This is a genomic window from Tepidimonas sediminis (assembly GCF_007556605.1).
Classification (GTDB): Bacteria; Pseudomonadota; Gammaproteobacteria; order Burkholderiales; family Burkholderiaceae_C; genus Tepidimonas; species Tepidimonas sediminis.
This window is the reverse complement of sequence record NZ_VJND01000013.1, coordinates 1-55,186: the sequence shown is the minus strand read 5'-3', so window position 1 is coordinate 55,186 and position 55,186 is coordinate 1. Positions and strand designations below refer to the sequence as shown.

At 73.3% G+C, this 55,186-nt stretch carries 51 protein-coding genes and 1 tRNA gene (1 of these 52 cut by a window edge); 28 read left to right on the top strand and 24 right to left on the bottom strand.

All coding sequences use genetic code 11. The features are described 5' to 3' along the window. On the top strand, positions 1-1,024 hold the 3' portion of the coding sequence (locus Tsedi_RS10100) for a D-amino acid dehydrogenase (RefSeq protein ID WP_143896216.1). 317 nt of this gene lie to the left of the window's left edge; the window shows 1,024 of its 1,341 coding nt (coding positions 318-1,341); its start codon lies off the left edge, out of view; the stop codon is at positions 1,022-1,024. A 101-nt stretch (positions 1,025-1,125) separates the two neighbouring features. After that, the gene (locus Tsedi_RS10095; RefSeq protein WP_143896214.1) at positions 1,126-1,656 is read left to right on the top strand and encodes a flavin reductase family protein; all 531 of its coding nucleotides are present in this window, start codon (positions 1,126-1,128) and stop codon (positions 1,654-1,656) included. On the opposite strand, the gene Tsedi_RS10090 is transcribed toward Tsedi_RS10095, so the two are convergent. Further along, complete coding sequence (locus Tsedi_RS10090; protein ID WP_143896212.1) at positions 1,605-2,474, bottom strand: HDOD domain-containing protein; 870 nt, start codon at positions 2,472-2,474, stop codon at positions 1,605-1,607. The genes Tsedi_RS10095 and Tsedi_RS10090 overlap by 52 nt on opposite strands. Before the next feature lie 7 nt (positions 2,475-2,481). Beyond that, positions 2,482-4,593 (bottom strand): acetoacetate--CoA ligase, encoded by a 2,112-nt coding sequence (locus Tsedi_RS10085; RefSeq protein WP_143896210.1) that lies wholly within the window; start codon positions 4,591-4,593, stop codon positions 2,482-2,484. Positions 4,594-4,774: 181 nt separating this feature from the next. On the opposite strand from Tsedi_RS10085, the gene Tsedi_RS10080 reads away from it, so the two are divergent. Then, a complete protein-coding gene (locus Tsedi_RS10080) occupies positions 4,775-6,061 on the top strand; it encodes a solute carrier family 23 protein (RefSeq protein WP_143896208.1) in 1,287 nt (428 codons plus the stop codon). 62 nt (positions 6,062-6,123) lie between these two features. Next, positions 6,124-6,426, top strand: coding sequence for a flagellar basal body protein (locus Tsedi_RS10075; RefSeq protein WP_342781106.1), 303 nt, complete (start codon positions 6,124-6,126; stop codon positions 6,424-6,426). A 207-nt stretch (positions 6,427-6,633) separates the two neighbouring features. On the opposite strand, the gene Tsedi_RS10070 is transcribed toward Tsedi_RS10075, so the two are convergent. From Tsedi_RS10070 to alr, 8 genes are all read right to left on the bottom strand, one after another. Continuing rightward, on the bottom strand, positions 6,634-8,307 hold the full coding sequence (locus Tsedi_RS10070) for a GMC family oxidoreductase (RefSeq protein WP_143896207.1): 1,674 nt from the start codon (positions 8,305-8,307) through the stop codon (positions 6,634-6,636). A gap of 16 nt (positions 8,308-8,323) precedes the next feature. Beyond that, a complete protein-coding gene (locus tag Tsedi_RS10065; protein WP_143896205.1) occupies positions 8,324-8,650 on the bottom strand; it encodes a hypothetical protein in 327 nt (108 codons plus the stop codon). 112 nt (positions 8,651-8,762) lie between these two features. Next, a complete protein-coding gene (locus tag Tsedi_RS10060; RefSeq protein ID WP_185970643.1) occupies positions 8,763-9,515 on the bottom strand; it encodes a sulfite exporter TauE/SafE family protein in 753 nt (250 codons plus the stop codon). Between the two features lie 73 nt (positions 9,516-9,588). Further along, positions 9,589-10,605 (bottom strand): SLAC1 anion channel family protein, encoded by a 1,017-nt coding sequence (locus Tsedi_RS10055; protein ID WP_143896203.1) that lies wholly within the window; start codon positions 10,603-10,605, stop codon positions 9,589-9,591. Between the two features lie 20 nt (positions 10,606-10,625). Beyond that, complete coding sequence (locus Tsedi_RS10050; protein WP_068607687.1) at positions 10,626-10,853, bottom strand: YgaP family membrane protein; 228 nt, start codon at positions 10,851-10,853, stop codon at positions 10,626-10,628. A 51-nt stretch (positions 10,854-10,904) separates the two neighbouring features. Next, positions 10,905-14,201, bottom strand: a complete 3,297-nt coding sequence (locus Tsedi_RS10045; RefSeq protein ID WP_143896201.1) for an efflux RND transporter permease subunit — start codon at positions 14,199-14,201, stop codon at positions 10,905-10,907. Between the two features lie 40 nt (positions 14,202-14,241). After that, positions 14,242-15,345 carry an efflux RND transporter periplasmic adaptor subunit gene (locus Tsedi_RS10040; protein ID WP_143896199.1) on the bottom strand — a complete coding sequence of 368 codons (1,104 nt, stop codon included), beginning with the start codon at positions 15,343-15,345 and terminating at the stop codon, positions 14,242-14,244. Between the two features lie 55 nt (positions 15,346-15,400). Then, entirely contained in the window at positions 15,401-16,567 is a 1,167-nt protein-coding gene (gene alr, locus Tsedi_RS10035) for an alanine racemase (RefSeq protein WP_143896197.1), read from the bottom strand. A 139-nt stretch (positions 16,568-16,706) separates the two neighbouring features. Between alr and lplT the strand changes: the two genes are divergently transcribed. Further along, positions 16,707-17,990: a lysophospholipid transporter LplT gene (gene lplT, locus Tsedi_RS10030; protein WP_143896195.1), complete on the top strand. Its 1,284-nt coding sequence runs from the start codon at positions 16,707-16,709 to the stop codon at positions 17,988-17,990. Between the two features lie 16 nt (positions 17,991-18,006). On the opposite strand, the gene Tsedi_RS10025 is transcribed toward lplT, so the two are convergent. After that, complete coding sequence (locus tag Tsedi_RS10025; RefSeq protein WP_143896193.1) at positions 18,007-19,947, bottom strand: EAL domain-containing protein; 1,941 nt, start codon at positions 19,945-19,947, stop codon at positions 18,007-18,009. A 36-nt stretch (positions 19,948-19,983) separates the two neighbouring features. Continuing rightward, a complete protein-coding gene (locus tag Tsedi_RS10020) occupies positions 19,984-20,658 on the bottom strand; it encodes a transglutaminase-like cysteine peptidase (protein ID WP_143896191.1) in 675 nt (224 codons plus the stop codon). A 210-nt stretch (positions 20,659-20,868) separates the two neighbouring features. Between Tsedi_RS10020 and Tsedi_RS10015 the strand changes: the two genes are divergently transcribed. Next, positions 20,869-22,782 (top strand): TolC family outer membrane protein, encoded by a 1,914-nt coding sequence (locus Tsedi_RS10015; RefSeq protein ID WP_185970642.1) that lies wholly within the window; start codon positions 20,869-20,871, stop codon positions 22,780-22,782. Positions 22,783-22,821: 39 nt separating this feature from the next. Here the strand turns inward: Tsedi_RS10015 and lipA are convergent, their stop codons facing one another. From lipA to Tsedi_RS10000, 3 genes are read right to left on the bottom strand one after another with little or no spacing between them, the layout of a single operon-like run. After that, positions 22,822-23,796 carry a lipoyl synthase gene (lipA, locus tag Tsedi_RS10010; protein ID WP_143896189.1) on the bottom strand — a complete coding sequence of 325 codons (975 nt, stop codon included), beginning with the start codon at positions 23,794-23,796 and terminating at the stop codon, positions 22,822-22,824. 35 nt (positions 23,797-23,831) lie between these two features. Then, positions 23,832-24,506, bottom strand: a complete 675-nt coding sequence (gene lipB / locus Tsedi_RS10005; RefSeq protein WP_143896187.1) for a lipoyl(octanoyl) transferase LipB — start codon at positions 24,504-24,506, stop codon at positions 23,832-23,834. Next, positions 24,506-24,778: a YbeD family protein gene (locus Tsedi_RS10000; protein ID WP_143896185.1), complete on the bottom strand. Its 273-nt coding sequence runs from the start codon at positions 24,776-24,778 to the stop codon at positions 24,506-24,508. The genes lipB and Tsedi_RS10000 overlap by 1 nt, the downstream gene beginning before the upstream one ends. A 284-nt stretch (positions 24,779-25,062) precedes the next feature. On the opposite strand from Tsedi_RS10000, the gene Tsedi_RS09995 reads away from it, so the two are divergent. From Tsedi_RS09995 to Tsedi_RS09945, 11 genes are all read left to right on the top strand, one after another. Further along, a complete protein-coding gene (locus tag Tsedi_RS09995; RefSeq protein ID WP_185970641.1) occupies positions 25,063-25,455 on the top strand; it encodes an ATP synthase subunit I in 393 nt (130 codons plus the stop codon). 39 nt (positions 25,456-25,494) lie between these two features. Then, positions 25,495-26,364: a F0F1 ATP synthase subunit A gene (atpB, locus tag Tsedi_RS09990; RefSeq protein WP_143889699.1), complete on the top strand. Its 870-nt coding sequence runs from the start codon at positions 25,495-25,497 to the stop codon at positions 26,362-26,364. Positions 26,365-26,425: 61 nt separating this feature from the next. Beyond that, entirely contained in the window at positions 26,426-26,671 is a 246-nt protein-coding gene (atpE, locus tag Tsedi_RS09985) for a F0F1 ATP synthase subunit C (protein ID WP_132962276.1), read from the top strand. A gap of 114 nt (positions 26,672-26,785) precedes the next feature. After that, complete coding sequence (locus tag Tsedi_RS09980; protein ID WP_143896181.1) at positions 26,786-27,256, top strand: F0F1 ATP synthase subunit B; 471 nt, start codon at positions 26,786-26,788, stop codon at positions 27,254-27,256. 41 nt (positions 27,257-27,297) lie between these two features. Further along, positions 27,298-27,828 carry a F0F1 ATP synthase subunit delta gene (locus tag Tsedi_RS09975; RefSeq protein WP_143896179.1) on the top strand — a complete coding sequence of 177 codons (531 nt, stop codon included), beginning with the start codon at positions 27,298-27,300 and terminating at the stop codon, positions 27,826-27,828. Positions 27,829-27,880: 52 nt separating this feature from the next. Then, complete coding sequence (atpA, locus tag Tsedi_RS09970) at positions 27,881-29,437, top strand: F0F1 ATP synthase subunit alpha (RefSeq protein WP_143896177.1); 1,557 nt, start codon at positions 27,881-27,883, stop codon at positions 29,435-29,437. A 41-nt stretch (positions 29,438-29,478) separates the two neighbouring features. Then, the gene (gene atpG / locus Tsedi_RS09965; protein WP_143896175.1) at positions 29,479-30,348 is read left to right on the top strand and encodes a F0F1 ATP synthase subunit gamma; all 870 of its coding nucleotides are present in this window, start codon (positions 29,479-29,481) and stop codon (positions 30,346-30,348) included. Positions 30,349-30,395: 47 nt separating this feature from the next. Further along, complete coding sequence (gene atpD / locus Tsedi_RS09960) at positions 30,396-31,805, top strand: F0F1 ATP synthase subunit beta (protein WP_143896173.1); 1,410 nt, start codon at positions 30,396-30,398, stop codon at positions 31,803-31,805. A gap of 70 nt (positions 31,806-31,875) precedes the next feature. Then, the gene (locus tag Tsedi_RS09955; RefSeq protein ID WP_143896171.1) at positions 31,876-32,292 is read left to right on the top strand and encodes a F0F1 ATP synthase subunit epsilon; all 417 of its coding nucleotides are present in this window, start codon (positions 31,876-31,878) and stop codon (positions 32,290-32,292) included. A 95-nt stretch (positions 32,293-32,387) separates the two neighbouring features. Further along, positions 32,388-33,332: a YheT family hydrolase gene (locus Tsedi_RS09950; protein WP_246099253.1), complete on the top strand. Its 945-nt coding sequence runs from the start codon at positions 32,388-32,390 to the stop codon at positions 33,330-33,332. 36 nt (positions 33,333-33,368) lie between these two features. Further along, positions 33,369-33,941 (top strand): DUF2946 family protein, encoded by a 573-nt coding sequence (locus Tsedi_RS09945; RefSeq protein ID WP_143896166.1) that lies wholly within the window; start codon positions 33,369-33,371, stop codon positions 33,939-33,941. Here the strand turns inward: Tsedi_RS09945 and aroQ are convergent. Continuing rightward, positions 33,884-34,402: a type II 3-dehydroquinate dehydratase gene (gene aroQ / locus Tsedi_RS09940; RefSeq protein ID WP_185970640.1), complete on the bottom strand. Its 519-nt coding sequence runs from the start codon at positions 34,400-34,402 to the stop codon at positions 33,884-33,886. The two genes, Tsedi_RS09945 and aroQ, sit on opposite strands and share 58 nt — an antisense overlap. Further along, on the bottom strand, positions 34,399-34,905 hold the full coding sequence (locus tag Tsedi_RS09935; protein ID WP_143896164.1) for a c-type cytochrome: 507 nt from the start codon (positions 34,903-34,905) through the stop codon (positions 34,399-34,401). The genes aroQ and Tsedi_RS09935 overlap by 4 nt, the downstream gene beginning before the upstream one ends. Before the next feature lie 131 nt (positions 34,906-35,036). Between Tsedi_RS09935 and Tsedi_RS09930 the strand changes: the two genes are divergently transcribed. Continuing rightward, positions 35,037-35,112 (top strand) — tRNA-Arg (locus tag Tsedi_RS09930). A gap of 77 nt (positions 35,113-35,189) precedes the next feature. Here the strand turns inward: Tsedi_RS09930 and Tsedi_RS09925 are convergent. Beyond that, positions 35,190-35,414, bottom strand: coding sequence for a putative motility protein (locus Tsedi_RS09925; protein ID WP_143896162.1), 225 nt, complete (start codon positions 35,412-35,414; stop codon positions 35,190-35,192). A gap of 225 nt (positions 35,415-35,639) precedes the next feature. On the opposite strand from Tsedi_RS09925, the gene Tsedi_RS09920 reads away from it, so the two are divergent. Together Tsedi_RS09920 and Tsedi_RS09915 are read left to right on the top strand one after the other, a co-directional pair. Continuing rightward, positions 35,640-36,551, top strand: coding sequence for a GGDEF domain-containing protein (locus Tsedi_RS09920; RefSeq protein ID WP_246099252.1), 912 nt, complete (start codon positions 35,640-35,642; stop codon positions 36,549-36,551). 122 nt (positions 36,552-36,673) lie between these two features. Further along, complete coding sequence (locus Tsedi_RS09915; protein ID WP_143896158.1) at positions 36,674-37,123, top strand: hypothetical protein; 450 nt, start codon at positions 36,674-36,676, stop codon at positions 37,121-37,123. A 15-nt stretch (positions 37,124-37,138) separates the two neighbouring features. Here the strand turns inward: Tsedi_RS09915 and Tsedi_RS09910 are convergent, their stop codons facing one another. Then, positions 37,139-38,485 carry a glutamine synthetase family protein gene (locus Tsedi_RS09910; protein ID WP_143896156.1) on the bottom strand — a complete coding sequence of 449 codons (1,347 nt, stop codon included), beginning with the start codon at positions 38,483-38,485 and terminating at the stop codon, positions 37,139-37,141. Between the two features lie 160 nt (positions 38,486-38,645). On the opposite strand from Tsedi_RS09910, the gene Tsedi_RS09905 reads away from it, so the two are divergent. Continuing rightward, a complete protein-coding gene (locus Tsedi_RS09905; protein WP_143896154.1) occupies positions 38,646-39,845 on the top strand; it encodes a threonine ammonia-lyase in 1,200 nt (399 codons plus the stop codon). Between the two features lie 25 nt (positions 39,846-39,870). Here the strand turns inward: Tsedi_RS09905 and Tsedi_RS09900 are convergent, their stop codons facing one another. Both Tsedi_RS09900 and thpR read right to left on the bottom strand, forming a co-directional pair. Then, positions 39,871-40,683 carry a TIGR00266 family protein gene (locus Tsedi_RS09900; RefSeq protein ID WP_143896152.1) on the bottom strand — a complete coding sequence of 271 codons (813 nt, stop codon included), beginning with the start codon at positions 40,681-40,683 and terminating at the stop codon, positions 39,871-39,873. A gap of 39 nt (positions 40,684-40,722) precedes the next feature. Beyond that, positions 40,723-41,283 (bottom strand): RNA 2',3'-cyclic phosphodiesterase, encoded by a 561-nt coding sequence (thpR, locus tag Tsedi_RS09895; protein ID WP_143896150.1) that lies wholly within the window; start codon positions 41,281-41,283, stop codon positions 40,723-40,725. An 89-nt stretch (positions 41,284-41,372) separates the two neighbouring features. Between thpR and Tsedi_RS09890 the strand changes: the two genes are divergently transcribed. The 4 genes from Tsedi_RS09890 to pdeM are packed head-to-tail and all read left to right on the top strand — an operon-like array spanning position 41,373 to position 47,455. Beyond that, entirely contained in the window at positions 41,373-42,476 is a 1,104-nt protein-coding gene (locus tag Tsedi_RS09890) for a ligase-associated DNA damage response exonuclease (RefSeq protein WP_143896148.1), read from the top strand. After that, positions 42,473-44,161, top strand: a complete 1,689-nt coding sequence (locus tag Tsedi_RS09885; protein ID WP_143896146.1) for an ATP-dependent DNA ligase — start codon at positions 42,473-42,475, stop codon at positions 44,159-44,161. Before Tsedi_RS09890 ends, Tsedi_RS09885 begins: the two co-directional genes overlap by 4 nt. Then, positions 44,158-46,695, top strand: a complete 2,538-nt coding sequence (locus Tsedi_RS09880) for a ligase-associated DNA damage response DEXH box helicase (protein ID WP_185970639.1) — start codon at positions 44,158-44,160, stop codon at positions 46,693-46,695. Before Tsedi_RS09885 ends, Tsedi_RS09880 begins: the two co-directional genes overlap by 4 nt. After that, positions 46,688-47,455, top strand: coding sequence for a ligase-associated DNA damage response endonuclease PdeM (pdeM, locus tag Tsedi_RS09875; protein WP_143896144.1), 768 nt, complete (start codon positions 46,688-46,690; stop codon positions 47,453-47,455). The genes Tsedi_RS09880 and pdeM overlap by 8 nt, the downstream gene beginning before the upstream one ends. On the opposite strand, the gene Tsedi_RS09870 is transcribed toward pdeM, so the two are convergent. Beyond that, on the bottom strand, positions 47,434-48,204 hold the full coding sequence (locus tag Tsedi_RS09870) for an SPOR domain-containing protein (RefSeq protein WP_143896142.1): 771 nt from the start codon (positions 48,202-48,204) through the stop codon (positions 47,434-47,436). The genes pdeM and Tsedi_RS09870 overlap by 22 nt on opposite strands. Continuing rightward, positions 48,198-49,016 carry a biotin--[acetyl-CoA-carboxylase] ligase gene (locus Tsedi_RS09865; RefSeq protein WP_143896140.1) on the bottom strand — a complete coding sequence of 273 codons (819 nt, stop codon included), beginning with the start codon at positions 49,014-49,016 and terminating at the stop codon, positions 48,198-48,200. Before Tsedi_RS09865 ends, Tsedi_RS09870 begins: the two co-directional genes overlap by 7 nt. A gap of 126 nt (positions 49,017-49,142) precedes the next feature. On the opposite strand from Tsedi_RS09865, the gene Tsedi_RS09860 reads away from it, so the two are divergent. The 3 genes from Tsedi_RS09860 (at position 49,143) to tssL (ending at position 53,538) form a co-directional block, all read left to right on the top strand. Further along, positions 49,143-51,776: a DNA topoisomerase III gene (locus Tsedi_RS09860; protein WP_143896138.1), complete on the top strand. Its 2,634-nt coding sequence runs from the start codon at positions 49,143-49,145 to the stop codon at positions 51,774-51,776. An 82-nt stretch (positions 51,777-51,858) separates the two neighbouring features. After that, positions 51,859-52,614 (top strand): flagellar motor protein PomA, encoded by a 756-nt coding sequence (gene pomA / locus Tsedi_RS09855; RefSeq protein ID WP_143896136.1) that lies wholly within the window; start codon positions 51,859-51,861, stop codon positions 52,612-52,614. 42 nt (positions 52,615-52,656) lie between these two features. Further along, complete coding sequence (tssL, locus tag Tsedi_RS09850; RefSeq protein WP_143896135.1) at positions 52,657-53,538, top strand: type VI secretion system protein TssL, long form; 882 nt, start codon at positions 52,657-52,659, stop codon at positions 53,536-53,538. Here the strand turns inward: tssL and Tsedi_RS09845 are convergent. After that, positions 53,535-55,186, bottom strand: a 1,652-nt coding sequence (locus tag Tsedi_RS09845) for an HDOD domain-containing protein (protein ID WP_143896133.1), incomplete at its 5' end; no start/stop codon positions are given. The genes tssL and Tsedi_RS09845 overlap by 4 nt on opposite strands.

Below are 55,186 nucleotides of genomic sequence, written 5' to 3'. Positions count from 1 at the left end.
GCAGCTGGTGGCGCTGGGGCGCTACAGCCACGCCACGCTGCACGAGATGGTGGCCGCCACCGGCATCGACTTCCACCGCAGCCAGCGCGGCATCGCGCACGTCTACAGCGACACGCGTGCGTTCGAGGAAGCCGCCGCCGCCGCCGAGCTGATGCGCCGCCACGGCGTGCAGCGGCAGGTGGTCGGGCGCGACGAGCTGCTGCGCCTCGAGCCGGCGCTGACCGCCTGCGCCGAACGCATCGTCGGCGGCACCTACACCCCCACCGACGAGCACGGGGATGCGCGTGTGTTCACGCAGGCGCTGGCGCGCGACTGCGCGCGCCGCGGCGCCCAGCTGCTGTTCAGCCACGACGTCGAGCGGCTGGAGGTGGCCGGCGGCGCGGTGCAGCGCGTGCACCTGCGCTGCCGCACGACCGGCCAGACGCGCGCGCTGCAGGCCGACGCCTACGTGGTGGCGTGCGGCTCCTACACGGCCCCTCTGCTGGCCACGGTCGGCATCCGCGTGCCGATCTACCCCGGCAAGGGCTACAGCGCGACGCTGCCGCTGCGCGAACCGGCGCGCGCGCCGCAGGTCAGCCTGATCGACGACGCGCGCAAGATCGCGATCTCGCGTCTCGGCGAGCGCCTGCGCGTGGCCGGCACGATCGAGCTGGCCGGCTTCGACCTGCGGCTGGATACCCCGGTGGCGCAGGCGCGCTGCCGCATGCTGCTGCAGCGCATCGAGGAGCTCTTCCCCGGCGTGGCCGACACGCGCGCGCCCGAGCAGGGCGGCGAGCCGAACTTCTGGTGCGGGCTGCGGCCCGCGACGCCGACCAACGTGCCGCTGATCGGCCGGCTGCCCGTGCGGCGTCTGTGGATCAACGCCGGCCACGGCACGCTGGGCTGGACGCATGGCGCCGGCTCGGGCCGGGCGCTGGCCGAGCTGATGAGCGGCCAGCGCCCGGCGCTGGCGCTGCGCTTCGTCGGCTTCGACGAACCGGCGCACCGGCCGGGCAGCGGCGCGGCCGCCTCGGCCGCGGCATGACGCCGGTTGCGGCGGACCGCGCGGCGGCGGGCTGCGCCGCCGATGGGGCCTTGGCCGGCCGCGGTGCCGTGGGTCCGCGCGGCGCGGCACAATGCCCGCCCATGGATGCCCCCACCTCCGCCGCGCTGCGGGCCGCCCTCGGCCGTTTCGCCACCGGCGTGACCATCGTCACCACGCGCGCGCCGGACGGCGCCCCGGTGGGCCTGACGGTGAACTCGTTCAACTCGGTGTCGCTGCAGCCGCCGCTGGTGCTGTGGAGCCTGGCGCGGGCCTCGCGCGCACGGGTGGTGTTCGAGGCCGGTAGCCACTGGGCGGTGCACGTGCTGCGCGCCGACCAGCGCGCGCTGGCGCAGCGCTTCGCGCGCCGTGACGCCGACCGCTGGGCCGGCGTGGCGTGGACCGAGGGCGCCGGCGGCGTGCCGCTGCTGCCGCAGGCGCTGGCCTGGTTCGAGTGCCGGGCGGTGCAGATCCTGCCGGGCGGTGACCATCTGATCCTGCTCGGCGAGGTGCTGCGCTGCCGCAGCGCCGAGGGCGAACCGCTGCTCTACCACCGCGGCGCGTTTGCGGCGCTGGCGCCGGGTCAGTCGACCTGCACCGCCTCGAACGCCGGGTGCAGCGCGTCGAGCCAGTAGTCCAGCTCGGCCTCGCCGACCTGCAGGTGGCGCAGGCACGCCGCGCCGTGCGCGGCCCAGTCCTGCGGCTCGGCCACGCCTTCGTGCAGCAGCACCAGCCGGTCGGCGATCAGCGCCATCGCCACCAGGTGGCGCACCGTCTCGGAAAAGCGCGTGTCCTCCAGGCAGGTGAAGTCGTGGTGCAGGCGGATCGCCACCGCCACCGGGGGCGGCAGCCGCCAGGCGCGTGCCACGATGCCGCCGACCACGGCGTGGTCGGTGCGGTGGTTGGCGTTCTCGGTCTGGGTGAAGGTGCGGTCCTTGCGCGCCAGCGCCTCGGTGATCGTGGCGGCGTAGCCGCGCACGCCACGCAGCAGCACCGGCAGGCCGACGTGGCAGAACAGCCCGAAGGTGTAGGCCAGCCCGGTGTCCATGCCGTAGAGCTGCAGCCCGATGTGCTCGCAGGCGATGGCGCGGCGTGTCGAGGTCTCCCAGAAGTGCGCCAGCGCCGGCGAGTGCACCTGCAGCGCCTGCCGCGTCAGAAAACCGGTCAGCAGCCGCACCGCCGGCCGCACCCCCATCACGGTGAGCGCCTGTCCGACCGTCGTCACCGGCGTGCGCAGGCCGTACAGCGGCCCGTTGGCCTGCCGGATCAGCGCCGCGGCCATGGCGACGTCGGCGCTGGCGATGGCTTCCAGCGTGGCCGGCTCCGGGTCGCCGTGCGCGGTGGCCTCCTGCAGCCGGCGCAGCAGCTCCGGGCACGGCGGAATGACGATGTCGCGCACCGGGCCGCGCGTGCGCGCCCGGTCCAGCTCGGTTTCGACGGAGGCATCGCTCATGGTGCGGTTATGGTAGCGCGCCGCCGCGACCGTCTCCGCCCACGGCGGCGGCTGCGGCCCCGAGCCGCGCGGCGTAGTCGACGTACCACGCCAGGCTTTCGGGGTTGGCCATCGCGTCGCGGTTGACCACGCGCGCCAGCGGCTGGCCCTGCAGCAGCCGCTTGACCGGCAGCTCCTGCTTCTTGCCGCTGAGCGTGCGCGGGATGGCCGGTGCCTGCTCGATGGCGTCGGGCACGAAGCGCGGCGACAGGCGCGTGCGGATCGCCTCGCGGATGCGCGCGCGCAAGTCCTCGTCCAGCACGAGCCCTTCGCGCAGCACGACGAACAGCGGCATGAAGTCGCCGCGCCCGGGCAGCGGCACGTCCACCACCAGGCTGTCGAGCACCTCCGGCAGCGCCTCCACCGCGGCGTAGACTTCGCCGGTGCCCATGCGCAGGCCGTGGCGGTTCAGCGTCGCGTCGCTGCGGCCGTGGATCACGCAGCCGCCGTCGGCGCGGATCTCCAGCCAGTCGCCGTGGCGCCATACCCCGGGGTAGGTGTCGAAGTAGCTGGCCAGGTAGCGCGCATCGCCCGGGTCGTTCCAGAAGCACAGCGGCATCGAGGGCAGCGGGCGCGTGCACACCAGCTCGCCGACCTGGCCCACCACGCTGCGGCCGTGCTCGTCCCAGGCCTGCACCGCGCAGCCCAGCTGGCGGCACTGCATCTGCCCCGGCACCTGCGGCAGGCGCCGGTTGCCGCCGATGAAGGCGCCGCAGAAGTCGGTGCCGCCGGAGATGTTGCACCACCACGGCGGCCCGTCCGGCCCGCCGGGCAGTGCCCCGGGCTGGATGGGCCGGCCCGCACGCGCGCGCACGCGCTCGAACTGCTCGCTGCCCCAGCGCTGCACGTCTGGTGGCAGCGGCGAGCCGGTCGAGCCCAGCGCCCGGATCGAGCTCAGATCGCAGCCGGCCGCCTGCAGCGCCTCCAGGTCCACGCCCGCCTTCATCATGCTGGCGTACAGCGCCGCGCCGGCGCCGAAGAAGGTCACGCGGTGACGCGACGCGAAGCGCCACAGCACGCTCCAGTCCGGCTCGTCGCGCCGCCCGCCGGGGCTGCCGTCGTAGAGCACGATCGTCGTGCCGCCCAGCAGCCCGCCGACCTGCGCGTTCCACATCACCCAGCCGGTGGAGCTGTACCAGTGGAAGCGCTCGCCGAGGCTGTTGGCGTCGTAGCTGGCACCGAGGTCGTTGTGCAGCACGCCCAGCACCAGACCCATCAGCACGATGCCGCCGTGGCCGTGCACGATCGGCTTGGGCAACCCGGTGGTGCCGCTGGAGTAGACGATCCACAGCGGGTGGTCGAACGGCAGCCAGGCCGGCTCGAACGCGCGCACCGCGGCGTCGTCGCGGTCCAGCAGCGCCGCCAGGTCCAGCGTGTCCTCGACGCGCTCGGCCGCGTACGGCGTGCGCAGCGTGATGACGTGCTGCAGCGTCGGCAGCCCGGCGCGCAGCGCGCGCACCGTGGCGCTGCGGTCCAGCGGGCGGCCGCCGTAGTGCACGCCGTCGGCGGCGATCAACACCTTCGGCTCGATCTGGCCGAAGCGGTCCAGCACCGCCGGCGTGCCCATGTCCGGCGCGCACACGCTCCAGACCGCGCCCAGGCTGGCGCAGGCGAGGAAAGCCACCACGGTCTCGGCGCGGTTGGGCAGGCAGGCCACGACGCGGTCGCCGGCGCGCACGCCCAGCGCCTGCAGGCCCACCGCCAGCGCGGCCACCTGGCGCCGCAGCTCGCGCCAGCCCAGCGTGCGCACGCGCCCGAGCTCGTCCTCGGCGATCAGCGCCGGCTGGCCGGCGGCCTCGGCGGCCTCGACGTGGCGCCAGACTTGGTGCACGTAGTTGAGCTGCGCCCCCGGGAACCAGCGCACGTGCGGCATCGGGCCGCCCTCCAGCACCGCGCGGTGCGGCGTGGGCGAGTGCAGACCGAAATAGTCCCACACGCTCTGCCAGAACGCGGGCAGGTCCGTCACCGACCAGCGCCACAGTGCATCGTAGTCGTCGAAGCGCAGGCCATGGTGCTGCCGCAGCCAGCGCTGGTAGCGGTCGAGCTGCGGTTCGTGGGGCGGAAGGGCGCAAGCGGGCATCGCGGTTCGACCCAGACGGGGACGCCGCCGATTATGGAAGGCCGGGACGTCGGCGCCGTCACCTGGGTGTCAGCGGCGGCGGTGCGGACGCCGCTGCGCCGCTGACGCCAGGCTTGCGGTGCCGGCGCCCGCGCAGGCACAATCGCGCCCATTTGCATCGACGCCAGGAGTGAGAACCGCCATGTTCCAGTGGACCGAGAAGTCCGACGCCGTGCTGCGCGACGGCGGCGTCATCGCACCCGATGAGCGGCTGCCGTGGCCGCAGACCGCGCTGCTGGGCGTGCAGCACCTGATCGCGATGTTCGGCGCGACGGTGCTGGCGCCGATCCTGATGGGCTTCGACCCCAACGTGGCGGTGCTGATGAGCGGCATCGGCACGCTGATCTTCTTCCTGATGACCGGGGGGCAGGTGCCGAGCTACCTCGGCTCGAGCTTCGCCTTCATCGGCGTGGTGATCGCCGCCACCGGCTACGCCGGCCAGGGGCCCAACGCCAACCTCGGCGTGGCGCTGGGCGGCATCGTCGCCTGCGGGCTGCTGTACTTCCTGATCGGCGCCGTCGTGCACGCGGTCGGTACCGGCTGGATCGAGCGCCTGATGCCGCCGGTGGTGACCGGCTCGGTGGTGGCCGTCATTGGCCTGCACCTGGCGCACATCCCGGTCAAGAACATGGCGCCGACGCCGTTCGACGCCTGGATGCAGGCCGTCACGTTCGTCTGCGTCGGGCTGGTGGCGGTGCTGACGCGCGGCATGGTGCAGCGGCTGCTGATCCTGATGGGGCTGATCGTGGCCAGCATCGTCTACGCGGTGCTGGCCAACGGGCTGGGGCTGGGCAAGCCGCTGGACCTGTCCGGCGTGGCGGCGGCGCCGTGGTTCGGGCTGCCGCAGTTCAGCGCGCCGGTGTTCAGCGCGCCGGCCATCGTGCTGATCGCGCCGGTGGCCATCATCCTGGTGGCGGAAAACCTCGGCCACATCAAGGCGGTGACGGCGATGACCGGACGCGACCTCGACCGCTTCATGGGGCGCGCCTTCATGGGCGACGGGCTGGCGACGATGGTGGCCGGCAGCGCCGGCGGCACCGGCGTGACCACCTACGCCGAGAACATCGGCGTGATGGCCGCCACCAAGATCTATTCCACCGCGATCTTCGTCGTCGCCGGGCTGATGGCGATCCTGCTCGGCTTCAGCCCGAAGTTCGGCGCGCTGATCCAGGCCATTCCGCTGGCGGTGATGGGGGGCGTCTCGATCGTCGTCTTCGGCCTGATCGCGGTGGCCGGCGCCAAGATCTGGGTCGACAACCAGGTGGACTTTTCGGACAACCGCAACCTGCTGGTGGCGGCGATCACGCTGGTGCTGGGCACCGGCGACTTCACGCTGAAGTTCGGCGACTTCGCGCTCGGCGGCATCGGCACCGCGACGTTCGGCGCCATCCTGCTGCACGCGCTGCTGCAGCGCGGCCGCCGGGCCTGACGCGCGCCGCCGTCCGTCGGCGGCCACTGATCCGGTGGCGGCCGCGGGGCTACACTGCGGCCATGATCGGCAACGTCAGCTCCATCGCCACGTCCGGCATGGCTGCCGCGCAGACGCGGCTGCAGGCGGCGGCTTCCAACGTCGCCAACCTGCCGACGGAGGGCTACCGGCGCGTCGAGGCGCGTGCCGAGGCGCAGCCGCAGGGTGGCGTGCGCGCTCAGGCCGAGCGTATGCCCGTGCCGGGTGCCGATCTGCCGGCCGACCTCATCGAGCAGAAGATGGCCGCCACGGCATTCGCCGCCAACCTGCAGGTGTTCAAGGCCGCCGACCGCATGGCCGGCAGCCTGCTCGACACCCGCGCCTGAAGCCGCCTTGGCGATCCACGAAAAACGACGCCGGCACGTGGCCGGCGTCCGCGCATCGTGTGTGTCGTCTCCTCGAGCCCCCGCGAGTCCCGGTGGCGCTGGCCGCCAGCGCTCGCGTTGCGGCCATTCTAGACAGCGCGGCCGGCCGCGCGCTTCCGGACTAACCCCTAGGGCAGGGGAGGCGGGCGGCCTCATCCGGGCGGGTCGTCAGTCGCCGGCCAGGATCCAGCGCGCCGCCTTTTCGGCGATCATCAGCGTCGGGCTGTTGGTGTTGCCGCTGGTGATGGTGGGCATGATGCCGGCGTCGACCACGCGCAGGCCGCCGATGCGGCCGCCGCGGCCGTCGCGCACGCGCAGGCGACTGTCGGTGACGGCCATCGGGTCGCCGTCCGGCCCCATCGCGGTGGTGCCGACCGGGTGGAAGATGGTGGTGCCGATGTCGCCAGCGAGCCGCGCCAGCTCCTCGTCGGTCTGGTATTGCGGGCCGGGACGGATTTCCTCCGGCCGGTAGCGTGCCAGCGCCGGCTGGGTGACGATGCGCCGCGCCAGCCGCAGGCTGTCGGCGGCGACCTGCCGGTCTTCGGCGGTGGAGAGGTAGTTCGGTGCGATGGCCGGCGCATCTTCCCAGCGCGGGCTGCGGATGCGCACGGTGCCGCGGCTGCCCGGGTTGAGGTTGCAGACGCTGGCGGTGATGGCGTCGAAGGGGTGCAGCGGTTCGCCGAAGGCGTCGAGGCTGAGCGGCTGCACATGGAACTCGACGTCGGGCCAGGGGCGGTCCGGCCGGCTGCGCGTGAAGGCGCCGAGCTGGCTCGGCGCCATGCTCATCGGGCCGCGCCGCCACAAAAGGTACTCCAGCCCGATGCGCAGCCGGCCCCAGGCGCTGTGGGCCAGCGTGTTGAGCGTGCGTGCGCCATGGACGCGGTAGACCGCGCGGATCTGCAGGTGGTCCTGCAGGTTGGCGCCGACGCCGGGCAGGTCCGCGCGCACCGGGATGCCCAGGGGCCGCAGCCACGCCGCCGGCCCGATGCCCGACAGCTGCAGGATCTGCGGGCTGCCGATCGCGCCGGCGGCCAGCGTCACCTCGCGTGCCGCGTGCACCGTCAGGCGCTGGCCGTCGCGCACCACCTCCACGCCGGTGCAGCGCAGCGGCGCGCCCTCGCCTCCCTCCAGCCGCAGGCCGGCCACGTGGGCGCCGGTCCACACCGTCAGGTTGGGTCGCCGCGCCACCGGATGCAGAAAGGCCTTGGCCGCGTTCCAGCGCCACCCGGCGCGCTGGTTGACCTCGAAGTAGCCGACGCCCTCGTTGTCGCCGCGGTTGAAGTCGTCGGTGGCGGGAATGCCGGCCTGCTGCGCCGCCTGCGCGAAGGCGTCGAGGATCGCCCAGCGCAGGCGCTGGCGCTCGACGCGCCATTCGCCGGTGCTGCCGGTACGCCGGTGGCCGTGCAGCGCGGCGAAGGCCTCGTCCGTGCCGACGTCGAGCCGCCAGTGCTGCTCGTGCGCCTTGAAGTCGGGCAGGCAGTTCGCCCACGACCACGCCGCGTCGCCGGTGTGCGCGGCCCAGCCGTCGTAGTCGCGCGCCTGGCCGCGCATGTAGATCATGCCGTTGATGCTGGAGCAGCCGCCCAGCACCTTGCCGCGCGGGTAGCGCAGCCGCCGGCCGTTGAGGCCGGCGTCGGGTTCGGTCTGGTACAGCCAGTCGGTGCGCGGGTTGCCGATGCAGTACAGGTAGCCGACCGGGATGTGGATCCAGAGGTAGTCGTCGCGTCCGCCGGCTTCCAGCAGCAGCACGCGCCGCGCCGGGTCGGCGCTCAGGCGGTTGGCCAGCAGGCAGCCGGCCGTGCCGGCGCCGACGATGACGTGGTCGAAGACCGGTCCGTCCACGCGCCCGTCCCTCGGCTCACCAGTTCTTCGGCAGCTTCACCGGCGGCTGGTAGGGCCGCCCGGGCGAGGCGACGCGGAATTCCTGCTCCCACGGCAGGACATGGCGCTTCAAGCGCGTGTACTCGTCCAATTGCAGCATCAGGTCGTGCTTGATTTCCATCAGCGTCGAAGCGGTGGTGAAATCGAAGCCGCGCCGCTGCCCGTCGCGGGTGTCGAGGAACAGGTGATTGACATACTCCAGCATGGCCGGCAGGTCGTGGCGCAGCGCCTGCAGCCGCTCGCGGATGTGGGGATAGGCGATCTTGTCGAGCCGTCCTTCGAGGACGTCGGGGTGCCGTTGCATGATGGGAGCGTAAAAAGCGTGCGTCCTGAAACGTCAATCAAATAACCATACCATCTCATCGTGATCAATGTCATGGGAGTGACCCTGACGAGTGTCCAGGGTTCTCCCTGCCTCAGCCGCGCCACGCGAACGCCGCCGTCATCGCCAGCCCGGTGACGATGACGACCGCGCGCACCGCGCGCGCGGGCAGGCGCCGCGCCCCGCGCGCGCCCAGGTAGCCGCCGGCCGTGGCGGCGGCGGCCATCAGCAGCGCCGGCCCCCAGGCGATCGCCCCGGCCAGCGCGAAGGTGGCCACCGACAGCAGCGACAGCACCAGCGAGTTCAGGTTCTTCAGCGCATTGGCGCGGTGGACGTCGGTCTCCCCGGTGGCGGCGTACAGCGCCATCAGCAGGATGCCCAGGCCGCCGTTGAAGTAGCCCCCGTAGACCGCCACCGCCAGCAGGCCCCAGGCGCGCGCGCGCGGATGGTCGCGGGCGTCGCCGCGGGTGAGCCGCCGCACCAGGTGCGGGCCGGCGACGAAGACCGCGGTGGCCAGCGCCAGCAGCCATGGCACCAGCGCGCGAAACGCCGCCGGCGGCGTGACGAGCAGCAGCAGCGCGCCGAGCACGCCCCCGCCGGCGGCCAGCAGCGCTTCCCGGCGCAGCCGCGCGGCCGGCAGCGCGCCCAGCTCGCGCCGCAGGCCCAGCGTGCTGCCGAGGTAGCCGGGGCTGACCGCCAGCGCGCTGGTGGCGTTGGCCACGATCGGCGGCACGCCGGTGAAGACGAGCGCCGGAAAGGTCAGGAAGCTGCCGCCGCCGGCGATGGCGTTGAGCGCGCCGGCGGCCAAGGCGGCCGCCGTCAGCAGCGCGGCGTGAGGCAGGTCCATCGTGCGATGCTAGCCGCGCGGCGCGGGCGCACGCCGCGTCCGCGTCGCACGGGTGACGGCCGGAGCGGCCGTCTCACGGCGCCGCCACCACCGGCGCCACCGGCTCCGGTGCCAGCAGGGTGCCCTCGCGCAGCCCCTTGACGGTGGCCAGGGCCAGCGCCGCGATCACCACCGACGCCAGCGCCAGCAGCGCCAACGCCGCCCCCTGCAGCGCGGGCAGCGCCAGCGCCGCGGCCAGCTTGAAGCTCAGGCTGGTGAAGGCCGCCAGCGGGAACGACACCGCCCAGAACGGCAGCGCGAACGGCTGGGCGAAGAAGCGCCGCGCCTGCGTGCCGACCCACAGCAGCATGAACAGGCCCACGCCCCACACGGCGGCGGCTACCCCCGGCGGCCAGCCGAAGCGCAGCGCGCCCAGCCCCACCACCGCCGCCGGCGCCAGCGAGATGAACCAGGTCGGGTGCAGCCGCGGCGGGATCGGCCCGTGCGCCAGGCGCCGCGCCACCAGCAGCGCAAACACCACCGGCCAGAAGAACACCCCGATGCCGAAGTGCACCGCCGACCACATCGCGTGCTCGAAGCCGACGCCGGCCAGCGGCGCCACGACGTTGCCGACCACCGGGATGTAGAGCACCGGCGTGATGCCGTTCCACAGCGACTGCGCATCCGGCGCGTGCGCCACGGTGGGCGCCAGCCACCGCCCCAGCGCCCAGACGGTGACGCCGAGCTGGCCGATCGAGCCGATCCACCACAGCGCGTGCGCCAGCGGCAGCGCCAGCCCCACGGCCTGCAGCCAAGTGGCCAGCAGCAGCAGGCCCACCGGGGCGGCGGCGACGAAGGCGTGCCGCACCGGGTGGCGCAGGTCCTCGGCGACGGCCTCGGGGTGGCGCCGCCAGCGCAGCAGCGAGCCGGCCAGCACCGCGACGAACACCGCCGCGGCCAGCGCGCCGATGACCAGCGCCGCGCCCTCGGCCCAGGGGCCCAGCACGGGGCCGGCGGCGTGCCACGCCAGCGCCAGGCCGCTCAGGCCCATCACCGGCGTGAACCAGCCCGGGTGCAGGAATTTCAGCGGGGTGGGATGGGCACCGTTCATCGTGCGCTCCGTCTCGGGCCTCAGCAGGCCTTGCACGGGATGGCGGCCTCGGGCACGCCCAGCTTCTTCAGGATGATGGCCAGCGGGCAGAAGTTGGTGAAGCCGAACTGGAACAGGTTCAGCCCGACGAAGGCCGTGAAGGCCAGGAACCACTCGCTGACGAACAGCGGGCTGGCCGGCGCGCCCAGCGCCACCGACAGGAACACGAACAGGCCCGCGATCACACGGATCCAGCGCTCGACGGTCATGATGCTCTCCTCACTTGCAAGGGTTGGGACAGGGTTGCGGGAATACGGGACTCAGGCGGCGCGCGGTGCGCCCGGCGCCTCGTGGCGGCGCCGGTACACGGCGTAGTACAGCACCGGGATCACCACCAGCGTCAGCAAGGTGGAGACGGCAATCCCGAAGATCAAGGACACCGCCAGGCCGTTGAAGATCGGGTCGTCGAGGATGAAGAACGCCCCCAGCATCGCCGCCAGGGCGGTCAGCGCGATCGGCTGCGCGCGCACCGCGGCGGACTGGATCACGGCCTGCTTGAACGGCATGCCGCGGGCGGTCTCCAGCTCGATGAAGTCCACCAGCAGGATCGAGTTGCGCACGATGATGCCGGCCAGCGCGATCATGCCGATCATGCTGGTGGCGGTGAACTGCGCGCCCAGCAGCGCATGGCCCGGCATGATGCCGATCATCGTCAGCGGGATCGGCGCCATGATGATCAGCGGCGTCAGGTAGCTGCGGAACTGCGCCACCACCAGCAGGTAGATCAGCACCAACCCCACCGCATAGGCCGCGCCCATGTCGCGGAAGGTCTCGTAGGTGACCTGCCACTCGCCGTCCCACTTGATGGCGTACTCGCGCCACGGATCGGCCGGCTGGCGGATCCAGTACTCACCCAGGCCCCCGGTGTCGGGCAGCGCGGCCTCGGCCAGCCGGCTGCGGATCGCGAACATGCCGTACAGCGGCGAGTCGGTCTTGCCGGCCATGTCGCCGAGCACGTAGACCACCGGCAGCAGGTCCTTGGTGAAGCGCGGCGGGTCGATGACGCCGCGCTCGACGCGCACCAGCTCCGACAGCGGCACCATGCGGCCGTCGGCGGCCTTCAGCGGCAGCGCCAGCAGCGCCTCCAGCCCGACCTGGCGCTCGCGCGGCAGCTGCAGCCGCACCGGCACCGCGAACTTGGCGTGGCCGTCGTGCAGGTAGGCCGCGTCGCTGCCCGACAGCGCCGTGTACACCGTCTGCGCGATCACCTGCGCGGGGATGCCGAGAGCCTCGGCGCGCGCGCGCTCGATGCGCAGGAACACGCGCGGCGCCTCCTCCTTCAGCGTGGTGTCGATGCCGACGATGTCGGGCGTGTCGGCGAACGCCTTGGCCACGCGGCGGGCGAGTTCGGCGCGACCGGCCTCGTCCGGGCCGTAGACCTCGGCGACGATCGGCGACAGCACCGGCGGCCCCGGCGGCACTTCCACCACCTTGATGCGCCCGCCGTGCGCGCGCGCGATCGCCTCCAGCCCCGGGCGCAGGCGCTGCGCGATGGCGTGGCTCTGCTCCTTGCGGTGCTTGGCGTCGACCAGGTTGACCTGCAGGTCGCCCTGCTCGGCGTCCGCGCGCAGGTAGTACTGCCGCACCAGCCCGTTGAAGGTGATGGGGCTTGAGGTGCCGGCGTAGCCCTGCACGTGCGTGACCTCCGGCTGCTGCGCCAGGAACGCCGTCATGTCCTGCAGCGCGGCGGCGGTGTCCTCCAGCGCCGTGCCGGCGGGCATTTCCAGCACCACCTGGAACTCGCTCTTGTTGTCGAACGGCAGCATCTTCAGGATCACCGCCTGCACCACCGCCAACCCCACCGACAGGAACAGGCCCGCGGCCACGCCCAGCGCCAGCAGCCAGCGGTGGCGGGCGCTTTCGAGGAACGGTGTCAGCACGCGCATGAAGAAGGTCTGCAGCGCGCGCGTCAGCTTCGACGGCCCGTGCGCCGCGTGGCCGGCGCCGCCGTGCGCGCCCATCAGCTTCCACGCCAGCCACGGCGTCACCGTGAAGGCGATGGCCAGCGAGATCGCCATGCCCATGCTGGCGTTGATCGGGATCGGGCTCATGTAGGGGCCCATCAGGCCGGTGACGAAGGCCATCGGCAGCAGCGCCGCGATCACCGTCAGCGTCGCCAGGATGGTCGGCCCGCCGACCTCGTCGACCGCGCGCGGGATGATCTGCAGCAGCGACGCCTCGGGCGTGAGCTGGCGGTGGCGGTGGATGTTTTCCACCACCACGATGGCGTCGTCGACCAGGATGCCGATCGAGAAGATCAGCGCGAACAGCGACACGCGGTTGAGCGTGAAGCCCCACGCCCACGAGGCGAACAGCGTGGCCGTCAGCGTCAGGATCACCGCCACGCCGACGATGACCGCCTCGCGCCGGCCCAGCGCCAGCCCCACCAGCACGATCACACTGCCGGTGGCGAAGATCAGCTTGCTGATCAGCTTGTTGGCCTTGTCGGCGGCGGTGGCACCGTAGTCGCGGCTGATCGTCACCTCCACGCCGTAGGGGATCAGCGTGTTGTGCAGGCGCTCGAGCTGCTGCGTGGCCGCGCGCGCCACGTCCACGGCGTTCTCGCCCGGCTTCTTGGTCACGATGACCGTGACGGCGGGGTAGGCTTGGCCTGGTTGCGCGCCCTCCGGCAGCGTCGCCGCCGGGCCGGGCGTGTGCCAGACGTAGCGGCGCGGCAGCTGCGCGCCTTCCTCGATGCGCGCCACCTCGCGCAGGTAGACCGGACGGCCCTGGTGCACGCCGACGACGATGTCACCGACGTCCTGCACGCTCTTGAGGAACTCGCCGGTCTCCACCGTCAGCAGGCCCGGCTCGCCGGGCTGCTGGCGCGGCTGCGCCACGGTGCCGGACGGCATGGCCTGGTTGGCGGCGGCGATCGCCTGATGGATGGCCTGCAGCGGCACGCCGCGCGCGCGCAGCCGCTCCGGCTCGATCCAGACGTGGATCGCGCGCCCCGGCCCGCCGATGGTCTGCACCTCGCGCGTGCCGGGCACGCGCTTGAGCTCGGTCTCGATCGCGTGCGCGACGCGCTCGATCTCCCACGCGCTCTTGCCCGCGGGGCTCCACAGCGTGGCGGCCAGCACCGGCACGTCGTCGATGCCCTTGGGCTTGACGATCGGCGGCAGCACGCCCAGGCCCTGCGGCAGCCAGTCCTGGTTGGCGTTGAGCACGTCATAGAGGCGCACCAGCGCCTCGGTGCGCGGCACGCCGACCTTGAACTGCACCGTCAGCACCGCCACGCCGGGGCGCGAGACGCTGTAGGTGTGCTCGATGCCGTGGATCTGCGACAGCACGTGCTCGGCGGGCTGCGCCACCATCTTTTCCACGTCCGCGGCGGAGGCGCCGGGGAACGGGATCAGCACGTTGGCCATCGTGACGTTGATCTGCGGCTCCTCCTCGCGCGGCGTGACCAGCACCGCGAAGAGACCCAGCAGCAGCGCCACCAGCGCCAGCAGCGGCGTGATGGCGTTGGCCTGGAAGGTGCGCGCGATCACGCCCGAGATGCCCAGCCGTTCGGCCTTGGTACCGGTGGGGGTAGTTTGGGGTTCGGCATTCATCGGCCGTTCTCCTGCATGCGGGGAAAGGGACGATGGCCGATCACTGCGCCGGCTGCGCACCGCGCAGCCCCGCGCGCACCGGATCGAGCGCCACGCGCTCGCCCGGCTGCAGGCCCGACAGGATCTCGATCCCGGCCTCGCCGTGGTCGGCGCCGACGCGCACCGCGCGCAGCACGAAGCCCGCCGGCGCCCCGGCCGGTGCCGCCACGTACACCGCGGTCAGCTCGCCGCGACGCAGCAGGGCGCTGGCCGGCACCACCAGCCGCTCGTCGCTGCCGGCGGCAAAGCGCACCTTGACCGCCTGCCCCGGCAGCACGCCCTGCGCATCGGCGGCCACGAGCGGCAGGCGCCACTCCACCGTCTGCGCCACCGGATCGGCCGCCGGCAGGCGGCTGCGACCGGCCGGCTGCACCCAGCGGCCATCGGGCAGGCGTACCTCGACGCGCTGCGCGCGCTCCGCCAGCGCCGACTGCGACGCCGGCACGTGCACGGTGGCGCGCAGCGGCTGCGGCGCGTACACCGTCAGCACCGGACGGCCCGGCGCCGCCAGGTCGCCCGCCTCGGCGTGCGTGGCCAGCACGAAGCCGTCGAACGGCGCGGTCAGGCGCGTGAAGCCCTGCGCCAGCGCGGCCTGCGACTGCGCGGCCTTGGCCTGCTGCAGCGCGGCGCGCGCGGCGGCGGCCTGCGCCTCGGCGGCATCGAGCGCCGCCTGCGAGACGAAACCCTGCGCGCGCAGCTCGCGCGTGCGCCTGGCGTGCGCCTCGGCGTTGCGCAGCTCGGCCTCGGCCTGCGCCACCGCGCCGCCGGCGCGCTGCACGCCGGCGGTGGTCTCGCGGTCGTCGATCACCGCCAGCACCTGCCCGGCGCGCACGCGGTCACCGGCCTTGACGTGCAGCTGCACGATGCGGCCGCTGGCCTGGGCCGCCAGCGTGGCCTGCTGCTGCGCTTCGATCGTGGCGTCCAGCAGCAGCGCCTGGCCGACCGGGCGGCGGGCGGCCTCGGCCACCGGCACGCGCGGGCCGGCGGCCTCGCCCTGCGCCCAGGCGGGGGCGAGCAGCGCGCCGCCGAGCAGCGCGGTGGCTGCGGCCGCGCCGAGCCAGCGCCGGCGGGCCAGCGGGGGGAAGGGCGTCGTGCGTCGATCCATGGCTTGATCCTCCATTGGACGCGAGTATAGCGTCATACCCCCCGGAGTACAAGGGCTAGGGGGTGTCGGCGCCATCCACGGCGAACGGCACGCGCGCGGCCACCGCGCACAGCAGCTCGTAGGCGATGGTGCCGGCAGCCTGCGCCACCTCGTCCACCGGCAGCACCGCACCGCTGGCGCTGCGGCCCCACAGCACCACCTCGTCGCCGGGGCGGCACGGGCCGCCGGCGGCCTCCACGGGGGTCAGGTCCACCGCCAGCATGTCCATGCTGACGCGGCCGACCAGCCGCGTGCGCACGCCGCGCACCAGCACCGGCGCGCCGTGGTCCTGCGACAGGCTGGCGTGGCGCGGGTAGCCGTCGGCGTAGCCGCAGGCGACGATGCCCACGCGCATGGCGCGCGGCGCGGTGTAGATCGAGCCGTAGCCGACCGTCTCGCCGGCGGCCACCGGCTGGATGGCGATCAGCCGGCTGGCCAGCGTCATCGTCGGCCGCAGGCCCCAGTCGGCGGCGGCGTGCGCCGGGTGGTCGGGCGCGCTGCCATACAGCGCAATGCCGGCGCGCACCCAGTCGGCGGCCAGCGTCCCGCCGTCGTCGCCCAGGCGCAGCCGAAGGGCGTGGCGCAGCGTGGCGGCGCTGTTGCACAGGCTGCGCTCGCCCGGCAGGTCGCGCGTGGCGCGCACGAACGCCTCCACCTGGTGCAGCACGCCCTCGCGCCCGCGGCGCAGCCCGTCGGCGTCGGAAAAGTGCGTCATCAGCCCGATCTCGCCCACCTGCGGCAGCGCCTGCAGCCGCGCCCAGGCGGCGCGGTAGGCCTCCGGCCGAAAGCCGAGCCGGTTCATGCCCGAGTTCATCTTCAGGAACACGTGGTGCGGCTGGTGGGTCTTGTGCGCCGCCAGCCAGTCGATCTGCTCCTCGGTGTGGACGACGTGCCACAGATCGAGGCGCGAGCAGGTCTCCAGGTCGCGCGGCTCGAAGCACCCCTCCAGCAGCAGGATCGGGCCGCGCCAGCCCAGCGCGCGCAGCCGCTCGGCCTCGGCCAGGTCCAGCAGCGCGAAGCCGTCGGCGCCGCGCAGCGCCGGCCAGACGCGCTCGAGGCCGTGGCCGTAGGCGTTGGCCTTGACGACCGCCCACACGCGTGCCTCGCCGGCGGCGGCGCGGCAGCGCTGCAGGTTGTGGCGCAGGGCGTCGAGGTGCACGGTGGCCAGGATCGGGCGCGGCATGGTCGGCGGGCGTGATGGCGTGACGGAGGGCAGGTGGAGCGCGTGCTATAAACCGCGCACCCTGCGCCAGCCGCGACTTTCGCACAGAGCCGCGCCACGTGCGCAGCCCCCGATCCTGCCAGCTGGATTTTTCGCTCCGATGAAGCGCGGCTTCTACACGATCATGACGGCGCAGTTCTGCAGCTCGCTGGCCGACAACGCGCTGTTCGTGGTGGCGGTGGAGCTGCTGCGCGGCCGCGGCGCGCCGGAGTGGCAGGCCGCCGCGCTGGTGCCGATGTTCGCGCTGTTCTACGTGCTGCTGGCGCCATGGGTCGGGGCGTTCGCGGACTCGCGGCCCAAGGGACAGGTCATGTTCATCAGCAACGCCATCAAGGTGGTGGGCTGCGTGCTGATGCTGACCCCCGTGCACCCGCTGCTGGCCTACAGCCTGGTGGGGCTGGGCGCGGCGGCGTATTCGCCGGCCAAGTACGGCATCCTCACCGAGCTGCTGCCGCCGTCGCAGCTGGTCAAGGCCAACGGCTGGATCGAGGGGCTGACGATCGCCTCCATCATCCTCGGCGTCGTGCTGGGCGGCCAGCTCGTCTCGCCCGCGGTGGCGGCGTGGCTGGCGGCGCACGAGGCGGCGTGGCTGCGCGCCTGGCTGCCGACGGCGGCGGAGCTGGCCATCGTCGGCCTGGTGGCGGTGTACGGGCTGGCGGCGGCGTTCAACCTGCGCATCCCGCGCACCACCGCGCCGCTGCGCCACCTGCCGCCCAATCCGCTGGCGCTGCTGCCGGATTTCTGGCGCTGCAACCTGCGCCTGTGGCGCGACCATCTGGGCCAGATCTCGCTGGCCACCACCACCCTGTTCTGGGGCGTCAGCGGCAACCTGCGCTACATCGTGCTGGCCTGGGCCGCCGCGGCGCTGGGCTACAACACCACGCAGGCCTCCAGCCTGGTCGGCGTGGTGGCGGTGGGCACGGCGGTGGGCGCGGTGGTGGCCTCGGTGCGCATGCGCATCGACCAGGCCCCGCGCGTGATGCCGCTGGGGGTGGCGATGGGGCTGCTGGTGGTGCTGATGGTGCTCATCCGCGACGTCTGGGTGGCCGCGCCGTTCCTGGTGCTGCTGGGGGCGCTGGGCGGCTTTCTGGTGGTGCCGATGAACGCGCTGCTGCAGCACCGCGGCCACAACCTGATGGGCGCGGGCCGCTCGATCGCGGTGCAGAACTTCAACGAGCAGGCCTGCATCCTGGGCCTGGGCTTCCTCTACAGCGCCGCCACCGGCGCGGGGCTGTCGGCGTTCGGCGCCATCACCGCCTTCGGGCTGCTGGTGGCCGCGGTGATGGTGCTGATCACCCTGTGGCACCGGCGCAACCTGCGCCGCCACCCGCACGAGCTGGCGCGCCTGTTCGAGATCGCGCGCCGCGACGACCTGCACGGCTGAGCGGTGGCGCGGCGACTCAGCCGGCCGGCGCGCCGGCGTCGCGCCCGATGCCCGGCCCCGTGGCGCCGTCAAAGCCCAGCTGCGCCAGCAGCGGCAGGTCGTCGCGGCTCTCCACGCCGAGCGCGATCACCGTGATGCCCAGCGCGTGCGCCATGCTGCACAGACCGCGCAGAAATTCCTGGTTGCCGGGGTTGTCGCGGATGCCGCGCACGTAGCTTGGGTGCACCTTGATGTAATCCAGCCCCAGGCTGGCCAGCTGGTCGCTGCCGGCGAAGCGCTGGCCGAAGTGCTCGATGCCGACGCGGCAGCCCAGCGCCTTGAGGCTGCGCACCAGGTCGCGGAAGGCGTCGAACTGCCGGTAGACGCCGTACTCCGGCACCTCGAACAGCAGACGCCGGCACAGGTCGGGATACTGCTGCAGCAGCTGCACCAGCTGGTTGCGGAAACCGAAATCGGCAATCGTCTCGGCCGACAGGTTCACCGCCACGTCGCCCTGCACCTGGCGCAGGTGCTCGATGGCCAGCCGCACCACGCCGAGATCCAGCGGCGCCGTCAGGTTCAGGTTCGCGGCCATCGGCATGAAGTCACCGGCGGTCAGCAGCCGGCCCCCGGCATCCACCTGCAGCCGGATCACGCCCTCCTCGTGCAGCGGCCGCTTCGGGTCGTTCTTCACCACCGGGTAGAACGCCAGGCTCAGCCGGCCGCCGCTGACGGCCTCGGTCAGCAGCGTGCGCCAGCGCTCGGCCGGCAGCGTCAGGCCGGGCGCGGCGGCGTCCTCCACCGCGTGCCAGCCGTTGGGACCGCGCGCCTGCGCCTGCGCCAGCGCCTGGTCGGCACGCGCCAGTACTTCGCCCACCGGCTCGCCGCGCGCGTAGTCCACCGCCGCCAGGTGAAACAGGTCAGGTACATCGGGCAGCCAGCGTGGCGCCCAGTCGTGCATCAGCCGCTCGTGCACGCGCCGCGCCGCCTCGGCCGGCTGCGCCAGGCTCGGGCAGACCAGCGCGAATTCTCCCCCCTTGAGGCGGCCGACGCGCTGGCCGGGAGGGCCGTCGCCGCATGCGGTCAGGGTGTGCGCCAGACTCTGCAGCAGCTCGTCGGCGCGCTGCCGGCCTAGACGGGCGTTGAGCTCGTTCAGGTAGGCCAGCCGCACCACCACCAACGAGCCACGCGAGCCCCATTCCTCGCCCTGCAGGATGTCGCGCAGCTGCGCCAGGAAGTGCTCGCGGTTGGCCACGCCCGTGACCGGATCGTGGTTGACGCGCTCGCGCAGCGACTCCAGCCGCGCCGCCTCCTCGGCGAACATCGCCTTGAGCCGGCGCACCATGTCGTTCATCGCGCGCGTCACCGCACGCAGCTCCGGCGTGCGCGGCTCCTCCACCGTGACGAAGCGGCGCTCGGCGATCGCCTGCGCCTGGTCGACCACGTCGTGCAGCGGGCGCAGGATGAGGCGCAGCGCCAGCGTGCCCAGCGTGCCGACGACCAGCGCCCCGACGGCGAACCAGGCCAGCAGCTGCTGCGTGGCCTGCCACAGCGACTGGTAGGCGTACTGGTCGTGGCTGGCCAGCGTGACGGTGGCGAACTGCCGCCAGCCGTCCTGCACCACCGCCGTGCCGGGCTGGGTGCGAATCGGGATCAGGTCGGCGAACCACTGCGGCGCCCCCTCCAGGCGGCCTTCATAGACGCGCTCGGCCAGCACCTCGCCGGTGGGGCGGCTGACGCGGATGAACTTGTAGTGGCCGACGTCGAACTGCGCGGAAACCTGCAGCTCGATCGTGACCGGATCCTTGTCCAGCTGCGTCAGCGCCAGCGCCAGCGCGGTGGCGTTGTCGAAGTTCTTGACCTGCAGCTGCTGCTGCAGGTAGTGCCGCGCCGACAGCACGCTCAGCACCAGACTGCCGCCGAACGCCACGGCCATGACGACCAGCACGGCCAGCCACAGTTGTTTGACGAGTGACATGGTCCTACCCCTCGGGTGGTGTGGCGGAGCCGTGCCTCACAGCCCCTCCTGCCGCATGCGCTCCAGCACCTCGCGCCAGCGCGACAGCCGCGCCGTCGGATCGGCGGCGGACTGGGCCTGGCCCGCGACCCAGAGCCCCTGGCGGTTGAAGCTGAACACCGGCGTCAGGTCGGGCCGGCGTGACGCCGGGCGCACGCTGGTGATCAGGTTGTCCAGGATCAGCGGCTCCTCGGCCGGATCCTCATAGTAGCCCAACACCATGTGCGCCTCGGTCTTGGCGCCGGCGGTGCGGGCCCGCACGTAGATCAGGCGCAGCCGCTCGTCCGGCACGCCCAGTTCCAGCAGCGTCACGTACTTGGCGATGGCGAAGTCCTCGCAGTCGCCGGCGCCGCGGCCGATGAACTCCAGCGGGGTGGCCCAGTGGTCGGCCTGGCCCCACACCACCGGGTCCAGCTCGTAGAGCAGACGGCGGTTGAAAAAGGTGTTGACCGCGGCCAGCTGCTCCTCCACCGGACGCCCGCGCTGCTCGGCCACCAGGCGCCGCCAAGCCTGCACGGTCTCCTCGGCGACGCTGCCGTAGCGCTCGCGCGCCAGGCGCTGCAGGCGGTCGAAGTCGGCCGCCGCCAGCGCCGCGCCGAGCAGCAGCACGAGCGCCAGCGCCAGCAGACGCCACGAGGGCGCCAGGCGCGAGGCGGCGGCGGGGCGGGACATGTGTTCGGCGAGCAACGCGGCGCGACGGGGCTGGCGACCGATCATCGCAGAAAACACGCCGTCGGTGCGATCCTGCGCGCCGTGCTTGACGCCGACCCGGGCCCGTGCCGACAATGGATGGGCAAAGTGATCCGGATGATACCGATCGCGGTTGCGTGCGTAAGACCCGTGGGGGCGGAGGCCGCTCCCACCCAACCGACGAGGACCACCATGAGAACCATCCCCATGCTGACAGCCGTCGCGGCCGCCGCCCTGGCTTTGGCAGCGGCGCCGGCCGCGGCCCAGGCGCCGGCCACGCCTGCCGTTGCCGCCGTCGCCAACCCCGCGGCCTCGGGCCTGCCGGCGCCGCTGATCGAGGCGGTGCGCAACGCCATCGTGCAGAACCCCGAGGTGCAGGCGCGCTGGCATGCCTTCACTGCCGCCGACGCGCAGAAGGACGTGGCCGCTGCCGGTTGGCGCCCGACGGTCGACCTGAGCGTCGGCATCGGTCGTCAGCACCTGGTCGATCCGCCCGGCACGCCGGAGCGTCGCTTCAACCGCTCGGCCACCACGCTGACGCTCAACCAGGTGCTGTTCGACGGCTTCTTCACCCGCAGCGAGGTGCAGCGTCTCAGCTACGCCAAGCTGACGCGCTACTACGAGCTGCTGGAGGCGGCCGAGACCATTGCGCTGGAGGCGGTGCGCGCCTGGGTCGACGTGGCGCGCTACTCGGCGCTGGTGCAGGAGGCCAAGGCCAACTACGTCGAGCACAAGCTGACCGCGCAGCAGATCGAGGAGCGCGCCAAGGCTGGCGTGAGCCGGCGCGTCGACATGGACCAGGCTGCCGGCCGTCTGGCGCTGGCCGAGTCCAACCTGCTGACCGAGATCGCCAACCTGCACGACGTCAGCGCGCGCTACCAGCGCATCATGGGCGTCAAGCCGCCGGCCACGCTGCCGCCGCTGCGCGAGGGGCTGCGGCTGGCCGGCCTGCCGGGCTCGATGGCCGAGGCGATGCGTCAGGGCCTGCCCAACAGCCCGACCATCAACGCCGCGTACGAGAACGTGCGCGCCCAGCGCCAGGAGATCGAAACCCGCAAGGCCGCCTACTGGCCGCGCGTGGACTTCCGCATCCGCCAGACCTGGGGCAACGACATCAACGGCGTCAACGGCCGCACGCGCGACCTCACGGCCGAGGTCATCATGAACTACAACCTGTACCGCGGCGGCGCCGATCAGGCGCGCGAGCGGCAGGCGGTGGAGCTGCACAAGCAGGCGCGCGACCTGCAGGAAAAGGCCTGCCGCGACGTGCGCCAGACGCTGGCGATCGCCTACAACGACGTCGTGCGGCTGCGCGAGCAGCTGGGCTACCTCGACCAGCACCGTCTGTCCACCGAAGTGGCGCGCGAGGCCTACCGGCAGCAGTTCGACATCGGCCAGCGCACGCTGCTGGACCTGCTGGACACGCAGAACGAATACTTCGAGGCCAGCCGTGCCTACATCAACGCGCAGTACAACGAGCTGCTGGCGCAGGCGCGCACGCTGGCCAGCATGGGTCGGCTGACGGCGGCTCTGGGCGTGGCGCGACCGGACCAGCCCAGCGCCGCCGAGGCCGGGCAGGATCGGGGCGAGCTGCCACCGGAGGAGCTGTGCCCGTTCGACACGCCTGAACTGTTCGAGATCGACAAGGCCAAGGCGGTGGCCGAGGCACCGGTGCGTGCCCGGCCGACGCCCCCGGCCGCTCCGCCGCCCGCCCCGGCAGCGGCGCCGAAGCCGGCGGCTGCGCCGCAGACGTACACGTTCCAGTCGGACGCGCTGTTCGATTTCGACAAGGCGGAGCTGCGCGCCGACGGCAAGGCGCGGCTGGACGAGCTGGTGGCCAAGATCAAGGCCACCGACCTGGAGCTGGCGATCGCCGTCGGTCACACCGACAGCGTCGGCCCCGAGGCTTACAACGAGCGTCTGTCGCTGCGCCGCGCCGAGGCGGTCAAGGCGTATCTGGTCAGCAAGGGCATCCCGGCTGACAAGATCCGCACCGAGGGCCGCGGCGAGCGCGAGCCGATCGCTGACAACGCCACCCGCGAGGGACGCGCGAAGAACCGCCGCGTGGAGGTCACGATCATCGAGACGCGCCGCCCGGCGCGCTGAGGCGGCGGCCGGGGGCTGTTCTGCCGGCCGCCGGCGGGGTCAGGCCGAGCCGTCGACCACGCCGGCGGCGTGCGCCTGCCGGTCGGCGTGGTAGCTGCTGCGCACCAGCGGGCCGACGGCGGCGTGCGTGAAGCCCATCGCGTAGGCCTCGCGCTCGAACATCGCGAAGGTGGCCGGCTCGACGTAACGCCGCACCGGCAGGTGGTGCGTGCTCGGCGCCAGGTACTGGCCGATGGTCAGCATGTCCACGCCGTGCGCGCGCAGGTCGCGCATCACCTGCAGGATCTCCTCATCGGTCTCGCCGAGGCCGACCATCAGCCCGCTCTTGGTGGGGATGTGGGGAAAGCGCTCCTTGAACTTGCGCAGCAGGTTCAGGCTGAAGGCGTAGTCCGAGCCGGGGCGTGCCTGCCTGTACAGACGCGGCACCGTCTCCAGGTTGTGGTTCATGACGTCCGGCGGCGCCTCCGCCAGGATCGCCAGCGCGCGATCGTCGCGGCCGCGGAAGTCCGGTGTCAGGATCTCGATGCGCGTCCCGGGCGAGCGCTCGCGCACGCGCCGGATGCAGGCCACGAAGTGCGCCGCGCCGCCGTCGCGCAGGTCGTCGCGGTCGACGCTGGTGATGACGACGTACTTCAGCTTCAGCGCCGCGATCGTGCGCGCCAGGTTCTCGGGCTCGTCGGGGTCGAGCGGGTCCGGCCGGCCGTGGCCGACGTCGCAGAACGGGCAGCGCCGCGTGCACTTGTCGCCCATGATCATGAAGGTGGCCGTACCCTTGCCGAAGCACTCGCCGATGTTGGGGCAGGAGGCCTCCTCGCACACGGTGACCAGTCGGTTGGCGCGCAGGATGTCCTTGATCTCGTAGAAGCGCGAACTGGGGCTGCCGGCCTTGACGCGGATCCATTCGGGCTTGCGCAGCAGCGGCGCCGGCTCGACCTTGATCGGGATGCGCGCGGTCTTGGCGGCGCTCTTCTGCTTGGCGGTGGGGTCGTAGGGGGTGTCGGTGGCGGGAGTCATGGCATCGGATCCGGTTGGGGCGGTGGTTCGGGCGCTCAGGCGCGCGGCGCCAGCAGCCGCCGCAGGTGGTCGGCCAGCGCGTCGCCGACCTCGGCCGGGTCGGCCGTCACGCCGATCGTAGCAAGGTCGACGGTGCGCAAGCCGGCGTAGCCGCAGGGGTTGATACGCAGGAAGGGGCTCAGGTCCATCGCGACGTTGAGCGCCAGTCCGTGGTAGGTGCAGTGGCGGTGCACCTTGATGCCCAGCGCGGCGATCTTGGCCAGCCCCGCCCATGGGTCGTTCCCGGGGCGCGGGCCGTGCAGCGCGGCGTGGCCGTGCGGATCGTCCGGCCGCACGTACACGCCCGGGGCGCCGGCGACGCGGTGGCCGGTCACGCCCCAGTCCGCCAGCGTGCGCAGCACCGCCTCCTCCAGCCGGTGCACGTACTCCTTGACGAAGAAGCCGGCGCGGCGCAGATCCAGCAGCGGGTAGGCCACCACCTGGCCCGGGCCGTGGTACGTGACCTGGCCGCCCCGGTTGGTGGCCACCACGGGGATGTCGCCGGGATCCAGCACGTGTTCCGGCCGGCCCGCCTGGCCCTGCGTGAACACCGGCGGGTGCTCGCACAGCCACAGCTCATCGGCCGTCCCGGGCCCGCGCGCCTCGGTCCAGGCGCGCATCGCCTCCACGGTGGGCTCGTAGGGCACGCGGCCCAGGTGGCGCAGTTCCATCACAGGACCACGCTGACCATCGGATGCGTGGTCAGGGTGCGGTACAGCTCGTCGAGCTGTTCGCGCGAGGTCACGTGCACGTTCAGCGTCAGGCCCAGGTAGCGGCCGTTGCGGCTGGTGCGCACCTCGATGGTGGTCTCGTCGAAGCCGGGATCGAAGCCGCGCGCCACGTGCGCGACGGCGGCGACGAAGCCATCGGCGTGCGCGCCCATCACCTTGATCGGGAAGCGGCACGGAAAGGTCAGGGGCGAGGCGGGGGCGGGATCGGCCATCGGCGGTCCTCGATGCGTGGTGGGCTGGGGTTTGTCCGTATAATAAAGAGCTTTTTGTCAACGTGGCCTGGGGCGCCAAGCGCCGCGTCAGGCGTGCGTCAAGGGGGCACGAGACAATGGCGAACCCTCAGCCGTCCGTCGAGCGGGCCGAGGATCAGGCAGCCGGTGCGCGACGCTGGCGTGTCTGGGCCGACGACGAGCCAGATGAGGGCGCTGCGGCCGGATGCAAGCCCCTCAGCCGCGAGGAGGCACAGGCGTGGCGCCGGCGCCAGCGGATGCCGGGGATGCGGCATGTGCTGGCGGCCCAGGTCCTGGTCTGGGTGCTGGCGATCGTCGGGGCGTGGCTGGCGTGGCGGTTCGTCTGGCCGCAGCGGGCGGGGTTGGTCGCCTCGGTGGCGTGGGGTGGCGCCTGTGCCTTCGTGCCTGCCTTGGTGATGGCCTGGGGCATGGGTGGCGGTCTGCGCGGTCGCTGGCGGCGGGCCGCCGCGGTGCAGCCGGCGCGCTCGGCGCTCGCCCGCTGGCTGGTGTGGGAGGGGATCAAGGTGCTGCTCGCGCTGACCATGCTGGTCGCCGCGCCGCGCCTGGTGCCGGATCTGAGCTGGCCCGGCCTGCTGGTCGGGCTGGCGGTGGTGCTCAAGGGATACGTGCTGGCCTGGTGGCTGGCACGCATCCGCTGACGGAAGACTCGTTTCGATCAACGAACGTGGGAATGACGAATGGCTGCTGAGGGACACGCTCCGACCGCCGGCGAATACATCCGGCATCACCTGGTCCATCTGACCAACAAGAAGCAGGAATTCATCGTCGACTTCTCGGTGATCAACATCGACTCGGTGGTGTTCTCGGTGCTGACCGGGCTGATCGGCGTGTTCCTGCTGTGGCTCGGGGCGCGGCGCGCCACCGCCGGCGTGCCGGGGCGCTTCCAGGCCGCGGTGGAGATCCTGGTCGAGCTGGTCGAGACGCAGGCCAAGGGCGTGATCCACAACGCCGCCAGCCGCAAGCTGATCGCGCCGATGGCGCTGACGGTGTTCGTCTGGATCTTCTTCATGAACTTCATGGACCTGCTGCCGGTGGACCTGCTGCCGGCCATCTGGCACGCGGTCGGCCCGGCGCTGGGCTACCCCGACTACCTGCGCGTCGTGCCCACCGCCGACCTGTCGACGACGCTGGGCCTGTCGGTGTCGGTGCTGCTGCTGTGCCTGTTCTACAACATCAAGATCAAGGGCTTGGGCGGCTGGGCGCACGAGCTGGTCACGGCGCCGTTCGGCACCAGCAGGAATCCGCTGTGGGCGCTGCTGCTGGGCGTGGTCAACTTCCTGATGCAAATGATCGAGTTCGTGGCGAAGACCGTTTCCCACGGCATGCGGTTGTTTGGCAACATGTTCGCGGGCGAGCTGGTCTTCATGCTGATCGCGCTGCTCGGTGGCTTTGCCGCGCTGTCGTTCACGGGCGGCCTGCTGTTCGTCGGACACCTGATCGCGGGTACGGTGTGGGCCATCTTCCACATCCTCGTGATCACCCTGCAGGCGTTCATCTTCATGATGCTGGCGCTGATCTACCTGGGTCAGGCGCACGACGCACACTGACAGAGGCGCGCCTCGCAACCGTTTCCCCCAACCTTCCTCTGTAACCTAAGGAAATCTCACCATGGAAAACATCCTCGGTCTCGTTGCTCTGGCTTGCGGCATCATCGTCGGTCTGGGTGCGATCGGCGCCTCGATCGGCATCGCCCTGATGGGGGGCAAGTTCCTCGAGTCGTCCGCCCGTCAGCCCGAGCTGATGAACGACCTGCAGACCAAGATGTTCATTCTGGCCGGTCTGATCGATGCGGCGTTCCTGATCGGCGTGGCCATCGCGCTGCTGTTCGCGTTCGCCAACCCGTTCGCGCTCTGATCGCCCCGACGTGAGGAAGGGTGCGCCCGGCGGCCGGCAGGCCGCGGGCGCACGCCGCACCACCCGGCCCCCCGACGCAGCCCCATCCGCATACCCCGTCCGAAAGGCGTTGCGATGAACATCAATGCAACCCTCTTTGCGCAGGCCATCGTCTTCGCGATCCTGGTGTGGTTCACGATGAAGTTCGTGTGGCCGCCGATCGCCAAGGCGCTGGACGAGCGTGCGCAGAAGATTTCCGAAGGTCTGGCCGCCGCCGAGAAGGCCAAGACCGAGCTGGCCGTGGCCAACAAGCGCATCGAAGACACGCTGGCGCAGTCGCGCAACGAGGCCGCCGCGCGCCTGGCCGATGCCGAGCGCCGCGCCCACGCCATCATCGAGGAGGCCAAGGCCCGCGCCTCCGAGGAAGCCGCCAAGATCGTCGCCGCGGCCAAGGCCGAGGCCGAGCAGCAGGCCGTGCAGGCGCGCGAGGCGCTGCGCGAGCAGGTGGCGATGCTGGCCGTCAAGGGCGCCGAGCAGATCCTGCGCCGCGAGGTCGACGCGCGCACCCACGCCGAGCTGCTCGAGCGGCTGAAGGCCGAGCTGTGACGCGGCGCCGCGCGCCGTCCCCGCGCCCCCGAGGTTGAACCATGGCAGAACTCGCCACCATTGCCCGTCCGTACGCCGAGGCGCTGTTCAAGGCCGCCGGTGCGCACGGCCCCGAGACCGCCGAGTGGCTCGAGGCGCTGGCCACCGTGGCCGCGCATGAGCAGCTGCTGGCCTTCGCCGCCGACCCGAAGGTCACGGCGCAGCAGGTCTACGACGTCGTCACCGGCGTGCTCAAGACGCCGCTGCCGCCGCTGGGCCAGAACTTCCTGCGCACCGTCATCGACAACGACCGCCTGCGCGCGCTGCCCGAGATCGCGCGCCAGTTCCGCGCCCTGCTCAACGCGCAGCACGGCGTGGCCGACGCGCGCGTCGAGAGCGCCTTCCCGATCGAGGGCGCGCAGCTGCAGGAGCTCAAGGCCGTGCTGGAGAAGCGCTTCGGCCGCCAGCTGCGGCTGCAGGTGGAGCTGCGCCCCGAGCTGATCGGCGGCGTGCGCGTGGTGGTCGGCGACGAGGTGCTGGACACCTCCGTCAAGGCCCGTCTGGAACAAATGCGCGTGGCGCTGACGGCCTGAACGGCCGCCGCCCCCCAACGCCCGCGAGAACATTGCGCAAAGGAAACGCGTCATGCAACTGAATCCCGCCGAAATCTCCGAACTGATCAAGTCGCGCATCGAGGGTCTGGCCCCGACCGCCGACGTGCGCAACCAGGGCACCGTGGTGTCGGTGACCGACGGCATCGTGCGCATCCACGGCCTGTCGGACGCGATGCAGGGTGAGATGCTGGAATTCCCGGCCGGCAAGGATGGCCAGCCGACCTACGGCCTGGCGCTCAACCTGGAGCGCGACTCGGTCGGCGCCGTGATCCTGGGCGAATACGAGCACATCTCCGAAGGCGACACGGTCAAGTGCACCGGCCGCATCCTGGAGGTGCCGGTCGGCCCCGAGCTGATCGGCCGCGTCGTCGACGCGCTGGGTCGCCCGATCGACGGCAAGGGCCCGATCAATGCCAAGCTCACCGACGTGGTCGAGAAGGTCGCCCCGGGCGTGATCGCGCGCAAGAGCGTGGACCAGCCGGTGCAGACCGGCATCAAGGCCATCGACGCGATGGTGCCGATCGGCCGCGGCCAGCGCGAGCTCATCATCGGTGACCGCCAGACCGGCAAGACCGCGGTGGCCATCGACACCATCATCAACCAGAAGGGCCAGAACATGGTCTGCATCTACGTCGCCATCGGTCAGAAGGCGTCGTCGATCAAGAGCGTGGTGCGGGCCCTGGAGCAGCATGGCGCGATGGACTACACGATCGTCGTGGCGGCCTCGGCCTCCGAGTCGGCGGCGATGCAGTTCCTGGCGCCGTACTCCGGCTGCACGATGGGCGAGTACTTCCGCGACCGCGGCCAGGACGCGCTCATCATCTACGACGACCTGTCCAAGCAGGCCGTGGCGTATCGCCAGGTGTCGCTGCTGCTGCGCCGTCCGCCGGGACGCGAGGCCTTCCCGGGCGACATCTTCTACCTGCACAGCCGCCTGCTGGAGCGCGCCGCGCGCGTCAACGCCGACTACGTCGAGAAGTTCACCAACGGTGCCGTCAAGGGCAAGACCGGGTCGCTGACGGCGCTGCCGATCATCGAGACGCAGGCCGGCGACGTCTCCGCGTTCGTGCCGACCAACGTGATCTCGATCACCGACGGTCAGATCTTCCTCGAGACCAACCTGTTCAACGCCGGCATCCGCCCCGCCATCAACGCGGGCATCTCGGTGTCGCGCGTCGGCGGTGCGGCGCAGACCAAGCTGATCAAGAGCCTGTCGGGCGGCATCCGCACCGACCTGGCGCAGTACCGGGAACTCGCGGCGTTCGCGCAGTTCGCCTCCGACCTCGACGAGGCGACCCGCAAGCAGCTCGACCGCGGCGCGCGCGTGACCGAGCTGCTCAAGCAGCCGCAATACAGCCCGCTGCCGATCAGCCTGATGGCGGCGTCGCTCTACGCCGCCAACAAGGGCTATCTGGACGACATCGAGGTCAAGAAGGTGCTGCCGTTCGAGGCCGCGCTGCACGCCTATCTGAAGGACAAGCACGCCGCGCTGCTGGAAAAGCTCGAGACGCAGAAGGCCATGGACAAGGACGCCGAGGCCGAGCTCGACGCCGCCATCCGCACCTTCAAGCAGACCGGCACGTGGTGAGCGGCCGCTTGCAGCCCTGACCCTGATTCCGAGGAGTTGCGATGGCAGCAGGCAAGGAAATACGCGGCAAGATCAAGTCGGTGGAAAACACCAAGAAGATCACCAAGGCCATGGAGATGGTCGCCGCCTCCAAGATGCGCAAGGCGCAGGAGCGCATGCGCATGGCGCGGCCGTACGCGGAGAAGGTGCGCCAGATCGCGGCCAACCTCAGCCGCGCCAACCCGGAGTACGTGCATCCGTTCATGGTCGAGCACGCCGATGCCCCGGTGGCCGGCATGATCGTGGTGACCACCGACAAGGGCCTGTGCGGCGGCTTGAACACCAACCTGCTGCGCGCGGTGACCAACCATCTGCGCGAGCTGCAGGGCCAAGGCAAGAGCGCGCAGGTGGTGGCCATCGGCAACAAGGGCCTGGGGTTCCTCAACCGCATCGGCGCCAAGGTGGTCTCGCACGTCACCGGCCTGGGTGACACGCCGCACCTGGAGCGCCTGATCGGGCCGGTGAAGGTGCTGCTGGATGCCTACGCCGAGGGCAAGCTCAGCGCCGTGTACCTGTGCTACACGCGCTTCATCAACACGATGAAGCAGGAGCCGGTGGTGCAGCAGCTGCTGCCACTGTCGGCGCGCGACCTGGAGACCGGCGCGCCGGGCTACGACTGGGACTACATCTACGAGCCCGACGCGCCAAGCGTCATCGACGAGCTGCTGGTGCGCTACGTGGAGGCGCTGATCTACCAGGCCGTGGCCGAGAACATGGCTTCGGAGCAGTCGGCCCGCATGGTGGCCATGAAGGCCGCCACCGACAACGCCGGCAACCTCATCAACGAGCTCAAGCTGGTCTACAACAAGACGCGTCAGGCCGGCATCACCAAGGAGCTGTCGGAAATCGTCGCCGGCGCCGCGGCGGTGTGACGCCAACCGGGTTCCCGTCATTCTCGCAATCGAACAAGGTTTGAATCATGGCTCAAGTTCAAGGCAAGATCGTTCAGTGCATCGGCGCCGTGGTGGACGTGGAGTTCCCGCGCGACCAGATGCCCAAGGTCTATGACGCGCTGAAGATGGAGGGCTCGCCGCTGACGCTGGAGGTGCAGCAGCAGCTGGGCGACGGCGTGGTGCGCACCATCGCGCTGGGTTCCTCCGACGGCCTGCGCCGCGGCATGACGGTCTACAACACCGGCGCGCCGATCACCGTGCCGGTGGGCAAGGCGACGCTGGGCCGCATCATGGACGTGCTGGGCAACCCGATCGACGAGCGCGGCCCGATCGACCAGTCGCTGACCAGCTCGATCCACCGCAAGGCACCGGCCTACGACGAGCTGTCGCCCTCCACCGAACTGCTGGAGACCGGCATCAAGGTGATCGACCTGATCTGCCCGTTCGCCAAGGGCGGCAAGGTCGGCCTGTTCGGCGGTGCGGGTGTGGGCAAGACCGTCAACATGATGGAGCTGATCAACAACATCGCCAAGGCGCACTCGGGCCTGTCGGTGTTCGCCGGCGTGGGTGAGCGCACCCGCGAGGGCAACGACTTCTATCACGAGATGATGGAGTCCAAGGTCGTCGTCGCCGACAACCTGAGCGAGTCGAAGGTGGCGATGGTGTACGGCCAGATGAACGAGCCGCCGGGCAACCGTCTGCGCGTGGCGCTGACCGGCCTGACGATCGCCGAGTCGTTCCGCGACGAGGGCCGCGACGTGCTGTTCTTCGTCGACAACATCTACCGCTACACGCTGGCCGGTACCGAGGTGTCGGCGCTGCTGGGCCGCATGCCCTCGGCGGTGGGTTACCAGCCGACGCTGGCCGAGGAGATGGGCAAGCTGCAGGAGCGCATCACCTCGACCAAGGTCGGCTCGATCACCTCGATCCAGGCCGTCTACGTGCCCGCGGACGACCTGACCGACCCGTCGCCGGCGACGACCTTCGCGCACCTGGACGCCACCGTGGTGCTGTCGCGCGACATCGCCGCGCTGGGCATCTACCCCGCCGTTGACCCGCTGGACTCCACCAGCCGCCAGGTCGACCCCAACATCGTCGGCGAGGAGCACTACAACACCACCCGCGCGGTGCAGGCCGTGCTGCAGCGCTACAAGGAGCTGCGCGACATCATCGCGATCCTGGGCATGGACGAGCTGTCGCCGGAGGACAAGCTGATCGTGGCGCGCGCGCGCAAGATCCAGCGTTTCCTGTCGCAGCCGTTCCACGTCGCCGAGGTGTTCACCGGTCAGCCCGGCAAGTACGTGCCGCTGAAGGAGACCATCCGCGGCTTCAAGATGATCGTCAACGGCGAGTGCGACCATCTGCCCGAACAGGCCTTCTACATGGTCGGCACGATCGACGACGCGTTCGAGAAGGCCAAGAAGCTGGCCAGCTGATCCCCGCAACCGCGGCCGACGCGGGCGCGCGCAGCGCGTGCGCCCCGCGCCGCAGTCCCCAGGAGACGAGATGAACACCATCCAGGTCGAGGTGGTCAGCGCCGAGGAGTCGATCTACAGCGGCCCGGCGACCTTCGTGGCGCTGCCGGGCGAGGCCGGCGAGCTGGGCATCCTGCCCGGGCACGTGCCGCTGATCACGCGCATCAAGCCGGGTGCGGTGCGCATCGAGAAGCCCGACGGTGAGGAAGAGTTCGTCTTCGTGGCCGGCGGCATTCTGGAGGTCCAGCCGAAGGTGGTGACGGTGCTGTCCGACACCGCCATCCGCGGCAAGGATCTCGACGAAGCCAAGGCCATGGAGGCGCGCAAGGCGGCCGAGGAGGCGCTGAAGAACGCCAAGAGCGAGATCGATCTGGCCAAGGCGCAGTCGGAGCTGGCGATCATGGCCGCGCAGATCGCGGCGCTGCGCAAGTACCGGCAGAAGCGCTGAACCGCACCGATCGGCTTTCCCTGCCCGCCGCTCCGGCGCCGCCGGATGCGTGGCCGCGACCTCCGGCCTGGCAGCGCGGCGGGCACCGGCAGACCGTGGCCGCCGCGCTGCTGGCCTGCCGCACTCCCGAGCCGCTGCCTCCGCCACGGCGGCTGCGCTGGGATACCCCCGACGACGATTTCATCGACGCCGACCTCTGGCTGCCGCGCGCCGCGGCCCCGCGTGCGGCCGTGGTGCTGTTCCACGGGCTGGAGGGCTCCTCGCGCAGCCATTACGCGCAGGCGCTGGCGTGGGTGGCCCTGCGGCGCGGCTGGGCGCTGATCGTGCCGCACTTCCGCGGCTGCTCCGGCGAGCCGAACCGCGCGCCGCGCGCCTACCACAGCGGCGACCACGCCGAGATCGACGGGATGCTGCGGCAGGCGGCCCGCGCGCTGGCCGGGGTGCCGCTGCGCGCGGTGGGGGTGTCGCTGGGCGGCAACGCGCTGCTGCGCTGGCTGCAGGAGCACGGTGACCACGCGGGCGCGGTGGTGCAGGCCGCCGCGGCGGTGTCGGCACCGCTGGATCTGGCCGCCGCCGGCGCCGCGATCGACCGCGGCCTCAACCGCTGGCTGTACGCGCGGCACTTCCTGCGCACGATGCGCGCCAAGGCGGCGGCGTTCGCCCGCGCCCACCCGGGACGCATCGACGCCGCGCGCGCCATGCGGGCGCGCACGCTGCGCGCCTTCGACGACGCCTTCACCGCGCCGCTGCACGGCTTTGCGGGGGTGGACGATTACTGGCAGCGGGCATCGAGCCGGCCGCACCTGGCGCGCATCGCCGTGCCGACGCTGGTGCTCAACGCGCGCAACGACCCGTTCGTGCCGGCCGCCAGCCTGCCGACGCCGGAGGAGGTCGGCCCCTGGGTACGCCTGTGGCAGCCGGCGCAGGGCGGCCACGTCGGCTTTGCCGAGCCGCGTTTTCGCGGCGATCCGCGCGGCCAGGTATGGGGCGTCTGGGAACACGTGTCGGACTGGCTGCAGGCCGCCGCGGCGCTACGATAGCGCCGTGACGTCGAGGCTTCGAGGGAGTCGCAGCGCATGGACGCGATCGTCAAGGCCGCTCTGGCCAAATGGCCCAACGTGCCGCACTGTTACGGCTGGCTGGGGCTGGACGAGCGCGGCCGCTGGTGGATGCGCGATGCCGCCGCGCAGGCCGCGGGGCCGTTCGCCGGGCCGGGTGCCAGCGCGGCCAGCCGCGGCGCCGAGCTGCGGCACGAGGGGCTGATCGCCTTCATCGGCCGCAATTACGAGGCCGACGCCGAGGGACAGTGGTTCTTTCAGAACGGACCGCAGCGGGTATACGTGGAGCTGGCGGCCACGCCGTGGATCTGGCGCGTGCAGCCCGACGCCACCGTGCGCGCGCACACCGGCGCGCCGGCCGGCGTGCCGACGGCGGCGTTGCTGGACGAGGAGGGGCGGCTGTACCTGGTCACGCCGCTCGGGGTCGGTCTGGTGCACAGCCAGGACGTGGCCCTGGCGGCCGAGGCGCTCGAGCAGGGGCGCTGGGGGCTGGCCGAGCCCGCCGGGGTGCGCGCCGACGAGCTGCCGCAGCGTTATGGGTTCGAACGCAGTCCGGCACGCCGCGCCAGCGCCTCCAGCGCCAGCAGGTAGCCGTCGGGGCCCAGCCCGATGATGGAGCCCGCCGCCACCGGCGCGATCCAGGAGTGGTGGCGGAACGCCTCGCGCGCGTGGACGTTGGACAGGTGGACCTCGATCACCGGCAGCGGCTCGACCCCCTTGATGGCGTCGTGCAGCGCGATCGAGGTGTGGGTGTAGGCGCCGGGGTTGAAGACCACGCCGAGGGCCTGCCCGCTGCGGTGCGCCAAGCCCCACGCGTGAATCTGCTCGATCAGGGTGCCTTCGTGGTTGCTCTGGAAGCACTCGACCTGCAGACCCAGCGCCGCCCCGTGGGCGCGGCAGCGCGCCTCGAGCTCCGCCAGGGTGAGCGCCCCGTAGACCCCCGGCTCCCGCGTGCCCAGCAGGTTGAGGTTCGGTCCGTTGAGCACGAGCACGCGGGCTGCCCGCTCCGTCGCGGCGGAGCCGGCAGCCGCGGGGGCGGGGTTCGGGCTCACTTGCCTTCGGCCGGCGCCTCGGGCTCGGGGAAGCTGGCGCCGACGGCATTGGCCATGTAGGCCACCGCACGCGCGATCTCGAGGTCGCGGAACGCGCCGCCACCCTGCGCGCCCATCGCACCCTTGCCCTTCAGCGCCGACTGCACCAGCGCGTCGAAGCCTTGGCCGAGGCGCGGCGCCCACGCCGCCTTGTCGCCGAACTTCGGCGCCCCCACCAGGCCCGCCCCGTGGCAGGCCGCGCACTGCGCCTTGTAGACGTCGGCGCCGGCGGCCAGCGGGCGGTTGGCGTCGCGCAGCTCGACCGTGCCGACCTTCTGGATGCGCTGGGCGGTGGCCAGCTCAGGGTTGGCCACCCCGGCCTGCGGCTTGACGTCGCGGCTCACGTAGGCCACCAGCGCCATGATCAGCGCCACCGGCACGACGAAGGAGGCCAGGGCGGTCCACCACAGCTGTCTGGGGGTCTTGATGGGGCCGGTGTGCGCGTCGTGGGCGTGCTCGCTCATGATGTCCCTTCGGAGATCGACAGTGCTGGCCTGCGCCGGCGCGCGGGCCGCTCGCCGGCTTCCAGATTCGGGCGATTATACGAGCCGCTCCGAGCCGCTTGCGGCCGCCGCTGCTAGAATGCGGCCCTCGAGCGGCTGTAGCTCAGTGGATAGAGTGTCGGCCTCCGAAGCCGAAGGTCGTGGGTTCGATCCCCGCCAGCCGCGCCATCTTCGCTCGCCCCTCGGCCGCCGCGGCGGCCCGGCTTGGCGCCGAAACCAGGCCGGCAGCGGGCGCCCCCTCCCGTTCAGACCATCACGTTGAGGCGCGTGCCCAGCGTGCCTTCGCGCGCCAGCGGCTGCGGCCCGGTGGCGGGCGTGGAGGTGGGAGCCGGCAGCGCCTGCAGCAGGGCCAGCGCGCCTTGCTGCTGCAGCTGCAGCGCCTTGCGCAGCGTCAGGATCTGCGCCGCCATCGGTCCCTGCGCGGCGGAGGTGGCGGCCTGGGTGACCAGCGAGGAAGAAGTGACGTCCATGGCTTGCGCGGCCCCGAAAAGCACGACGGGCGGCCGGCCGCGGCCGGCCCACCTGGCATAGCGTAGTCGGTGGCGCGTGCCTCGGCAAGCGCCGCCCGTCGACTGCTCGCCGCGGCTCGACAGTGGCGGCGATGCGCTAGATTGGCGACCCAGACGGGCCGGCGCCAGCGGGGCGGCGGCGATGCCGGGTCGGCGCCGCGGCGCGCGGCCGAGGAGAGCATGCGCGTGAGCATCCGGTTCGACGCCGAGCAGCTGCAGGCGCTGCTGCGCAGCCTGCCGGATCCGGCGTTCGTGCTGAGCGCCTCCGGGCGCTACGTGGCGGTGTTCGGCGGCGCCGACACGCGTTATTACCACGACGGCAGTCCGCTGGTGGGGCGCACGCTGCACGAGGTGCTGGTGCCGGCGCGCGCCGAGGCGTTCCTGGCCGACATCCGGGCCGCGCTGCGCGACGGCGGGCTGCGCATCGTCGAATACGAGCTGAGCAACCGCGACGTGCGCGGCCTGTCGGACGTCGGGCCGGCCGAGCCGATCTGGTTCGAGGGGCGCGTCATGCCGCTGCCGTTCACCGTCGAGGGCGAGGCGGTGGTGCTGTGGGTGGCCAGCAACATCACGCACCGGCGCCAGCTGCAGGAGCGGCTGCGCGCGCTCAGCGAGACCGACGAGCTGACCGGGCTGGCCAACCGGCGCCGCTTCCGCGCCGAGCTGCAGGCATGCTACGAGGCGTGGGCGCGCTACGGCCAGCCGGTGGCGCTGCTGTACCTGGACCTGGACCGCTTCAAGGCGATCAACGACCAGCTGGGGCACGAGCGCGGCGACGAGGCGCTGCGGGCGGTGGCGGCGGTGCTGGAAGGGGCGCGGCGCCGCACCGATCTGGCCGCCCGCCTGGGCGGCGACGAATTCGCGCTGCTGTGTCCGCACACCGGGCTGGGGGAGGCCGCCGCGCTGGCACGGCGGCTGGTCGCGCCGGTGCGTCGGGCGCTGGCGGCGTTCGCGCTCGGCGATGGGGAGCCGGCGTCGGTGAGCATCGGCTGGGCCGAGTGCGAGCCCGGCGACCGCGGCGGCGGCGACCTGGTGCGCCGCGCCGATGCGGCGCTGTACCGCGCCAAGGGCGCGCGCGGCCGCACCGCGCCGGCGTGAAGCCGCGCGGCGGTGGGGGTTGGGGCAAACGCGGAGTGCGGCGCGCCGCCTCGCCGCGGACAATGCGGTGCAGGCGGTCGCGCCAGCGGGTGCGGCGCGGCTGCCGCGCCGGGGGACGGGCCATGGAACGCGACGACGGGACGCTGCAGGGTGACGACGGGCCGCGGCACCTGCGCTCGCTGGCCGACGTGCAGCGGGTGGCGCGCCAGCTGCTGCAGGATCACGATGCCGGGCTGCGCGCCGAGGGCCGCTCGCTGGCGCTGCTGCTGGAGCACGCGCTGGCCGATCTGCAGCGCGTGCTGCAGCACGCGCGCGAAGGCGCGCTGGTCGGGGTGCCGGCCAACCTCGGTGCGTGGCCGCCTGCGCAGGCCGCGCTGTACGTCGAACACCACCTGGAGCTGCTGGTGCGGCTCAATCCCGATGACGTCCACCTGGTGGCGCTGCAGCGGCGCCGCCCGGAGCTGTTCGCGCGCGCGGCGGTGTGGCTGGAAGTGGCGCGCTGGCACTGGGAGCGCGATCACCCCGACGGGGCGGCCGCCGGCGATGGCGCCCCGCCGGTGGCGCGCACCTGAAAGCGCTGCCCTGTCTCAGACATTGAGCAGCAGGTAACGCCGCTCCCACGGGCTGATGACGTCGAAGTATTCGGCGTACTCGGCGGCCTTGATGGCGCCGTAGGTGCGGATGAAGTGCGCGCCGAACAGCTCGGCCAGCGGCTCGCAGCGCATCAGGCGCTCCACCGCATCGTCGAGGTGACGCGGCAGCTGGTGCGGCTGCTCGTAGGCGCTGCCGGCCAGCGGTTCGCTGGGCTGCAGGCGCTGGCGCATGCCCAGCAGCCCGCACGCCAGGCTGGCCGCGATCACCAGGTAGGGGTTGGCGTCCACGCCGGCCAGGCGGTTTTCGACGCGGCGCGCCTGCGGCGCGGCATTGGGCACGCGCAGGCCGCAGGTGCGGTTGTCGTAGCCCCAGCTGAGGTTGATCGGCGCGGCGGTGTAGCGGCTCAGGCGCCGGTAGCTGTTGATGTAGGGGGCGAAGAACGGCATCGCCTCCGGCAGGTAGGTCTGCAGCCCGCCGATGAAGTGGAAGAACGCGTCCGAGGGACTGCCGTCGGGGTTGGAGAAGGCGTTGCGGCCGCTGGCCAGGTCCAGCACGCTCTGGTGGATGTGCATCGCGCTGCCGGGCTGGCCCTGCATCGGCTTGGCCATGAAGGTGGCGTACATGCCGTGGCGGATGGCGGCTTCGCGCACGGTGCGCTTGAACAGGAACACCTGGTCGGCCAGCGCCAGCGGCTCGCCGTGGTCGAGGTTGACCTCCATCTGCGCCGTGCCCATCTCGTGGATCAGGGTGTCGAGCTGCAGGCCCTGCGCCTCGCACCAGTCGTAGATGACGTCGAAGATGTCGTCGTATTCGTTGACGGCGTCGATCGAGAAGCTCTGCATGCCGGCCTCGGTGCGCTGCGTGCGCCCCACCGGGGGTTTGAGCGGGATGTCCTCGTCCGGCTCGATCTGCACGAGGTAGAACTCGATTTCCGGCGCGACGATGGGCTTGAAGCCGTCGCGCTCGTATTCGGCCACGATGCGGCGCAGCACGTTGCGCGGCGACAGCTCCACCGGCGTGCCGTCGAAGCGCACGCAGTCGTGGATGATCTGCGCCGTGGGCTCCTTGGCCCACGGCACCAGGCGCAGCGCGGCCGGGTCGGGCAGCAGCCGCATGTCGGGGTCGGCCACCGGGGTGAAGTCTTCCTCCGGGTAGGCGCCGGTGACGGTCATCTCCAGCACCGCCATCGGCAGCCGCAACCCTTCGGCGGGGCGGTACTTGTGGCGCGGCACGATCTTGCCGCGCGCCTGCCCGGCCATGTCCGGGATCAGGCACTCGACCTCGGTGATGCGGTGCTGGTCGAGCCAGCGCTCGATGGTGGAGGCGTCGTCGCTTTGCATGGCCGTCGTGTCGGGATGGGATGGAGCGCACAGTATGCGCACGGGTGGCGCCGCCGCAAGGGCCACGCCGGCGCGCGCGGGCAGCGCCACTGCCGCCGGCGCGCCGGCACAATGGCGGCCGAGGGGCGGCGCGGGGCCGCCGATCGGAGGAGACAGGGCGATGGTGGAATTGGCGGATGTGCAGGCGGCGGCGCGTCGCCTCGAGGGGCAGGTGCTGGAGACGCCGTGCCTGGAATCGCGCACGCTGTCGCAGATCACCGGGGCGCAGCTGTTCCTGAAGTTCGAGAACCTGCAGTACACCGCCTCGTTCAAGGAGCGCGGTGCGTGCAACAAGCTGGCGCAGCTCGGCCCGCAGGAGCGTGCGCGCGGCGTGGTGGCGATGTCGGCCGGCAACCATGCGCAGGGGGTGGCCTACCATGCGCAGCGGCTCGGGATGCGGGCGGTGATCGTGATGCCGCGCTTCACGCCGGGCGTCAAGGTCGAGCGCACGCGCGCGCTGGGCGCCGAGGTGGTGCTGCACGGCGAGACGCTGGAGCAGGCGCGCGAGCACGCCGACCGGCTGGCCGCCGAGCAGGGGCTGACCTTCGTGCACCCGTACGACGACGAGGCGGTGATCGCGGGCCAGGGCACGGTGGCGCTGGAGATGCTGCGCGCGCAGCCGCAGCTGGAGGTGCTGGTGGTGGCCGCCGGCGGCGGCGGGCTGATCGGCGGCATGGCGCTGGTGGCCAAGGCGCTCAAGCCCGACATCGAGGTGGTGGGGGTGCAGACGCGGCGCTTCGCGGCGATGGTCAACGCGCTGACCGGCAGCCACTGGCCGGTGGGCGGCAACACCATCGCCGAGGGCATCGCGGTGGCCGCCCCGGGGCAGCGCACGCTGGCGCTGGCGCGCCGCCACGTGGACGACTGGCTGGTGGTGGACGAGGAGGACCTGGAGCAGGCCATCGTGCTGCTGCTGGACATCGAGAAGACGCTGGTCGAGGGGGCCGGCGCCGCCGGGCTGGCGGCGGTGCTGAAGCACCCGCAGCGCTTTGCCGGGCGGCGCGTCGGGCTGGTGCTGTGCGGCGGCAACCTCGACCCGTTGCTGCTGGCCTCGATCATCGAGCGCGGCATGGTGCGCGCCGGGCGGCTGGCGCGGCTGGTGGTCAGCACGCGCGACCTGCCCGGGCAGCTGGCGCGCATCGCCGCGGTGGTGGCCGAGGCCGGCGCCAACATCGACCAGGTGCACCACCAGCGCGCCTTCACGCTGCTGGCGGCGCAGAACGTCGAGATCGAGCTGGTGCTGCAGACGCGCGGGTCCCGGCATGTGCAGGAGGTGCTGGCGGCGCTGCGCGCCGCGGGCTTCGAGGTGGCGCCGCGCTAGCGCCCCGCGCGGCGGGGCGGCCGCCTCACTCGTCGTCGCCGCCCAGCAACCCGCCGGCCAGACCGCCGGCGGCAAAGCCGCCCAGCAGCGAGCCTTCCTCGCGCCGGCCCCCGAGCTGCGGCGCGGCGGCGAACACGCGCGAGGCCAGGCGCGAGAACGGCAGGCTCTGCAGCCACACGGTGCCGGGGCCGCGCAGCGTGGCCAGGAACAGCCCCTCGCCGCCGAACAGCGCGGTCTTGATCTTGCCGACATATTCGATGCCGAAGTCGACCTGCGGCGTGTAGGCCACCACGCAGCCGGTGTCGACGCGCAGCACCTGCCCGGCGGCCAGTTCGCGCCGCACGACGGTGCCGCCGGCGTGCACGAACGCCAGTCCGTCGCCGTCCAGACGCTGCATGATGAAGCCCTCGCCGCCGAAGAAACCCACCGACAGCTTGCGCTGCAGCGCCACCCCCAGGCTGACCCCGCGCGCGGCGCACAGGAAGGCGTCCTTCTGGCAGATCAGCGTGCCGCCGAGCGCCTTCAGATCCATCGGCAGGATCTTGCCGGGGTACGGGGCGGCAAACGCCACGCGGCGCTTGCCTGCGCCCTGGTTGACGTAGACGGTCGTGAACAGCGACTCGCCGGTGATGAGGCGCTTGCCGGCGCCCAGCAGTTTGCCGAAGAAGCCGCCCTGTTGCGCGCTGCCGTCGCCGAAGACGGTGTCCATGACGATGCCGTCGTCCATCATCATCAGGCTGCCGGCCTCGCCGATGGCGGCCTCGCCGGGGTCGAGCTCGATCTCGACGAACTGCATCTCCGCGCCGCGGATCTCGTAGTCGATGACGTCCATGCCCATGGGAATGCAACCTCGTTGGGGTGTCGGGATGAAATCCGGTTACGCCGATGTCGGCGGCGCGATGGTACCGGTTGCCGGCGGCGCGTAGCGCTGCAGGATGCGGTAGCGCCGCGCCGGCTCGCCGGTGGACTGCACGAGGGCGTAGGCGGTCACCGGCCACGCCAGCGGGGCGACGGCCGGCGGCGGCTCGGCCTCCTCGGCGCGGCGCGCCAGCGTGACGTGCGGGCGCAGCGGCCGGCGCTCCACCGGCAGCGCCAGCGCCGTCAGGGCCTGTCCGAGCCGGCGGTGCAGCGCCGCCAGCGGCGCCGGCACCGCCGCGGCGGTCAGCACCGCCAGCCCGCGCGGCCAGCGCTGCGCCTTGGTCAGCGTCAGCGTGAACGGCGTCCACGGCACCGCCAGCGCGGCGCGCAGCGCCGCAAGCCGCGCCGCCGGCACCGCGCCGAGGAAGTGCAGCGTGACATGCCAGTCCGCCGGCGCGCAGCGGCGCACGCCCGGCGGCCAGTGCCAGGCGTCGGCCAGCGCCTGCAGCCGCGCGCGCGTGGCTTCGTCCGGCCACAGGGCGACGAACAGGCGCAGCGTGGCGTCGGCGGCGGGAATCATGGCGACGGGCGGATGCGGCACGGGCGGGATGCGGGGCTACTGTAGCGCGCGGCGCACGCCCGTGCCGCGTCTGGCTACACTGCGCGCCGATGGCGCAGCGGCAGGCGTTGGTGACGGTGCGTCCCGAGGGGCTTTATTGCCCAGCGGGAGACTTCTACATCGATCCTTGGCGGCCCGTGGCGCGCGCCGTCATCACGCACGCGCATGCGGACCACGCGCGCCGCGGCCATGCGGCCTACCTGGCGCACGAGCACTGCGCGCCGCTGCTGCGCGCCCGGCTCGGCGAGGACCTCGCCGTGCAGCCGCTGCGCTACGGCGAGGCGCTGACGATCGGCGCGGTGCGCGTGTCGCTGCATCCGGCCGGGCACGTGCTCGGCTCGGCGCAGGTGCGGCTGGCGCACCGCGGCGAGGTCTGGGTCGTCTCCGGCGACTACAAGCTCGACGCCGACGGCGTCAGCGCCCCGTTCGAGCCGGTGCGCTGCCACACCTTCATCACCGAATCGACCTTCGGGCTGCCGATCTACCGCTGGCCCGACCCGAATGAGGAGCTGGCGCGGCTGCTCAGCTGGTGGCGGGGCCACGCCGAGGCCGGGCGCGTCAGCGTCGTCTACGCCTACGGCCTGGGCAAGGCGCAGCGGCTGCTGGCGGCGCTGGCCCGCGCCGGCTCGGCCCTGCCGGGGCCGATCCTGGTGCATCCGGCGGTGGAGCCCCTCAACGCCGTGCACCGGGCGCTGGGCGTGGCGCTGGCGCCGACGCAGCCGCTGACCGCCGCGACGGGCCGGGCGCAGGCCGCCGGGGCTCTGGTGCTGGCGCCGCCGGCGGCGCAGGGCGGGCGCGCACTGCGGCGCCTGGGCGAGCAGGCCGACGCGCACGTCAGCGGCTGGATGCTGGTGCGCGGCCAGCGCCGCCGCCGCGGGGTGGACGCGGGCTTCGTGCTGTCGGATCACGCCGACTGGCCGGCGCTGCTGCGCGCGATTGAGGCCAGCGGCGCCGGGTGCGTGCGGGTGACGCACGGCCACGTGATGCCGCTGGTGCGCCACCTGCAGGAGCAGGGCCTGGAGGCGCAGCCGCTGGCCACCGCGTTCGGCGGCGACGAGGCCGGAGACGACGCAGCGCTGCCGGCCGCGGCGCCGGCCCCCGGGGCGGCGCCGGCGCAGGCGGTCGAGGGCGAGCCCGAGGAGGCGGCGGCATGAACGACTTCGCCGCCCTCTGCGCGGCGCTGGACGCCACCACCTCGACGCAGGCGCGGCTGCAGGCGCTGCAGACCTACTTCGCGCAGGCGGACGCGGCGGACGCCGCCTGGGCGGTGTACCTGCTGGCCGGGGGCAAGCCGCGCCAGGCGGTGCCGACGCGCGAGTTCAAGGCGCTGGCGCGCGAAGTCGCCGGGTTGCCCGAGTGGCTGTTCGACGAGTGTCACCAGGCGGTGGGCGACCTGGCCGAGACGGTGGCGCTGCTGCTGCCGCCGCCGGCGCAGCCGCTGCAGCAGCCGCTGGCGGCGTGGATGGCGCAGGTGCGCGCGCTGCGCGGGCTGCCGCCCGACGAGCGCGCAGCCCGGCTCAAGGCGCAGTGGGCGCGCCTGCCGCAGGAGCAGCGGCTGCTGCACGGCAAGCTGATCACCGGCGCGCTGCGCGTCGGCGTCTCGCGCCTGCTGGTGACGCAGGCGCTGGCGGCGCTGGCCGGCGTGCCGCCGGCGCTGGTGGCGCAGCGGCTGATCGGCTACACGCACGCCGACGCCAGCCCCGGCCCCGACGACTGGCGCGCGCTGGTGGCCCCGGCCGCGCCGGCGCCGGTCGGCCCCGCCGCCGGCGTGCCGGACGCGCACCCGTATCCGTTCTTCCTCGCGCACGCCCTGCCGGCGGATGCGCAGGCCGCCGCGGCGCAGCTCGGCGCCGTGCCGGACTGGCTGGTCGAATGGAAGTGGGACGGCATCCGCGCGCAGCTGGTGCGCCGCGGCGGCGTGGCGCTGTGGTCGCGCGGCGAGGAACTGATCACCGAGCGCTTTCCCGAGCTGGCCGAGCTCGGCGCGCGGCTGCCGCCCGGCACCGTGCTGGACGGCGAGATCGTCGTCTGGCGCGACGGCGCGCCGCAGCCGTTTGCGGCGCTGCAGCGGCGGCTGGGGCGGCAGCGCGTCGGCGCGGCGCTGCGGCGCGCGCTGCCGGTGGCGTTGCTGGCCTACGACCTGCTGGAGCAGGACGGCGCCGACCTGCGCACACGCCCGCAGCACGAACGCCGCGCGCGCCTGCAGGCGCTGGTGCAGGCCGTGGCCGATGCGCGCCTTTTGCTCAGCCCCGAGCTCATCGCCCCGCCGGGGGCGGACTGGGCGTGGTTCGACGGCGAGCGTCGCCGCGCCCGCACGGTCGGCGCCGAGGGGCTGATGCTGAAGCGCCGCGACGGCGTCTACGGGGTGGGCCGCACGCGCCGCGACGGCCTGTGGTGGAAGTGGAAGGCCGACCCGTGGACGGTGGATGCGGTGCTGGTCTATGCGCAGCGCGGCCACGGGCGGCGCGCCGGGCTGTTCTCGGACTACACGTTCGCGCTGTGGAGCCACCCGCCCGGCGACGCGCGCCGCCAGCTGGTGCCGTTCGCCAAGGCGTATTCGGGCCTGAGCGACGCGGAGCTGGCGCGGGTGGACGCCATCATCCGCCGCACCACGCGCGACAGCTTCGGCCCGGTGCGCGCGGTGGAGCCGACGCTGGTGTTCGAGCTCGGCTTCGAAGGGCTGGCGCGCAGCGCGCGCCACAAGAGCGGCGTGGCGGTGCGCTTTCCACGCATCCTGCGCTGGCGCACCGACAAGCCGGTGGAGGAGGCCGACACGCTGGCGGCGCTGCACGCGCTGCTGGACGGTGCCGCAGGCGGCGGCGCAGGGGAGGCGGGGTGAGCGCGCTCGCCGTCGACGCCGGGGGGCAGGACGCGGTGGCGCGCGCCGAGGCGTGGCTGCGCGCGCAGGGCTGGGCGCCGTTCGATTTCCAGCGCGCGGCCTGGCGCGCCATCGCCGCCGGGCACAGCGGCCTGCTGCACGCCAGCACCGGCGCCGGCAAGACGTACGCGGTGTGGCTCGGCCTGCTGGCGCGCCACGGCACGGCGCCGCCGCCGGTGGCCAGCGGCCCGCGGCTGCTGTGGGTGACGCCGCTGCGGGCGCTGGCGGCCGACACCGCGCAGGCGCTGCGGGCGCCGCTGGGCATGCTGGCGCCGGGCTGGCGCCTGGCCGTGCGCACCGGCGATACGCCCACCGCCGAGCGCGCGCGCCAGCAGCGCCGCTTCCCCGAGGCGCTGGTGACGACGCCGGAGAGCCTGTCGCTGCTGCTGGCGCGCGCCGACGCGCGGCAGCGGCTGGCCGGTGTGCAGGCGGTGGTGGTGGACGAGTGGCACGAGCTGCTCGGCGGCAAGCGCGGCGTGCAGGTGCAGCTGGCGCTGGCGCGGCTGCGGCGCTGGCAGCCGGGGCTGCAGGTCTGGGGCCTGTCGGCGACGCTGGCCAACCTGGAGGAAGCCCTGGCGGCCCTCGTCGGTCCGGCGCGGGCCGCCGAGGCGGCGCTGATGCGCGCCGCGCTGCCCAAGACCCTCGTCGTCGAGGCGTTGCTGCCGCCGGTGGTGGAGCGCTTCGCCTGGGCCGGACACCTCGGCGCGGCGATGGCACCGCTCGTGGCCGCGGAGCTGGACGGCTGCGGCAGCGCGCTCGTCTTCACGAACACCCGCGCGCAGACCGAATGGTGGTACCAGGCGCTGCTGGCGCTGCGCCCGCACTGGGCCGGCAGCCTGGCGCTGCACCACGGCTCGCTGGATGCCGGCGTGCGCCGCTGGGTCGAGGAGGGGCTGAAGCGCGGCGCGGTGCGCGTCGTGGTGTGCACCTCCAGCCTCGACTTGGGCGTCGATTTCGCGCCGGTGCAGCGCGTGCTGCAGATCGGCTCGCCCAAGGGCGTGGCGCGGCTGCTGCAGCGCGCCGGGCGCAGCGGCCACGCCCCGGGGCGGCCGTCGCGGCTGACGCTGGTGCCGACGCACGGGCTGGAGCTGGTGGAGGCCGCCGCCGCGCGGCACGCCGTGGCCGCCGGGCTGGTGGAGCCGCGCCGCCCCCCGCAGGCGCCGCTGGACGTGCTGGTGCAGCATCTGGTGACGGTGGCGCTGGGCGGCGGTTTCCTGCCCGACGACCTGCTGGCCGAGGTGCGCTCGACGCACGCCTACGCCCGGCTCTCGGACGACGACTGGCGCTGGTCCCTGGACTTCGTGCGCCGCGGCGGGCCGTCGCTGCAGGCGTATCCGCAGTATCGCCGCGTGGAGCCGGACGCCAGCGGCGTCTGGCGCGTGCCGGATGCGCGGCTGGCGCGGCGGCACCGGCTCTCCATCGGCACCATCGTCGGCGACGCGCAGCTGGAGGTGCGCTTCCTCAACGGCCGCCGCCTCGGCCTCGTCGAAGAGGGGTTCGTCGCGCGGCTGCGCCCCGGCGACGTGTTCACGCTGGCCGGGCGCACGCTGGAGCTGGTGCGGCTGCGCGACCTGGTGGCCTGGGTGCGTCCGGCCGCGGCGGCAGCGCGCGCGGCGATCCCGCGCTGGCAGGGCGGGCGCCTGCCGCTGTCCACGCTGCTGGCCGATGCGGTGCTCGAGCGTCTGCACGCCTGCGCGCAGGGCCGCGCCGGCGACGACCCCGAGCTGCGCGTCGCGCAGCCGCTGCTGGCGCTGCAGGCGCGCTGGTCGGCGCTGCCGCAGCCGGGCCTGCTCGTGGCCGAAACGCTGCGCGACCGCGACGGCCACCACCTGTTCCTCTACCCGTTGGCGGGGCGCGACGTGCACCTGGCCTTGGGCGGCTGGCTGGCCTGGCAGCTCACGCAGTGCCAGCCGTGCACGGTGGCGCTGGCGGCCAACGACTGGGGGCTGGAGCTGCTGGTCAGCCAGGCCGTGGACTGGGCTGCCTGGCTGCCGCAGGCGCTCGAGCCCCCGGAGCCGGCGGCGCTGGCGGCACAGCTGCTGGCCAGCCTCAACGCCGCCGAGCTGGCGCAGCGGCGCTTCCGCGAGATCGCGCGCGTGGCCGGGCTGCTGGAGCCGGATGCGCCGGGCCGGCACCGCCGCGCGCGCGACCTGCAGGTCGGCGCCAGCCTGCTGTGGCAGGTGTTCGAACGCCACGACCCGGACAACCGCCTGCTGCGCCAGGCGCGCGACGAGGTGCTGGCGCACGAGCTGGCCTTCGAGCCCCTGCACGCCTGCCTGCAGCGCCTGCGCGGCTGGCGGCTGCAGCTGCGCGCGATCGCGCGTCCGACGCCGCTGGCCTTTCCGCTGATGGTGGAGCGGCTGCGCGAGCGGCTCTCCAGCGAGACGCTGGCGGTGCGCCTGCAGCGCCTGGTGGCGCAGCTGGAGCGCGCCGCCGACGCCGAGGCGCGTCCGCGCCGCCGCGTCCGGGCGACGCCGGAGGGCGACCATGGCTGAGCCGGCGCAAGCCGACGCGCTGGCCGGCGCGCTGCGCGTGCGGGCGGCGCCCGACCCGGCGGCGGAACTGTGGCTGCTGCCGCAGCGCGCCGCCTGGTGGCCGCGGGAGGCCACGCTGTTCGTCGCCGACGTGCACCTCGGCAAGGGGGCGGCGCTGCGCGCGGCGGGGGTGGCGGTGCCGGCGGGCAGCTCCGCCGCCGACCTCGAGCGGCTCGGCGCGCTGCTGCGCGCCCTGGGCGCGCGCCGGCTGGTGGTGCTGGGCGACTGGCTGCACGCGCGCACCGGCCGCACCGCGGCGCTGCGGGCGGCCCTGCACGCCTGGCGCCACGCGCATGCCGACGTGCGGATGGTGCTGGTGCGCGGCAACCACGACGACCGCGCCGGCGACCCGCCCCCGGAGCTGGGCTTCGACGTGGTGGACGAGCCGTGGCCGCTGGGCCCGTGGCGCGCCTGCCACGCGCCGCCGCGGGCGCTCGCGCCGCAGGCCGCGCCGGTGCTGTGCGGCCACGTGCACCCGGTGGCGGTGCTGCGCGGGCCGGGGCACGAGCGGCTGCGCCTGCCGTGCTTCGTGCTGCGGCGCGGCGCGCTGGTGCTGCCGGCGTTCGGCGCCTTCACCGGCGGCTGGGCCGTGCCGGCGGGCGCGGAGGCGGCGCGCGCCGTGCTGGCCGACGGGCGCGTGTGGCCGCTGCCGCAGCAATGGCCGGCGCCGTGGCAGCCGGTGGCGGCCGCCGACGAGCCTCAGGGGCAGGCCACCAGTTGACGCGCCGCCGGGCCGAGCGCCTCGCGCAGCGCCGCGGTCTCGGCCGCGGTCAGGTCCGGCCAGCGCAGCGTCAGCAGCTCGCTGGGCGGCCGCTCGCGCACCACGCGCGCGTCGCGCACGCCGCGCTGCTGCGCCTCGGCCAGCGCCTTGCGCGCCGCCTCCTCGGTGGAGTAGGTGCCCAGCGCCAGCCCGGGGCCGACGTCGGGTACGTCCACGCTGCGCTGGTCCAGGCCCGCCTGGCGCAGGGCCGCACGGCGCGCCGCCAGCGCCGCGGCATCGGTCAGCGGCCCGACGTAGACCAGCCAGCGCGGCGGCAGGCGGCTCAACCCCTCCGTGTGACGGCCGCGCAGGCCGGCTTGCGCCTCCGCCGCGCGCCGCCAGGCCTGCGCCTGCGCCGGCGGCGCAGCCGGCAGCTGCCAGCAGCGCCGCGGTTCACGGCTGGCGGTGGCCATGGTGGCCGGCGGCGTGGGTGGCGGGGGGGCCTCGGTCGGCGCGGCGGGGGCCTCGCCGGCGGCGCCGGTGCCGTCGGCGGCTGGCCGCGGGGCCGCGGCAGCGGGCGACGGGTCGGCCGCCGCCGCCCCCGGAGGGTTCAGCAGCCGCAGCCGCTGCGGCTCCAGCTGCTGCGCCAGCCGTTCGGGTTCGCGCGCGGCTTCCTCCAGTCCGCCGGGCGCGGGGCCGAGCCACCCCGCCTGCCACGCCGCCAGCCCGGCGTTGGCCAGCAGCAGCGCCAGCACCAGTCCCCTCAGCATGGCCGCACGCTCACCTCACCGGCCTGTACGCGCCGCAGCCCCTGCGCGGTGCGCAGCCGCAGCGCGCCGTCGGCATCCACGCCATCGGCCACGCCCTCCACGCCATCGCTGGTGCGCACCGGCCGGCCAGCCAGGGCGTCCAGCGCACCGTAGCGTGCCTGCCATGGCGCAAAGCCGTCCTGCTCGAAGCGGCGCACCGCCTGCACCACCGCCGGCGCCAGCACGGCCAGCCAGGCGCCGGGATCGACGGCCGTGCCGGGCAGCTCGTGCAGGCCCGCCGGCGGCAGCGCGTCGAGCGCCGCGTCGGGGGGCAGCGCCGGCGTGGCGAGGTTGACGCCCACGCCGATCACCGCATAGCGCGACCCGGAGCCGGCCGCCCCCGCGGTCTCGATCAGGATGCCGCCCAGCTTGCGGCCCTGCCACCACAGGTCGTTGGGCCACTTGAGCCGTACCCCCGTCGGCAGCGCCTGCGCCACGGCCACGCCCACCACCAGCGACAGGCCGGACCAGTCCGCCGGCGCCAGCGGCAGCCCGACCGAGAACGCCAGCGATTGCCCGGGCAGCGTGACCCACGGCCGGCCGCGCCGGCCGCGCCCGGCGGTCTGCGCCGCCGCCGCCAGCACCGTCGGCCGCGTCACGCCGGCGCGCGCCCGGCGCAGCAGCTCGGCGTTGGTGGAGTCGAGGGTTGCGGCCACCTCCACCTCCCAGCCCGAGGCTGGCGCCCCCAGCGCGTGCGCCAGCCGGCGCGCGCCCTGCTGCAGCGCGGCCAGTGCCGCCGGGGCGGTGCGGGCTGCGGGATCGACCTCGGCCATCGTCGTCGTCCGAAAGTTTGCTAACGTAGCTGTGTGTGTGCAGGCGCGCGCGTGCGCGCGAGCGGGGAGGTGGCGGGCCGGCATCGGCGGCCGGCATCGGCCCGCGTCACGAGCATTGTAGGAACAATGGATCAGCCAACCCTCAAGACCCTGGTCATCGCCGAGAAGCCCTCGGTGGCGCTGGACATCGTGCGCGCGCTCACGCCCGTGTCGGGCAAGTTCGACAAGCACGACGAGTACCACGAGAACGCGCGCTACATCGTCACCTCCGCCGTCGGCCACCTGCTGGAGATCGCCGCACCGGAGGCCTACGAGGTCAAGCGCGGCAAGTGGAGCTTCGCGCACCTGCCGGTGATTCCGCCGCACTTCGACCTGAAGCCGCTGGACAAGACCAAGGCGCGCCTCAACGCCATCGTCCGGCTGGCGCGGCGCAAGGACGTCGGCGAGATCGTCAACGCCTGCGACGCCGGGCGCGAGGGCGAGCTGATCTTCCGCCTGATCGAGCAGTACGCCGGCGGCACCGACCGCCACGGCAACCCCAAGCCGCTGGGCAAGCCCGTCAAGCGGCTGTGGCTGCAGTCGATGACGCCGCAGGCGATCCGCGAGGGCTTCGAGCACCTGCGCAGCGACGAGCAGATGCGTCCGCTCGCGGATGCGGCGCGCAGCCGCTCGGAGGCCGACTGGCTGGTCGGCATCAACGGCACGCGCGCGATGACGGCCTTCAACAGCCGCGACGGCGGCTTCTTCCTCACCACCGTCGGGCGCGTGCAGACGCCGACGCTGGCCATCGTCGTCGAGCGCGAGGAGCAGATCCGGCGTTTCCGCGCGCGCCCCTACTGGGAGGTGCACGCCACCTTTGCGGCGCAGGCCGGCCTCTATCCCGGGCGCTGGTTCGACCCCGACTTCCGCAAGCCGCAGGGCGAAGGGGCGGACGCGGAGCTGCGCGCCGAGCGGTTGTGGGACGAGGCGCGCGCGCAGGCCATCGTCGCCGCGGTGCGGGGCCGCCCTGGCGAGGTCAGCGAGGAAAGCAAGCCCGCCACGCAGTCGTGCGGGCTGCTCTACGACCTGACGACGCTGCAGCGCGAGGCCAACGCGCGCTACGGCTTTTCGGCCAAGACGACGCTGGCGCTGGCGCAGGCGCTGTATGAGAAGCACAAGGTGCTGACCTACCCGCGCACGGATGCGCGCGCGCTGCCGGGCGACTACCTCGGGCCGGTGCGGCAGGCGATGGAGGCGCTGGCCGGCAGTGACCTCGGCCACCTGGCGCCGTTTGCGCGCCAGGCGCTGCAGGAAGGCTGGGTGCGGCCGACGCGGCGCGTGTTCGACGACGCCAAGGTCAGCGACCACTTCGCCATCATCCCCACCGGCCAGCTGCCCAGGGGCCTCAGCGAGGCCGAGCAGAAGCTCTACGACCTGGTGGTGCGCCGCTTCATCGCGGTGTTCTTCCCGCCGGCGGAGTTCCTCGTCACCACGCGCATCACGCGCGTGCGCGCCGACAGCGCGGTGCACCACTTCAAGACCGAGGGCCGCGTGCTGGTCAAGCCGGGGTGGCTGGCGGTCTACGGCCGCGAGGCCGCCGCCGACGTCGAGGGCGCGCAGGCCGGCGACAAGGGCCAGCCGCTGGTGGCGGTGCAGCCGGGCGAGACCGTGCGCACCGAGGAGGCGCGGCTGGAGGCGCGCCAGACGCGCCCGCCGGCGCGCTACACCGAAGCCACGCTGCTGGCGGCGATGGAGGCCGCCGGCAAGCTGGTGGAGGACGAGGAGCTGCGCCTGGCGATGGCCGACAAGGGGCTGGGCACGCCGGCCACGCGCGCGGCCATCATCGAGGGCCTGCTGGAGGAAAAATACCTGGTGCGCGAGGGGCGTGAACTCGTGCCGACGCCCAAGGCCTTCCAGCTGATGACGCTGCTGCGCGGGCTGGGCGTGGAGGAGCTCTCGCGCCCGGAGCTGACCGGCGAGTGGGAGCACAAGCTGGCGCAGATCGAGCGCGGCCAGCTGTCGCGGCAGGATTTCATGCGCGAGATCGCGGCGATGACCGAGCGCATCGTCGCCAAGGCCAAGGCGTTCGACCGCGACAGCGTGCCGGGCGACTACGCGACGCTGCAGGCGCCGTGCCCGCAGTGCGGCGGTGTGGTGAAGGAAAACTACCGGCGCTACGCCTGCACCGGCGCCGACGGGCAGGGGGCGGGGTGCGGCTTTTCGCTGCCGAAGGCACCGGGTGGGCGCATCCTGGCGCCCGAGGAGGCCGAGCGGCTGCTGCGCGAGCACCGCCTCGGGCCGCTGGAGGGCTTCCGCTCCAAGATGGGGCGGCCGTTCGCCGCCGAGCTGCGTCTCAAGCCCGAGGACGGCCAGTGGCGGCTGGCGTTCGACTTTGGCGACGAGCCGGCGCAGGAGGAAGGCGGCGCGCCGGTGGACGTGGCCGCGCTGCCGGCGCTGGGCCCGTGCCCGAAGTGCGGCAGCCCGGTGGTGCAGCTGGGCAACCAGTATGTCTGCAGCCGCGCCGCGCCGGGTGCGCAGCCGGCCACGTGCGACTTTCGCAGCGCCACCACCATCCTGCAGCAGCCGGTGGCGCCCGAGCAGATGGAAAAGCTGCTGCGCGAGGGCCGCACCGACTGGCTGGACGGGTTCGTCTCCAACCGTACGCGCCGCCGCTTCAAGGCGCGCCTGGTGTGGGACGCGCAGGCCGGCAAGGTCGGCTTCGAGTTCGAGCCGCGCGCGGCCGCCCCGGCGCGCGGGCGGGCACGGCGCAGCGCCGGCTGACGGCTGTCAGACCGCCGTCGGGAGCCTCCGGTAACATCGTTACCTCGTCACATCCGGGACAGCGTTTGCGGGAGAACGGTTCGTGGACCTCGCCACCCTCGTCGGCCTGATCGGCGGCTTCCTCATCGTGCTGGCGGCCATCCTGGTCGGCGGCTCGGCCGGCATGTTCATCGACGTGCCGTCGATCCTGATCGTCGTCGTCGGCTCGCTGTTCGTCGTGCTGATGAAGTTCTCGCTCAAGCAGTTCCTGTCGGCCGTGGGGGTGGCGGCCAAGGCGTTCAAGTTCAAGCTGCTCGAAAGCCAGGCGCTGATCGACGAGGTCACCGAGATCGCCCGCATCGCGCGCAAGGAGGGGTTCCTGGCGCTGGACGGGCGCGAGTATTCCACGCCGTTCCTCAAGCTCGGCATCCAGATGATGGTCGACGGCCACCCGCCCGAGGTCGTGCGCACGGTGCTGGAGCGCGAGCGCCTGCTGACGCTGGAGCGCCACAAGTGGGGCGCCAAGGTGTTCACCGCGCTGGGGGATGTGGCCCCGGCGATGGGCATGGTCGGCACGCTGGTGGGCCTGGTGCAGATGCTGTCCAACATGGACGACCCCAAGGCCATCGGCCCGGCGATGGCGGTGGCGCTGCTGACGACGCTGTACGGCGCGATCCTGGCCAACATGGTGGCCATCCCGATCGCCGACAAGCTCAACCTGCGCATGACCGAGGAGGCGCGCCAGCAGGCCATGCTGCTGGACGCCATCACCAGCATCCAGAACGGCGTCAATCCGCGCGTGGTGGAGACGCTGCTCAACAGCTACCTGCCGCCCAAGCTGCGCAAGGCCGAGGCCTGACGCCGCGCGATCCCGCGAACCTTCGAATCCCGAGCCACGGCGATGGACGACGAAGCCGACGAGTGCAAACCGGGCCTGCCGGCCTACATGGGCACGTTCGCCGACCTGATGTCGCTGCTGATGTGCTTCTTCGTGCTGCTGCTGTCGTTCGCGGAGATGGACGCGACGAAGTTCAAGCAGATCGCCCAGTCGCTGGAAAAGGCCTTCGGCGTGCAGCGGCAGGTGGCGGCCGACCAGATCCCGATGGGCACGAGCCCCGTGTTCGACAAGTTCTCCCCCGGCAAGCCGGAGCCGACCGTGCTGGACGAGGTGCGCCAGCAGACGAGCCAGCAGGACCCGCGCCTGGCCACGCACAGCGCCGAGGCGCTCCACCAGGTGCAGCAGGCGCTGCAGCAGCAGATCGAGCGCAGCGCGCAGCAGCTGGCGCAGGCGCTGCAGCAGGAGCTCGGCAAGGGCCTGCTGCAGCTGGAGCAGGGCAACAAGCGGCTGGTGATCCGCATCGAGGAGCGGGGGTCGTTTCCTTCCGGCTCGGCCGACGTCACGCCGGCGTTTCGCGACATGCTGCGCCGCATCGGCGAGGCGCTGACGACGATCCCGGGTCAGGTGGCGGTGGAGGGGCACACCGACGACGTGCCGATCCACACCGCGCGCTTCCAGTCCAACTGGGACCTGTCGGCGGCGCGCGCCGCCGCGGTGGCCAACGTGCTGCTGGAGCAGAAGGCCGTGGAGCCGCAGCGCCTGCGCGTGGCGGGCTACGCCGAGACGCAGCCGCTGGTGCCCAACGACAGCGCCGAGCACCGCGCGCGCAACCGGCGCGTCGAGATCGTGATCGACCTGGCCGGTCCGGCGGCGGAGTTCGAGGCCGAGGCGCTCAAGCTGCTGGAGGCCGGCGGCGACCTGACTCGCCTGGGCTGGCGGCGCTAGCCGGCGGCCGCCTCGTCGGCGCGGCGCTGCTGCAGCACCAGCAGCCGCGTCAGCTCGCGCGCGAAGTGCAGCGTGACGCGCTTGATGCCCTGGTACTGCGCATCGTCCAGCCCTTGCCCCCAGGCGCCGGCGTCGGCCCACAGGATGCCGGCGGCGCGGCCGCGCACCGTCAGCGTGGCCAGCGCCACGCCACCGGCGGGCAGCTCGCCGTCCAGCGGCGCCGGCAGCTGCGCGCGCGCGGTGGGCACCTGCCCCGGCGCCACGCGCAGAAAGGCGCCGGGCTGCTCCATCAGCCGCGCCAGCAGCGGCGCCTGCGCCAGCGGCACCTGCAGCCGGCGCGGCTGCACCGCGGCGCCGAAGCCGTGCGCGGCGATGCAGACCAGCCGTCCGGGGTCGGTGGTGCGCATCAGCAGCGCGAAGCGCGCCAGCCCGAGCGACTGCCGCAGCGTCAGCGCGAACGCCTGCAGGAACCCGGTGAGCGTGCCGAAGCGCTGCGCCTGGCAGGCCTCGACGAAGTCGTCCAGCGACAGCGGCGCCGCCGGGGCCGATGCCGGCGCCGCGCCGGCGGGAGCGGACGCCGTCGGCGCGGACGGGGCGGGGGTCTGCGGGGCCGCCGTCTGCATTGGTGCCGCGGTGGCCGGTGCGGCGACCTCCTCGGCCGCCGCGACGGCCAGCCGGCGCGCCGGCGGGCGCGCCCAGAACAGCCGCGCCGCCGGCGCGCCGTCCCACACCGCCCATGTCAGGCCGCGGCTGGCCTCGGCGGCGTGGCGGTGCGCGAACGCGATCGTGTCGTCCAGCCGCCAGCCGCGCAGCGTGGCCAGCGCGCGCAGCAGCAGCGCGGTGCGGGGGCCGTGCCAGTCGGCCATCGCCTCGCGCGCCAGCAGGAACCACAGCAGCGGCGCCAGCGCCGGCTGGTGCAGCCAGCGGCCCAGCTCGCCCTCCACCGTGGCCGGGTTGGCGCCGGTCCACGCCAGCCGGGCGGCGCGCTTCAGGTGGCGCCGGTCCAGCACCGGCGCCAGCGGCAGGTCGTCGGCGTCCGCGAGCCCCAGGTGGCAGGCCAGCGCGCGGTCCCAGTCGGCCAGCGCGCGGCCGAGCCAGGCGCGCTCCAGCGTCTCGCCGCGCTCGCCGGCGGCCACGCGCGCCCGCCACGCCTCGGCGCGCGCCGGCTGCGCCAGCGCCCAGTGCCAGTGCGTGATGCCATGCAGCACGGTGGTCCAGAACACCGTGGCGTGGTCGCCGCGGCCGTCGATGCGCGCGCACGCCTGGGCCCAGTGCGCCGCCAGCAGGCTGGTGGCCACGGCGTTGGCGTAGGCCAGGTGGCCCGGCGCGCGCGGGTCGAAGCGCCGCGCCGCCGCCTGCCGCACCAGCGCCTGCGCACGCCCCAGCCCGAGCAACCCCAGCGCGTGCTCCAGGTGCGTGATGCGCAGCCCGCCGCGCACGTGGCGCTGCGCGGCGGCGATCAGCCGCAACCCAAGCGGCGGATCGGCGCGCAGCCGCGCGGCCAGCGCATGGCCGGTGGCCTCCTCGTCCAGCACGGCCTGCAGCGCTGCATCGTCCAGCAGCACCGGCAGCGGCGCCGCGGCCACCGGCGCCAGCCACGGTGGCGGCTCGGTCGGGCACGGCGGGGGCGGGGCGCCGCTGCCGGTGC

Excerpts from the sequence above, each read along its gene's own strand:
- Tsedi_RS09925 (WP_143896162.1), bottom strand. The coding sequence starts at position 35,414 with ATGGACGTCACTTCTTCCTCGCTGGTCACCCAGGCCGCCACCTCCGCC.
- Tsedi_RS09870 (WP_143896142.1), bottom strand. The coding sequence starts at position 48,204 with ATGCTGAGGGGACTGGTGCTGGCGCTGCTGCTGGCCAACGCCGGGCTG.
- Tsedi_RS09860 (WP_143896138.1), top strand. The coding sequence starts at position 49,143 with ATGGATCAGCCAACCCTCAAGACCCTGGTCATCGCCGAGAAGCCCTCG.
- Tsedi_RS10085 (WP_143896210.1), bottom strand. The coding sequence starts at position 4,593 with ATGCCCGCTTGCGCCCTTCCGCCCCACGAACCGCAGCTCGACCGCTAC.
- Tsedi_RS10025 (WP_143896193.1), bottom strand. The coding sequence starts at position 19,947 with ATGTCACTCGTCAAACAACTGTGGCTGGCCGTGCTGGTCGTCATGGCC.
- Tsedi_RS09900 (WP_143896152.1), bottom strand. The coding sequence starts at position 40,683 with ATGGGCATGGACGTCATCGACTACGAGATCCGCGGCGCGGAGATGCAG.
- Tsedi_RS09890 (WP_143896148.1), top strand. The coding sequence starts at position 41,373 with ATGGCGCAGCGGCAGGCGTTGGTGACGGTGCGTCCCGAGGGGCTTTAT.
- Tsedi_RS10065 (WP_143896205.1), bottom strand. The coding sequence starts at position 8,650 with ATGCAACGGCACCCCGACGTCCTCGAAGGACGGCTCGACAAGATCGCC.
- Tsedi_RS09915 (WP_143896158.1), top strand. The coding sequence starts at position 36,674 with ATGGAACGCGACGACGGGACGCTGCAGGGTGACGACGGGCCGCGGCAC.
- Tsedi_RS09945 (WP_143896166.1), top strand. The coding sequence starts at position 33,369 with ATGGACGCGATCGTCAAGGCCGCTCTGGCCAAATGGCCCAACGTGCCG.
- Tsedi_RS10075 (WP_342781106.1), top strand. The coding sequence starts at position 6,124 with ATGATCGGCAACGTCAGCTCCATCGCCACGTCCGGCATGGCTGCCGCG.
- pdeM (WP_143896144.1), top strand. The coding sequence starts at position 46,688 with ATGGCTGAGCCGGCGCAAGCCGACGCGCTGGCCGGCGCGCTGCGCGTG.
- lipB (WP_143896187.1), bottom strand. The coding sequence starts at position 24,506 with ATGGAACTGCGCCACCTGGGCCGCGTGCCCTACGAGCCCACCGTGGAG.
- Tsedi_RS10060 (WP_185970643.1), bottom strand. The coding sequence starts at position 9,515 with ATGGACCTGCCTCACGCCGCGCTGCTGACGGCGGCCGCCTTGGCCGCC.
- Tsedi_RS10055 (WP_143896203.1), bottom strand. The coding sequence starts at position 10,605 with ATGAACGGTGCCCATCCCACCCCGCTGAAATTCCTGCACCCGGGCTGG.
- Tsedi_RS09935 (WP_143896164.1), bottom strand. The coding sequence starts at position 34,905 with ATGAGCGAGCACGCCCACGACGCGCACACCGGCCCCATCAAGACCCCC.
- Tsedi_RS09995 (WP_185970641.1), top strand. The coding sequence starts at position 25,063 with ATGCGGCATGTGCTGGCGGCCCAGGTCCTGGTCTGGGTGCTGGCGATC.
- Tsedi_RS10045 (WP_143896201.1), bottom strand. The coding sequence starts at position 14,201 with ATGAATGCCGAACCCCAAACTACCCCCACCGGTACCAAGGCCGAACGG.
- atpD (WP_143896173.1), top strand. The coding sequence starts at position 30,396 with ATGGCTCAAGTTCAAGGCAAGATCGTTCAGTGCATCGGCGCCGTGGTG.
- Tsedi_RS09905 (WP_143896154.1), top strand. The coding sequence starts at position 38,646 with ATGGTGGAATTGGCGGATGTGCAGGCGGCGGCGCGTCGCCTCGAGGGG.
- Tsedi_RS09885 (WP_143896146.1), top strand. The coding sequence starts at position 42,473 with ATGAACGACTTCGCCGCCCTCTGCGCGGCGCTGGACGCCACCACCTCG.
- Tsedi_RS09955 (WP_143896171.1), top strand. The coding sequence starts at position 31,876 with ATGAACACCATCCAGGTCGAGGTGGTCAGCGCCGAGGAGTCGATCTAC.
- atpE (WP_132962276.1), top strand. The coding sequence starts at position 26,426 with ATGGAAAACATCCTCGGTCTCGTTGCTCTGGCTTGCGGCATCATCGTC.
- Tsedi_RS09865 (WP_143896140.1), bottom strand. The coding sequence starts at position 49,016 with ATGGCCGAGGTCGATCCCGCAGCCCGCACCGCCCCGGCGGCACTGGCC.
- Tsedi_RS10020 (WP_143896191.1), bottom strand. The coding sequence starts at position 20,658 with ATGTCCCGCCCCGCCGCCGCCTCGCGCCTGGCGCCCTCGTGGCGTCTG.
- Tsedi_RS10040 (WP_143896199.1), bottom strand. The coding sequence starts at position 15,345 with ATGGATCGACGCACGACGCCCTTCCCCCCGCTGGCCCGCCGGCGCTGG.
- Tsedi_RS09975 (WP_143896179.1), top strand. The coding sequence starts at position 27,298 with ATGGCAGAACTCGCCACCATTGCCCGTCCGTACGCCGAGGCGCTGTTC.
- atpB (WP_143889699.1), top strand. The coding sequence starts at position 25,495 with ATGGCTGCTGAGGGACACGCTCCGACCGCCGGCGAATACATCCGGCAT.
- Tsedi_RS10080 (WP_143896208.1), top strand. The coding sequence starts at position 4,775 with ATGTTCCAGTGGACCGAGAAGTCCGACGCCGTGCTGCGCGACGGCGGC.
- Tsedi_RS10095 (WP_143896214.1), top strand. The coding sequence starts at position 1,126 with ATGGATGCCCCCACCTCCGCCGCGCTGCGGGCCGCCCTCGGCCGTTTC.
- Tsedi_RS10015 (WP_185970642.1), top strand. The coding sequence starts at position 20,869 with ATGAGAACCATCCCCATGCTGACAGCCGTCGCGGCCGCCGCCCTGGCT.
- alr (WP_143896197.1), bottom strand. The coding sequence starts at position 16,567 with ATGCCGCGCCCGATCCTGGCCACCGTGCACCTCGACGCCCTGCGCCAC.
- Tsedi_RS09980 (WP_143896181.1), top strand. The coding sequence starts at position 26,786 with ATGAACATCAATGCAACCCTCTTTGCGCAGGCCATCGTCTTCGCGATC.
- thpR (WP_143896150.1), bottom strand. The coding sequence starts at position 41,283 with ATGATTCCCGCCGCCGACGCCACGCTGCGCCTGTTCGTCGCCCTGTGG.
- Tsedi_RS09910 (WP_143896156.1), bottom strand. The coding sequence starts at position 38,485 with ATGCAAAGCGACGACGCCTCCACCATCGAGCGCTGGCTCGACCAGCAC.
- Tsedi_RS10090 (WP_143896212.1), bottom strand. The coding sequence starts at position 2,474 with ATGAGCGATGCCTCCGTCGAAACCGAGCTGGACCGGGCGCGCACGCGC.
- Tsedi_RS10050 (WP_068607687.1), bottom strand. The coding sequence starts at position 10,853 with ATGACCGTCGAGCGCTGGATCCGTGTGATCGCGGGCCTGTTCGTGTTC.
- tssL (WP_143896135.1), top strand. The coding sequence starts at position 52,657 with ATGGACGACGAAGCCGACGAGTGCAAACCGGGCCTGCCGGCCTACATG.
- atpG (WP_143896175.1), top strand. The coding sequence starts at position 29,479 with ATGGCAGCAGGCAAGGAAATACGCGGCAAGATCAAGTCGGTGGAAAAC.
- atpA (WP_143896177.1), top strand. The coding sequence starts at position 27,881 with ATGCAACTGAATCCCGCCGAAATCTCCGAACTGATCAAGTCGCGCATC.
- lipA (WP_143896189.1), bottom strand. The coding sequence starts at position 23,796 with ATGACTCCCGCCACCGACACCCCCTACGACCCCACCGCCAAGCAGAAG.
- Tsedi_RS10000 (WP_143896185.1), bottom strand. The coding sequence starts at position 24,778 with ATGGCCGATCCCGCCCCCGCCTCGCCCCTGACCTTTCCGTGCCGCTTC.
- lplT (WP_143896195.1), top strand. The coding sequence starts at position 16,707 with ATGAAGCGCGGCTTCTACACGATCATGACGGCGCAGTTCTGCAGCTCG.